Origin of the sequence: Pseudomonas sp. NBRC 111139, assembly GCF_001753955.1 — a bacterium.
Classification (GTDB): domain Bacteria; phylum Pseudomonadota; class Gammaproteobacteria; order Pseudomonadales; family Pseudomonadaceae; genus Aquipseudomonas; species Aquipseudomonas alloputida.
In genome coordinates, this window is record NZ_BCBP01000021.1 from 1 (window position 1) to 53,564 (window position 53,564).

General features: G+C 63.2%; 59 protein-coding genes (1 of these 59 running past the window's edge). 23 read left to right on the plus strand and 36 right to left on the minus strand.

Annotated elements, in window-relative coordinates:
- Window positions 1-51 precede the first annotated feature (51 nt).
- Window positions 52-1,407, plus strand: a complete 1,356-nt coding sequence (gene gorA / locus BJQ17_RS06000; RefSeq protein ID WP_003256243.1) for a glutathione-disulfide reductase — start codon at window positions 52-54, stop codon at window positions 1,405-1,407.
- A gap of 134 nt (window positions 1,408-1,541) precedes the next feature.
- Here the strand turns inward: gorA and BJQ17_RS06005 are convergent, their stop codons facing one another.
- The 6 genes from BJQ17_RS06005 to ribBA all read right to left on the minus strand — a co-directional run bounded on the left by BJQ17_RS06005 (window position 1,542) and on the right by ribBA (window position 8,414).
- Window positions 1,542-2,849, minus strand: coding sequence for a substrate-binding domain-containing protein (locus tag BJQ17_RS06005; protein WP_070095754.1), 1,308 nt, complete (start codon window positions 2,847-2,849; stop codon window positions 1,542-1,544).
- Window positions 2,850-3,004: 155 nt separating this feature from the next.
- Entirely contained in the window at window positions 3,005-4,153 is a 1,149-nt protein-coding gene (locus BJQ17_RS06010; protein WP_003256238.1) for an ABC transporter ATP-binding protein, read from the minus strand.
- Between the two features lie 17 nt (window positions 4,154-4,170).
- A complete protein-coding gene (locus BJQ17_RS06015) occupies window positions 4,171-4,977 on the minus strand; it encodes an ABC transporter permease (protein WP_003256236.1) in 807 nt (268 codons plus the stop codon).
- 6 nt (window positions 4,978-4,983) lie between these two features.
- Window positions 4,984-5,901, minus strand: a complete 918-nt coding sequence (locus BJQ17_RS06020) for an ABC transporter permease (RefSeq protein WP_014590488.1) — start codon at window positions 5,899-5,901, stop codon at window positions 4,984-4,986.
- Window positions 5,898-6,923 carry an ABC transporter substrate-binding protein gene (locus BJQ17_RS06025; protein WP_004576593.1) on the minus strand — a complete coding sequence of 342 codons (1,026 nt, stop codon included), beginning with the start codon at window positions 6,921-6,923 and terminating at the stop codon, window positions 5,898-5,900. Before BJQ17_RS06025 ends, BJQ17_RS06020 begins: the two co-directional genes overlap by 4 nt.
- A gap of 369 nt (window positions 6,924-7,292) precedes the next feature.
- The gene (gene ribBA / locus BJQ17_RS06030) at window positions 7,293-8,414 is read right to left on the minus strand and encodes a bifunctional 3,4-dihydroxy-2-butanone-4-phosphate synthase/GTP cyclohydrolase II (RefSeq protein ID WP_019751007.1); all 1,122 of its coding nucleotides are present in this window, start codon (window positions 8,412-8,414) and stop codon (window positions 7,293-7,295) included.
- Between the two features lie 78 nt (window positions 8,415-8,492).
- Here ribBA and BJQ17_RS06035 point away from each other — a divergent pair, with 78 nt between their 5' ends.
- A complete protein-coding gene (locus BJQ17_RS06035) occupies window positions 8,493-8,786 on the plus strand; it encodes a DUF1330 domain-containing protein (protein ID WP_003256229.1) in 294 nt (97 codons plus the stop codon).
- Between the two features lie 204 nt (window positions 8,787-8,990).
- On the opposite strand, the gene BJQ17_RS06040 is transcribed toward BJQ17_RS06035, so the two are convergent.
- Window positions 8,991-10,010, minus strand: coding sequence for an alpha/beta hydrolase (locus BJQ17_RS06040; protein ID WP_014756183.1), 1,020 nt, complete (start codon window positions 10,008-10,010; stop codon window positions 8,991-8,993).
- Window positions 10,011-10,156: 146 nt separating this feature from the next.
- Here BJQ17_RS06040 and BJQ17_RS06045 point away from each other — a divergent pair, with 146 nt between their 5' ends.
- The 6 genes from BJQ17_RS06045 (at window position 10,157) to BJQ17_RS06070 (ending at window position 14,229) form a co-directional block, all read left to right on the plus strand.
- The gene (locus BJQ17_RS06045; protein WP_004576596.1) at window positions 10,157-11,041 is read left to right on the plus strand and encodes a LysR family transcriptional regulator; all 885 of its coding nucleotides are present in this window, start codon (window positions 10,157-10,159) and stop codon (window positions 11,039-11,041) included.
- A gap of 26 nt (window positions 11,042-11,067) precedes the next feature.
- On the plus strand, window positions 11,068-11,469 hold the full coding sequence (locus BJQ17_RS06050; RefSeq protein WP_003256224.1) for a hypothetical protein: 402 nt from the start codon (window positions 11,068-11,070) through the stop codon (window positions 11,467-11,469).
- A gap of 134 nt (window positions 11,470-11,603) precedes the next feature.
- Entirely contained in the window at window positions 11,604-11,825 is a 222-nt protein-coding gene (locus BJQ17_RS06055) for an MbtH family protein (RefSeq protein WP_003256222.1), read from the plus strand.
- Window positions 11,822-12,541: a thioesterase II family protein gene (locus BJQ17_RS06060; RefSeq protein ID WP_064614834.1), complete on the plus strand. Its 720-nt coding sequence runs from the start codon at window positions 11,822-11,824 to the stop codon at window positions 12,539-12,541. The genes BJQ17_RS06055 and BJQ17_RS06060 overlap by 4 nt, the downstream gene beginning before the upstream one ends.
- A 57-nt stretch (window positions 12,542-12,598) precedes the next feature.
- Entirely contained in the window at window positions 12,599-13,150 is a 552-nt protein-coding gene (locus BJQ17_RS06065; RefSeq protein WP_070095755.1) for an isochorismatase family protein, read from the plus strand.
- A 26-nt stretch (window positions 13,151-13,176) separates the two neighbouring features.
- Entirely contained in the window at window positions 13,177-14,229 is a 1,053-nt protein-coding gene (locus BJQ17_RS06070) for a DUF1615 domain-containing protein (protein WP_070095756.1), read from the plus strand.
- Window positions 14,230-14,445: 216 nt separating this feature from the next.
- Here BJQ17_RS06070 and BJQ17_RS06075 read toward each other — a convergent pair whose 3' ends face one another.
- The 9 genes from BJQ17_RS06075 to BJQ17_RS06115 form a co-directional block, all read right to left on the minus strand.
- On the minus strand, window positions 14,446-15,309 hold the full coding sequence (locus BJQ17_RS06075; RefSeq protein WP_070095757.1) for a metal ABC transporter solute-binding protein, Zn/Mn family: 864 nt from the start codon (window positions 15,307-15,309) through the stop codon (window positions 14,446-14,448).
- Window positions 15,306-16,205, minus strand: coding sequence for a metal ABC transporter permease (locus BJQ17_RS06080; protein WP_070095758.1), 900 nt, complete (start codon window positions 16,203-16,205; stop codon window positions 15,306-15,308). Before BJQ17_RS06080 ends, BJQ17_RS06075 begins: the two co-directional genes overlap by 4 nt.
- Window positions 16,205-16,951: a metal ABC transporter ATP-binding protein gene (locus BJQ17_RS06085; protein WP_019751012.1), complete on the minus strand. Its 747-nt coding sequence runs from the start codon at window positions 16,949-16,951 to the stop codon at window positions 16,205-16,207. Before BJQ17_RS06085 ends, BJQ17_RS06080 begins: the two co-directional genes overlap by 1 nt.
- Window positions 16,948-17,850, minus strand: a complete 903-nt coding sequence (locus BJQ17_RS06090) for a metal ABC transporter substrate-binding protein (protein ID WP_003256213.1) — start codon at window positions 17,848-17,850, stop codon at window positions 16,948-16,950. Before BJQ17_RS06090 ends, BJQ17_RS06085 begins: the two co-directional genes overlap by 4 nt.
- 16 nt (window positions 17,851-17,866) lie before the next feature.
- Window positions 17,867-18,436 (minus strand): DUF6162 family protein, encoded by a 570-nt coding sequence (locus BJQ17_RS06095; RefSeq protein ID WP_003256212.1) that lies wholly within the window; start codon window positions 18,434-18,436, stop codon window positions 17,867-17,869.
- The gene (locus BJQ17_RS06100) at window positions 18,433-18,753 is read right to left on the minus strand and encodes a hypothetical protein (protein ID WP_003256211.1); all 321 of its coding nucleotides are present in this window, start codon (window positions 18,751-18,753) and stop codon (window positions 18,433-18,435) included. Before BJQ17_RS06100 ends, BJQ17_RS06095 begins: the two co-directional genes overlap by 4 nt.
- Window positions 18,750-19,289 (minus strand): thiamine pyrophosphate-binding protein, encoded by a 540-nt coding sequence (locus BJQ17_RS06105; RefSeq protein ID WP_070095759.1) that lies wholly within the window; start codon window positions 19,287-19,289, stop codon window positions 18,750-18,752. Before BJQ17_RS06105 ends, BJQ17_RS06100 begins: the two co-directional genes overlap by 4 nt.
- Entirely contained in the window at window positions 19,286-20,479 is a 1,194-nt protein-coding gene (locus tag BJQ17_RS06110; protein WP_070095760.1) for a PepSY domain-containing protein, read from the minus strand. Before BJQ17_RS06110 ends, BJQ17_RS06105 begins: the two co-directional genes overlap by 4 nt.
- 177 nt (window positions 20,480-20,656) lie before the next feature.
- On the minus strand, window positions 20,657-21,991 hold the full coding sequence (locus BJQ17_RS06115; protein ID WP_070095761.1) for a lysine N(6)-hydroxylase/L-ornithine N(5)-oxygenase family protein: 1,335 nt from the start codon (window positions 21,989-21,991) through the stop codon (window positions 20,657-20,659).
- Window positions 21,992-22,165: 174 nt separating this feature from the next.
- Between BJQ17_RS06115 and BJQ17_RS06120 the strand changes: the two genes are divergently transcribed.
- Window positions 22,166-22,612 carry a hypothetical protein gene (locus BJQ17_RS06120; RefSeq protein WP_070095762.1) on the plus strand — a complete coding sequence of 149 codons (447 nt, stop codon included), beginning with the start codon at window positions 22,166-22,168 and terminating at the stop codon, window positions 22,610-22,612.
- A 268-nt stretch (window positions 22,613-22,880) separates the two neighbouring features.
- Here the strand turns inward: BJQ17_RS06120 and pbpG are convergent, their stop codons facing one another.
- Both pbpG and BJQ17_RS06130 read right to left on the minus strand, forming a co-directional pair.
- Window positions 22,881-23,807: a D-alanyl-D-alanine endopeptidase gene (pbpG, locus tag BJQ17_RS06125; RefSeq protein WP_012051929.1), complete on the minus strand. Its 927-nt coding sequence runs from the start codon at window positions 23,805-23,807 to the stop codon at window positions 22,881-22,883.
- Window positions 23,808-24,122: 315 nt separating this feature from the next.
- Window positions 24,123-24,797 carry a polysaccharide lyase family 7 protein gene (locus BJQ17_RS06130; RefSeq protein WP_003256199.1) on the minus strand — a complete coding sequence of 225 codons (675 nt, stop codon included), beginning with the start codon at window positions 24,795-24,797 and terminating at the stop codon, window positions 24,123-24,125.
- 234 nt (window positions 24,798-25,031) lie between these two features.
- Here BJQ17_RS06130 and BJQ17_RS06135 point away from each other — a divergent pair, with 234 nt between their 5' ends.
- Window positions 25,032-25,355: a DUF1654 domain-containing protein gene (locus tag BJQ17_RS06135; protein ID WP_070095763.1), complete on the plus strand. Its 324-nt coding sequence runs from the start codon at window positions 25,032-25,034 to the stop codon at window positions 25,353-25,355.
- Between the two features lie 38 nt (window positions 25,356-25,393).
- Here BJQ17_RS06135 and BJQ17_RS06140 read toward each other — a convergent pair whose 3' ends face one another.
- Window positions 25,394-26,218: a S24 family peptidase gene (locus BJQ17_RS06140; protein ID WP_014861141.1), complete on the minus strand. Its 825-nt coding sequence runs from the start codon at window positions 26,216-26,218 to the stop codon at window positions 25,394-25,396.
- A 164-nt stretch (window positions 26,219-26,382) separates the two neighbouring features.
- On the opposite strand from BJQ17_RS06140, the gene BJQ17_RS06145 reads away from it, so the two are divergent.
- Complete coding sequence (locus BJQ17_RS06145; protein ID WP_003256195.1) at window positions 26,383-26,697, plus strand: hypothetical protein; 315 nt, start codon at window positions 26,383-26,385, stop codon at window positions 26,695-26,697.
- 90 nt (window positions 26,698-26,787) lie between these two features.
- On the opposite strand, the gene BJQ17_RS06150 is transcribed toward BJQ17_RS06145, so the two are convergent.
- The gene (locus BJQ17_RS06150) at window positions 26,788-26,970 is read right to left on the minus strand and encodes a hypothetical protein (RefSeq protein WP_003256194.1); all 183 of its coding nucleotides are present in this window, start codon (window positions 26,968-26,970) and stop codon (window positions 26,788-26,790) included.
- 94 nt (window positions 26,971-27,064) lie between these two features.
- A complete protein-coding gene (locus BJQ17_RS06155) occupies window positions 27,065-27,418 on the minus strand; it encodes a hypothetical protein (RefSeq protein ID WP_003256193.1) in 354 nt (117 codons plus the stop codon).
- A 161-nt stretch (window positions 27,419-27,579) separates the two neighbouring features.
- Between BJQ17_RS06155 and BJQ17_RS06160 the strand changes: the two genes are divergently transcribed.
- Window positions 27,580-28,401, plus strand: coding sequence for a shikimate 5-dehydrogenase (locus BJQ17_RS06160; RefSeq protein WP_070095764.1), 822 nt, complete (start codon window positions 27,580-27,582; stop codon window positions 28,399-28,401).
- Window positions 28,402-28,457: 56 nt separating this feature from the next.
- Here the strand turns inward: BJQ17_RS06160 and BJQ17_RS06165 are convergent, their stop codons facing one another.
- The 3 genes from BJQ17_RS06165 to BJQ17_RS06175 all read right to left on the minus strand — a co-directional run bounded on the left by BJQ17_RS06165 (window position 28,458) and on the right by BJQ17_RS06175 (window position 29,909).
- Window positions 28,458-28,700 (minus strand): hypothetical protein, encoded by a 243-nt coding sequence (locus BJQ17_RS06165; RefSeq protein WP_003256190.1) that lies wholly within the window; start codon window positions 28,698-28,700, stop codon window positions 28,458-28,460.
- 97 nt (window positions 28,701-28,797) lie between these two features.
- On the minus strand, window positions 28,798-29,325 hold the full coding sequence (gene gloA, locus BJQ17_RS06170) for a lactoylglutathione lyase (RefSeq protein ID WP_003256188.1): 528 nt from the start codon (window positions 29,323-29,325) through the stop codon (window positions 28,798-28,800).
- Between the two features lie 224 nt (window positions 29,326-29,549).
- Entirely contained in the window at window positions 29,550-29,909 is a 360-nt protein-coding gene (locus BJQ17_RS06175) for a histone-like nucleoid-structuring protein, MvaT/MvaU family (RefSeq protein ID WP_070095765.1), read from the minus strand.
- 361 nt (window positions 29,910-30,270) lie between these two features.
- Between BJQ17_RS06175 and BJQ17_RS06180 the strand changes: the two genes are divergently transcribed.
- Window positions 30,271-31,560 carry an OprD family porin gene (locus tag BJQ17_RS06180; protein WP_070095766.1) on the plus strand — a complete coding sequence of 430 codons (1,290 nt, stop codon included), beginning with the start codon at window positions 30,271-30,273 and terminating at the stop codon, window positions 31,558-31,560.
- Window positions 31,561-31,627: 67 nt separating this feature from the next.
- Complete coding sequence (gene cobF, locus BJQ17_RS06185; protein WP_064614821.1) at window positions 31,628-32,377, plus strand: precorrin-6A synthase (deacetylating); 750 nt, start codon at window positions 31,628-31,630, stop codon at window positions 32,375-32,377.
- A gap of 69 nt (window positions 32,378-32,446) precedes the next feature.
- Here cobF and BJQ17_RS06190 read toward each other — a convergent pair whose 3' ends face one another.
- Window positions 32,447-32,797 carry a response regulator gene (locus BJQ17_RS06190; RefSeq protein WP_054889289.1) on the minus strand — a complete coding sequence of 117 codons (351 nt, stop codon included), beginning with the start codon at window positions 32,795-32,797 and terminating at the stop codon, window positions 32,447-32,449.
- A 248-nt stretch (window positions 32,798-33,045) separates the two neighbouring features.
- Here BJQ17_RS06190 and BJQ17_RS06195 point away from each other — a divergent pair, with 248 nt between their 5' ends.
- Genes BJQ17_RS06195 through BJQ17_RS06215 form a run of 5 tightly spaced genes read left to right on the plus strand, consistent with a single transcriptional unit; the run spans window position 33,046 to window position 39,545 of the window.
- Entirely contained in the window at window positions 33,046-36,513 is a 3,468-nt protein-coding gene (locus tag BJQ17_RS06195; RefSeq protein WP_070095767.1) for a response regulator, read from the plus strand.
- Entirely contained in the window at window positions 36,510-37,331 is an 822-nt protein-coding gene (locus BJQ17_RS06200; RefSeq protein WP_003256179.1) for a protein-glutamate O-methyltransferase CheR, read from the plus strand. Before BJQ17_RS06195 ends, BJQ17_RS06200 begins: the two co-directional genes overlap by 4 nt.
- On the plus strand, window positions 37,328-37,903 hold the full coding sequence (locus BJQ17_RS06205; RefSeq protein ID WP_019751057.1) for a chemotaxis protein CheB: 576 nt from the start codon (window positions 37,328-37,330) through the stop codon (window positions 37,901-37,903). Before BJQ17_RS06200 ends, BJQ17_RS06205 begins: the two co-directional genes overlap by 4 nt.
- Complete coding sequence (locus BJQ17_RS06210) at window positions 37,897-39,123, plus strand: hybrid sensor histidine kinase/response regulator (protein WP_003256177.1); 1,227 nt, start codon at window positions 37,897-37,899, stop codon at window positions 39,121-39,123. The genes BJQ17_RS06205 and BJQ17_RS06210 overlap by 7 nt, the downstream gene beginning before the upstream one ends.
- Window positions 39,124-39,167: 44 nt before the next feature.
- Complete coding sequence (locus tag BJQ17_RS06215) at window positions 39,168-39,545, plus strand: response regulator (RefSeq protein ID WP_003256176.1); 378 nt, start codon at window positions 39,168-39,170, stop codon at window positions 39,543-39,545.
- A 48-nt stretch (window positions 39,546-39,593) separates the two neighbouring features.
- Here the strand turns inward: BJQ17_RS06215 and BJQ17_RS06220 are convergent, their stop codons facing one another.
- From BJQ17_RS06220 to BJQ17_RS06230, 3 genes are read right to left on the minus strand one after another with little or no spacing between them, the layout of a single operon-like run.
- Window positions 39,594-40,175 carry a TetR/AcrR family transcriptional regulator gene (locus BJQ17_RS06220; protein ID WP_014859099.1) on the minus strand — a complete coding sequence of 194 codons (582 nt, stop codon included), beginning with the start codon at window positions 40,173-40,175 and terminating at the stop codon, window positions 39,594-39,596.
- Between the two features lie 12 nt (window positions 40,176-40,187).
- Window positions 40,188-41,036, minus strand: a complete 849-nt coding sequence (locus BJQ17_RS06225) for a 3-hydroxybutyryl-CoA dehydrogenase (protein WP_070095768.1) — start codon at window positions 41,034-41,036, stop codon at window positions 40,188-40,190.
- A 13-nt stretch (window positions 41,037-41,049) separates the two neighbouring features.
- A complete protein-coding gene (locus tag BJQ17_RS06230; RefSeq protein ID WP_070095769.1) occupies window positions 41,050-42,234 on the minus strand; it encodes an acetyl-CoA C-acyltransferase family protein in 1,185 nt (394 codons plus the stop codon).
- 168 nt (window positions 42,235-42,402) lie between these two features.
- On the opposite strand from BJQ17_RS06230, the gene BJQ17_RS06235 reads away from it, so the two are divergent.
- The gene (locus BJQ17_RS06235; RefSeq protein WP_003256171.1) at window positions 42,403-43,491 is read left to right on the plus strand and encodes an AraC family transcriptional regulator; all 1,089 of its coding nucleotides are present in this window, start codon (window positions 42,403-42,405) and stop codon (window positions 43,489-43,491) included.
- Window positions 43,492-43,570: 79 nt separating this feature from the next.
- On the opposite strand, the gene BJQ17_RS06240 is transcribed toward BJQ17_RS06235, so the two are convergent.
- Complete coding sequence (locus BJQ17_RS06240) at window positions 43,571-44,008, minus strand: carboxymuconolactone decarboxylase family protein (RefSeq protein WP_070095770.1); 438 nt, start codon at window positions 44,006-44,008, stop codon at window positions 43,571-43,573.
- A 201-nt stretch (window positions 44,009-44,209) separates the two neighbouring features.
- On the opposite strand from BJQ17_RS06240, the gene BJQ17_RS06245 reads away from it, so the two are divergent.
- Window positions 44,210-45,406: a CynX/NimT family MFS transporter gene (locus BJQ17_RS06245; RefSeq protein WP_070095771.1), complete on the plus strand. Its 1,197-nt coding sequence runs from the start codon at window positions 44,210-44,212 to the stop codon at window positions 45,404-45,406.
- On the opposite strand, the gene BJQ17_RS06250 is transcribed toward BJQ17_RS06245, so the two are convergent.
- The 6 genes from BJQ17_RS06250 to glcD all read right to left on the minus strand — a co-directional run bounded on the left by BJQ17_RS06250 (window position 45,399) and on the right by glcD (window position 51,589).
- Window positions 45,399-46,832 carry a PLP-dependent aminotransferase family protein gene (locus BJQ17_RS06250; RefSeq protein WP_003256167.1) on the minus strand — a complete coding sequence of 478 codons (1,434 nt, stop codon included), beginning with the start codon at window positions 46,830-46,832 and terminating at the stop codon, window positions 45,399-45,401. The genes BJQ17_RS06245 and BJQ17_RS06250 overlap by 8 nt on opposite strands.
- Window positions 46,833-46,923: 91 nt before the next feature.
- On the minus strand, window positions 46,924-47,262 hold the full coding sequence (locus BJQ17_RS06255) for a hypothetical protein (RefSeq protein ID WP_004576022.1): 339 nt from the start codon (window positions 47,260-47,262) through the stop codon (window positions 46,924-46,926).
- 139 nt (window positions 47,263-47,401) lie between these two features.
- On the minus strand, window positions 47,402-47,800 hold the full coding sequence (locus BJQ17_RS06260) for a heme-binding protein (protein ID WP_070095772.1): 399 nt from the start codon (window positions 47,798-47,800) through the stop codon (window positions 47,402-47,404).
- Complete coding sequence (gene glcF, locus BJQ17_RS06265; RefSeq protein WP_060546017.1) at window positions 47,793-49,028, minus strand: glycolate oxidase subunit GlcF; 1,236 nt, start codon at window positions 49,026-49,028, stop codon at window positions 47,793-47,795. The genes BJQ17_RS06260 and glcF overlap by 8 nt, the downstream gene beginning before the upstream one ends.
- A 9-nt stretch (window positions 49,029-49,037) precedes the next feature.
- Window positions 49,038-50,090, minus strand: coding sequence for a glycolate oxidase subunit GlcE (glcE, locus tag BJQ17_RS06270; protein ID WP_070095773.1), 1,053 nt, complete (start codon window positions 50,088-50,090; stop codon window positions 49,038-49,040).
- The gene (gene glcD, locus BJQ17_RS06275) at window positions 50,090-51,589 is read right to left on the minus strand and encodes a glycolate oxidase subunit GlcD (protein WP_070095774.1); all 1,500 of its coding nucleotides are present in this window, start codon (window positions 51,587-51,589) and stop codon (window positions 50,090-50,092) included. Before glcD ends, glcE begins: the two co-directional genes overlap by 1 nt.
- 194 nt (window positions 51,590-51,783) lie before the next feature.
- Between glcD and glcC the strand changes: the two genes are divergently transcribed.
- The gene (gene glcC, locus BJQ17_RS06280) at window positions 51,784-52,548 is read left to right on the plus strand and encodes a transcriptional regulator GlcC (protein ID WP_003256156.1); all 765 of its coding nucleotides are present in this window, start codon (window positions 51,784-51,786) and stop codon (window positions 52,546-52,548) included.
- 60 nt (window positions 52,549-52,608) lie between these two features.
- Here the strand turns inward: glcC and BJQ17_RS06285 are convergent, their stop codons facing one another.
- Window positions 52,609-52,926 (minus strand): DUF2388 domain-containing protein, encoded by a 318-nt coding sequence (locus tag BJQ17_RS06285; protein ID WP_004576019.1) that lies wholly within the window; start codon window positions 52,924-52,926, stop codon window positions 52,609-52,611.
- A gap of 281 nt (window positions 52,927-53,207) precedes the next feature.
- Here BJQ17_RS06285 and BJQ17_RS06290 point away from each other — a divergent pair, with 281 nt between their 5' ends.
- Window positions 53,208-53,564 carry the 5' portion of a glutathione S-transferase family protein gene (locus BJQ17_RS06290; protein ID WP_060546021.1) on the plus strand. 270 nt of this gene lie beyond the right edge of the window, so the window shows 357 of its 627 coding nt (coding positions 1-357); it begins with the start codon at window positions 53,208-53,210; its stop codon lies off the right edge, out of view.

A 53,564-nucleotide genomic window follows, 5' to 3' on the forward strand; every position in this document is an offset into this window, starting at 1 on the left:
TTGCGGCGGCCAACGGCGGTATGCTGGACGCCTGCCTGGGAGAGTGAATACATGGCCTTCGATTTTGATCTGTTCGTGATTGGCGCCGGGTCCGGTGGTGTGCGCGCAGCGCGTTTTGCTGCCGGTTTTGGTGCAAAAGTGGCAGTGGCGGAAAGCCGCTACCTGGGGGGGACCTGCGTCAACGTCGGTTGTGTGCCGAAAAAACTGCTGGTATACGGCGCGCACGTTGCCGACGAGCTGGAGCAAGCCGCGGGTTTCGGCTGGACGTTGGAAGAGGGGCATTTCGACTGGGGCACCCTGATTGCCAACAAGAATCGGGAAATCGAGCGCCTTAACGGCATCTACCGTAACCTGCTGGTCAACAGCGGGGTGACCCTGTTGCAGGGCCACGCGCGTCTGACGGGTGCCAACGAAGTGGAAGTGGACGGTCAGCGCTACACCGCCGAGCATATCCTCATCGCTACCGGAGGCTGGCCGCAGGTACCGGACATCCCCGGCAAGGAACTGGCCATCACCTCCAACGAAGCCTTCTACCTCAAGGACTTGCCGCGCCGCGTGCTGGTGGTGGGTGGGGGTTATATCGCCGTCGAATTCGCCGGCATCTTCCAAGGCCTGGGGGCCGACACCACACTGCTGTACCGTGGCGACCTGTTCCTGCGCGGCTTCGATGGCTCGGTGCGCACCCACCTGAAGGAAGAGCTGGAAAAACGCGGCCTCGACCTGCAGTTCAACGCCGACATCCAGCGCATCGACAAGCTTGAAGATGGCCGCCTGAAAGCCACGCTCAAGGACGGCCGCGAGCTGGTCGCCGATTGTGTGTTCTATGCCACTGGCCGGCGCCCGATGCTGGACAATCTGGGCCTGGAGAACACCGGCGTCGAGCTGGATGCGCGCGGCTACATCCGGGTTGATGAGCAGTACCAGACCACCGCGCCCTCGATTCTCGCCATTGGTGATGTGATCGGCCGTGTGCAGTTGACCCCAGTGGCCTTGGCTGAAGGCATGGCCGTGGCGCGGCGCTTGTTCAAACCCGAGCAATACCGCCCGGTGGATTACCAGAACATCCCCACTGCGGTGTTCAGCCAGCCACCCATCGGTACCGTAGGCTTGACCGAAGAGCAGGCGCTGGAGGCCGGGCACAAGGTGCAGGTATTCGAAAGCCGCTTCCGGGCCATGAAGCTGACCCTGACCGACATTCAGGAAAAGACCCTGATGAAGTTGGTGGTCGATGCCGAGACCGACAAGGTGCTGGGCTGCCACATGGTCGGTCCTGACGCTGGCGAGATCATTCAGGGCCTGGGCATTGCACTTAAAGCCGGTGCGACCAAGCAGCAGTTCGACGAAACCATCGGCGTGCACCCGACGGCGGCCGAAGAGTTCGTGACCATGCGCACCGTCACCCGCTGATGACGCGGAGCCTGCTCTACAGCCTGTAGACGCAGCCTTGTGCTGCGACGAGGTCCTTGCTGACACCGGAATGTTTCTGTCATTCGGGCCTCGTTGCAGCACAAGGCTGCTTCAGGGGTGTGTACAAGGCCGGATCAATACACCCACACCTCGACCCGCCGGTTGCGTAGCCGGCCTTGCTCCTGTTCATTGCCGGCCACTGGCAATTCATCGCCCATCCCGGTCACCTGCAGCACCTCCACGCCACCGCGCGCCAGTTCGCGGCGCACTGCTTGCGCACGCAGGCGGGAGAGCAGGGCTGCGCGCCCGGGTGTTTCCTTGGGGTCGCCGAACCCCACCAGTACTGCCTTGCCCTGCAGCTTCCCGGCCTGGCGCAGGTACTCTGCCACCCGCTGCACATCGCGCAAGGCCTTGTTGTCCAGCCTGGCGCTTCCTTCCTGGAAGCGGAAGTTCACACTCAGCCGCTGCGCCTGCAGGGCCAGGATGCGATAGCGCGGTGGCATGTCGCTTTGGGGGGCAACAGACAGGGCCTTGATCTGCTGCGAAACGAAACCCTGCTGGGCGATGATCGCCTGGCCGGCCGGGCTCTGAGCGAAATCGACCAGGGCCTTGGCCTGGGGCTTGGGGTTGGCCGGCAGGTAAAAGTACAGGCGCCGTGAGAGCGGGTAGTCCTCGCTGGCCACACGTGCACGCTCTGGCAGCATGGCCGGCGCGTCGCCTTCGGCCACCGCCAGCACCTTGGCCCCGTGTACGGCGGCCAGGCTGCTGAAACCGATGGCCTGGCGGTCGGTACCCACGCGTTGCGCCAGTTTGTCGCTGGACTCGAAGCGCCTGGCCTTGGCCGAAAGTTCGCCGTGCTGAGGTTCCAGCACCAGCGCCTTGAAGGTCTCGAAAGTGCCGGAACGGTCGTCACGGGCATACAGATGAATGGCCCCGCCAGGTATGCCCAGTTGTTCCCAGCGCTGGATCTGCCCGGAGAAAATCTGCGCCAGTTGCCGGGTGTCCAGTTGGGGTATTGGGTTGTCGGGGTGGACGATGACCGCGACGCCGTCGAGGCCGATCACTTGCTCAGCGCCGGCTGCGCGCAGGTCGCCCAGCGCCTGCAACTGGCGCACTTCACTGTCGTTGATCGGTCGCGAGGCGGCGGCCAGGTCAGCCTCGCCACGGCCCAGCGCGACAAAGCCTGTGCTTGAACCGTGGGCGGCAATGTCGATGCGCAAGGGCTGACCATGCACGTCGCGGGCGGTAATCACCCGCTCGTTGGCGACCTTGCCTGGCCGTTGTTCGATGGCGGTGGCCTGCTGCGCGCGCAATTGCCCCTGCACCAGCGCCGGTATCAAGGCCGCGCCGATGGTGTTGGAGCCTTGGACACGCAGATGCAGGGGCTCAGACAAGGTCGCTAGTGGAAGCAAGGTGAGCAGCAAGACAAGCAGGCGGAGCATGCCGGGTGGCCTATGGCACAGTGTTGGCCGGCAGATTACGACAGTGGCGTGATGATAATGTGACGGGGGCGTACACCTTCCAGCGTGCAGCGCCTGCCCGATCGTGCGCCGCGCGGGCGGCGCTCGATCTGGCAGGCGCTGCAACGCTGAAGAGGTTAATGTGCCCCGGCCGACTTGCTCAGGTCGCTCTCGGCCCATTCGGTATAAATGCAAGCGTCGGCCACTGCCCAACGCACCTTCACGCTGTCGCCCGGCTGCATCGGCATGCCCGCGGCCGACAGGGCCTTCACCGTCAGCTCGGTACCCCCTGCAGTCACCACATGACAGGTCTGGCTTTCACCCAGGAACAGCACTTCGCCCACCTTGGCACTGACCTCGTTCCAGCCTGCCGGCAATGGCTCGCGCGCCGCTTGTTCGGCGGTCAGGGCCAGGGCTTTTTCCGGACGCACCATGATCAGCGCATCCTGCTCGGCGGCCAGGCCTGGGGTGAGGCGGATGGCCACTGGTTGGCCCTCGAAGCTGCCTGCGCCATTGCTGCTGGCCTTGATCCGCAGGAAGTTGGAGTTGCCCAGGAACGACGCAACAAAGGCATTCGGCGGATTCTGGTACAAGTCGTACCCGGTGCCCAGGCCGACGATCTTGCCGTGGCTGAAGATGGCGATGCGCTGCGACAGGCGCATGGCTTCTTCCTGGTCGTGGGTGACGTAGACGATGGTGATGCCCAGGCGGCGGTGCAGCTGGCGCAGTTCGTCCTGCAGGTCTTCACGCAGCTTCTTGTCCAGCGCGCCAAGCGGCTCGTCCATCAGCAGGATGCGTGGCTCGTACACGAGCGCCCGGGCAATCGCCACGCGCTGCTGTTGGCCGCCAGACATCTGTGACGGCTTGCGGTGGGCGAACTTCTCCAGTTGAACCAGCTTGAGCATGGCCTCGACGCGCTTGCTGGTTTCGGCAGCATTGAGCTTGCGGATGGCCAGCGGGAAGGCGATGTTGTCGCGCACGTTCAGGTGCGGGAACAGCGAATAGCGCTGGAACACCATGCCGATGTCACGCTTGTGCGGCGGCACGTTGACCAGCGACTGGCCGTCGACCAGGATCTCGCCGCTGCTGGGTGTTTCGAAGCCGGCCAGCATCGACAGGGTGGTGGACTTGCCCGAGCCGCTGGAACCGAGGAAGGTCAGGAACTCGCCGTCCTGGATCTCCAGGTCGAGGTTGTCCACGGCGGTGAAGTCGCCGTAGTGCTTGTTCAGGCCGCGCAGGCTGACCAGGGTTTTGCCGTGCGCGTTGTCTTTGATCACTGCACTCATTGTTGTTTTCTCCGCGCTCAGGCGTTTTCGGTGCGCCGGCGCAAGGCGGCGGCAATGAACATGACCAGCAACGACAGGCCGATCAGCAAGGTCGAAGCCACGGCGATGACCGGGCTAAGGTCCTGGCGCAAGGTGGTCCACATCTTCACTGGCAGGGTCTGCAGGTCGGGGCTGGCCATCATCACGCTCAGCACCACTTCATCCCAGGACACCAGGAAAGCGAACAGGCCACCGGCGATCATGCCGGGGCGGATGGCCGGGAACGTGACCTTGAAAATGGCCTGCAGGCGTGATGCACCGCAGATCACCGCAGCATCTTCGATCGACTGGTCGAACAGCTTCAGCGAGTTGATGATCGAGATGATCGTGAACGGCAGGGCGACGATCACGTGGCTGACCACGAAGGCGAACAGCGTGCCGGTGTAACCTAGCTTGAGGAACAGTGCGTATACCGCCACGGCAATGATCACCAGCGGCACGATCATCGGCATGGTAAACAGCCCGTACAGCAGCTCGCGGCCCGGGAAGCGGCCACGCACCAGGGCGAATGCGCTGGGCAGGCCCAGCAGCACGGCGGCGATGGTGGTCAGCACGGCCACCTTCAGGCTGGCCAGTGCGGCGTCCATCCACTCCGGGTTGGAGAAAAACTGGCCGTACCACTTGAAGGTCCAGCCCGGTGGCGGGAACACCAGCCACTGTGACGAGCCGAATGACAGCAACACAATGAAGACCACCGGCAGCAGCAGGAAAGCCGCGATGACCCCGGTGGTCAGGTACAGGCCCGTACGCAGCGGGCGGCCCATGGCATTGGGAGACAGGAGCATGGCGGTTTACCTCGCGTTGCCAACCGGGGATTCCGGCTGCAGCTTCAGGTACAGGTAGAAGAGCACCAGGGTGATCGCCACCAGCAGTGCGGCAGCGGCGCTGGCCAGGCCCCAGTTGAGGAACGACTGCACCTGCTGGATGATGAATTCAGGCAGCATCATGTTCTGCGCGCCCCCCAGCAGCGCCGGGGTGACGTAGTAACCGAGCGACATCACGAACACCATCAGCGCCCCGGAGAACAGCCCCGAGCGGCACAGCGGCAGGAACACCTTCCAGAAGTTGGTCCACGGGCTGGCACCACAGATCGAACCTGCCTGCAGCACCATCGGGTCGATGGCGTGCATGGTCGCCTGCAGTGGCAGCACGATGAACGGGATCATGATGTAGCTCATGCCGATTACCACGCCGGTGAGGTTGTGCACCATTTCCAGCGGGGCATCGATGATGCCCATGGCCATCAACGCCTTGTTGATCACGCCCGAGCTCTGCAGCAGCACCAGCCACGAGTAGGTGCGCGCCAGCAGACTGGTCCACATCGACAGCAGCACGATGTTCAGCAGCCAGCGGCCCCAGCCCTTGGGCACCAGGGTGATTGCCCAGGCCAGCGGGAAGCCCAGCAGCACGCTGATCAGGGTAACCACGCCGGCCACCGAGAAGGTGTTGAACAGCACCCGTGCATAGGCCGAGTTGGCGAACAGCTGCTCGTAGTTACCCAGCCCTGGCGTTGGCTCCAGCACCCCGCGCAGCAGCAGGCCGACCAGCGGGGCGAAGAAGAACACGCCAAGGAACAGCAGGGCGGGCAGCAGGTTGCGGCTGCCTTTCCAGCGCTGGCTCAGGCTTGCGCGGCGCGGGGCGGTGCCCGGGGCGCCAGCACCCGTGGGGGTGCCTTGCGCATTGTGCAGGGCGTTGATGGCGACTTTCATTTGACCAACCACTCATTCCAGCGGGCCGCGATGGCTTGACCGTTCTTGGCCCAGTAGGCGAAGTCGAGGGTGACCTGGTCCTGGGCGTAGGCAGTTGGCAGGTTTGGCGCGAGGTCTTTGTCCAGTTTGGCCACGCTGTCGACGTTGACCGGCGCGTAGGCGGTTTTGTTGGCGAATTCGGCCTGGCCCTCGGCGCTGCTGGCGTTGGCCAGGAATTTCATGGCCGCTTCCTTGTTCTTGGCGCCTTTGGGGATGACCAGGAAGTCGGCCATGACCAGGTTCTGCTTCCAGCTCACACCCACCGGTGCACCGTCTTGCTGCAGGGCGTAGACACGGCCATTCCAGAACTGGCCGAGCGAGGCTTCACCTGAGGCCAGCAACTGCTGTGACTGGGCGCCACCGCCCCACCAGACGATGTCTTTCTTGATGGTGTCGAGCTTCTTGAAGGCGCGGTCCAGGTCCAGCGGGTACAGCTTGTCAGGGGCTACGCCGTCGGCCAGCAGGGCCAGTTCCAGCACGCCGGGGCTGGGCCATTTGTACAGGGCTCGCTTGCCGGGGTAGGCCTTGGTGTCGAACAGCGCGGTCCAGTCCACCGGCTTGTTGGCCCCGAGCTTGCCTTCGTTGTAGCCGAGCACGAAGGAGAAGAAGAATGAGCCGACGCCATGGTCGGAGACGAAGCGTGGGTCGATCTTGTCGCGCTTGATCTGGTTGAAGTCGAGGGGTTCGAGCAGGCCTTCGCTGGCGGCACGCAGGGCAAAGTCGGCTTCGACGTCGACCACGTCCCACTGCACGTTACCGCTCTCGACCATGGCCTTGAGCTTGCCGTAGTCGGTGGGACCGTCCTGCACGACCTTGATGTTCGTGGCTTTGGTGAACGGTACTGCCCACGCTTCTTTCTGGGCGTCCTGGGTCGTACCGCCCCAGCTGACGAAGTTGAGGCTGTCGGCGGCCTGGGCGGCCTGACATGCCAGGGTCAGCAGGCTGGCGGACAGCACTGCGGTTACACGTTTGCTTAACAGCATGGTTACGCCCTCGTTGCTTTTGTTATTCGAGGCGGGGCTTTTGGTGCGCCCGCCAATAATGTTCGGGGAGCAGCTAAAACAAAGTGTTCTGATGGCCGTTTTTAATTGTAGGTGCCGGCCTGAAGACTCAAGGTCTACGGGATATCATATTATGGTATTCCAAGATTTTGGCAAGAGGTATGGGGCGACCGGCCATCACTCTGCCTTCAGGCACGGGCCCGTTGCTGATCGGGGAAATTGATTTGAACAGGGTCTAAAAGCTTGCGCGGTCTCTGTGGGAGCGGGCGGGCCCGCGAACACGGGCGAAGCCCGTGCCATGCCCCGCGGTGTCTGCTTCGTGGGCTTGCCCGTTTCCACAGGGACCGTATATCAACCTGCAATCCCGGGCTCGAACGGGATGCTCTGCACCACTTCCAGCTCATACCCCGCCAGCCCCGCGTATTTCAGCGGCGGCCCCAGGTGACGCAGCTTGCCCACGCCAAGGTCCTGCAGAATCTGCGCCCCGGTGCCCACTTCGGAATACACCTTGGACTGGCCACGTTGATAGGGCCGCACAGGGTGGGTCAGTTGTGGCACACGCTCAAGCAAGGCCTGGGAGGATTCGTGGTTGGCCAGGATCACCACCACGCCAGTACCTTCCTCAGCCACCTTCTGCAGCGCCGCCCACAGCGTCCAGTTGGCGGGGCCGGCGTACTCGGCACCCACAAGGTCGCGCAGCGGGTCAATCACATGCACCCGCACCAGGGTCGGCTGTTCGCGGCGAATGTCGCCCATGACCATGGCCATGTGCACGCCACCTTCGATGCGGTCTTCATACGTGACCAGGCGGAAGGTGCCATGCACGGTCGGTAGCTCGCGCTCGCCGATGCGCTTGATGGTCTGCTCGGTGCTCAGGCGATAGTGGATCAGGTCGGCGATGGTGCCAATCTTGATGCCATGCCGGGCGGCGAACACTTCCAGGTCGGGGCGACGGGCCATGGTGCCGTCGTCGTTCAGCACTTCAACGATGACCGAGGCCGGACTGAAGCCGGCCAGGCGTGCCAGGTCGCAGCCGGCTTCGGTGTGGCCGGCACGGGTCAGCACGCCGCCTTCGCGTGCCCGCAGGGGGAAAATGTGGCCAGGTTGTACCAGGTCTTCGGGGCGGGCGTTGGGGGCCATGGCCGCTGCCACGGTGCGTGCCCGGTCTGCGGCGGAAATGCCGGTGGTGACCCCGGTGGCCGCCTCGATCGACACGGTGAACGCGGTGCTGAACACGCTACCGTTGGCCGGAACCATCTGCTCCAGGCCCAGGCGCTGGCAGTGATCGTCGGTCAAGGTCAGGCAGATCAGACCGCGCGCCTCGCGGGCCATGAAGTTGATGGCCTGGGCGTCGCAGCGCTCGGCGGCGATCAACAGGTCGCCTTCGTTTTCCCGGTCCTCGTCATCCACCAGCAGGACCATCTTGCCTTGCCGGTAGTCCTCGAGAAGTTCCTCGATGGTGTTGAAAGCCATGGTGCACGCTCACTGTGGTGGGGTGAATTTTATGGTATACCATCATACACAAATATCGCCGTAACAGGAGAGCTGCACATGAAGGCCTACTGGATCGCCCATGTGGACGTGACCGACCCCGAGCAGTACCAGCAATACACCCAGCGCGCCCCGGCTGCCTTCAAGGCATTCGGCGGGCGCTTCCTGGCCCGTGGCGGGCGCAGCGAGGCGATGGAAGGGAGGGCTACGCCTCAGCGTAGTGTGGTGATCGAGTTCGATTCGTACGCGCAGGCCGTCGCCTGTTACCGCTCCGCGCTGTACCAAGAGGCATGCAGTCATCGCCAAGGGGTGGCGAAGGCTGAGGTGATCATTGTGGAAGGGTTTGAGCCCTGAGCAGGATTTGCCGGCCCTTTCGCGGGTAACCCGCTCCTACACAGGCCACCACAGAATTTGACGTTTGTGGTGGCCTGTGTAGGAGCGGGTTTACCCGCGAAAGGGCCGGACCTGCCGCACCGATGGCAGATTCATTGAAGCCTGCGGGCCGTTTCCGCAAATAGAAGCAAAAGACCCGCCCAGGCGGGTCTATTGCTCATTGCCTCACTGCAGATGCACTTTAAGTTCGTTGCCCGCCTGCCGCAGCGCCGCCTTTACTGCCGGCACTTGGCTCAACGGGTTGAGCAGCCCATAGTCATGAATCATTCCGTTGTAGCGCACCGAGGTTACTGTCACGCCCGCCGCATTCAACTTGCGGGCATACGCCTCACCTTCATCCCGAAGCACATCGAACTCAGCCGTTTGCACCAGGGCCGGTGGCAAGCCCTTCAGCTGTTCGGCGGACGCCCGCAGCGGCGAGGCGTAGATCTGCGCCCGCGCCTTTGCATCAACGGTGTAGTTGTTCCAGAACCACTTCATCATCCCGGTGGTCAGGAAGTGTCCTTCGGCAAACTGCTTGTACGATGCTGTCTCGAAGCTGGCATCGGTCACCGGCCACAGCAGCAGCTGGAAGCGCAGGGCAGGGGTGCCGGCCTCTTTGGCCTTGAGTGCAACCACCGCCGCCATGTTACCGCCAACGCTGTTGCCGGCTACAGCCAGGCGCTTGCCATCCACGCCGATCTCCTTGCCATGCTCGGCCACCCAGCGAGTCGCGGCGTACGCCTGGTTGATCGCCGTCGGGTAGTGCGCTTCCGGTGACGGGGTGTAGTCCACATAGACCGCCACTGCACCCGAGCCGACCACCAGGTCGCGGATCAGTCGTTGGTGGGTCGGGAAGTCGCCCAGCACCCAGCCGCCGCCGTGGAAGAACATGAACACCGGCAGATCACCTTTGACATTAGTCGGGCGTACCACTTGCAGCTTGATCGACTGGCCATTGGCCTGAATCGTGCGTTCCTTCACTTCGATCCCCGAGAGGTCGACCTTTACCGAGGCCTGGGCGCCGGTCAGTACCGCGCGGGCGTCGTTTGGTGTGAGCTGTTCCAGCGGCTTGCCACCCCCTTTCTCCAGGGCTTCGAGGAAGGCCTGGGTGTGTTGTTCGACACCAGGGCTGCCTGCGGCGAAGGCACTGGAAACGGACAGGGCCAGGAGGGAGGCGGTGAGGGCTTTGTGGACAATGTTCATGAGCGAATCCTTTTCTGTGCAAGTGTTGGTAGTGGGCGTCTTGCCTGGCCTGAGGGGCCATCGCTGCGACTTGTGCGTAGATTAGGCAGATGCACTCGTGGGAAAAAGCCGCTATAAAGTGTTTGACTGTCAGCAAGAGCGAGACAATGAACCCTTACGAAGACATGCGGATCTTTGCCCAGGTGATGGAGGCCGGTAGTTTCACCGCTGCCGCCGACCGTCTGGGCATGTCCAAGCAATCGGTCAGCCGGCGTCTGATGCAGCTTGAAGAGCGCCTGGGCGTGCGCCTGCTCAACCGCTCCACCCGGCGCCTCGATGCCACGCCACTGGGGCAGCACTACTACCAGTCGGCCCTGCGCCTGCTGGGTGAAGTGCAGCAGGTCGAACACGACATCAGCGGCCAGGCCCAGGTCCTGCGCGGCACCTTGCGCCTCAGCGCGCCGCTGTCGTTTGCCATGGCGCACCTGGGTTGCCTGCTGACCGAGTTTCTGCAGTTGCACCCCCAGGTTGATGTAGAAGTAGACCTGAGCGACCGCGCCGTGGACCTGATTGGTGAAGGCTATGACCTGGCGCTGCGGATTGGTGCATTGGAGGACTCCAGCCTGATTGCCCGGCGTATCGCCAGTGTCGAGCGGGTCTACTGTGCGAGCCCGGCGTATTTGCAAGCACGAGGAGCGCCGGGAAAACCGGATGAGCTCGCCGCGCATGATTGTCTGCCCTATGGGCATTCGCGGCAGGTGCAGTGGCAATTCCACAAAGGTGGCAAAACCCAGGCAATTCAGGTGACCGGGCGCATGCGGGCGAACAATGGCGAGTTGCTGCGGGGGGCTGCGATTGCCGGGATGGGGGTCACTTACCTGCCGACCTTTATCGTTGGGCAGGCGTTGGCGGAGGGGCAACTGGTGACGGTTCTGGATGAGTGGCGCCCGCCCGCGCTGCAGCTCTCGGCGGTGTATCCGCAGCACCGGCAGGTGGCGCGGCCGGTGCAGGGTTTTGTCAGCTTCCTGCGTACGCGGCTGGCGCAGCTCTGACGGTCGGTACAGGCTATGCTTGCCCTATGAGTACGCCCGTTCCTTTACGCCAACCTTGCCCCCCTGGCGCCTGCGTCTGCGGCCGCGAGCAATTGGCCGACCATCCGCAGGCCGCCCAGCGCATCCTCTTGCTGACCCGGCAGGAAGAAAAACGCCTGCTCGAACGGCTGGAAAACCTGAGGGACCTGGAAGACCTTCAACGTCTGCAGCAGCGCCTGTACGAAAACCTCGGCATCCGCGTGCACATCGCCCCCGGTTACAACGAGGTACGGACCATGCGCGGCATCGTCATCGAGCTGGACGAGCAACCCGGGCTGTGTCGCAAGACCCGGCAGTCTATCCCGGCGGCAATCCGGCGCGGGCTGGAGCGTAATCCGCAGGTTGCGTTCCGGTTGCTCGATACGCATGACCTGTTGCGCGATACCTGAGCGTTGATACCAGCACCGGTCGCTCCCACACAGGGGCGCGTCAGTTCCGTTAATTTTTACAACGCTTGCTACGTCTACTTGAAAGCCACCCTGCGCCAGGCGCGCAGCGGCATCATCATTTAAGGAGACAGGCAATGACTTCCGTTTTCGACCGCGACGATATCCAGTTCCAGGTAGTGGTCAACCACGAAGAGCAATACTCGATCTGGCCCGACTACAAAGCCATCCCCAACGGCTGGCGTGCCGTGGGCAAAAGCGGCCTGAAGAAGGACTGCCTAGCCTACATCGATGAAGTCTGGACCGACATGCGCCCGTTGAGCCTGCGCCAGAAAATGGCTGAAGCTGCCGCCCAGTGACCGTGCTGAACCTGCTGTGCCTGCCGTACTCCGGGGCCAGCGCCATGGTCTACAGCCGCTGGCGGCGCAAGCTGCCGGCATGGTTGCAGGTACGCCCGGTAGAGTTGCCTGGGCGGGGGGCGCGCATGGCCGAGTCGCTGCACACCGACATGCAAGTGCTGGCTCGGCAACTGGCCAGCGAGCAGCGACTGGCGGCAAGCGCTCCTTATGCGCTGCTCGGCCACAGCCTGGGCGCTCTGCTGGCCTTCGAGCTGGCCCATGAGCTGCAGGCATTGGGCTGCCCGGCGCCGCTGGCCTTGTTCGCCTGCGGCACCGCGGCACCTACCCGGCGTGAGGACTACGACGGCAACAACTGGCGCGAGCCCAAGAGCGACGCCGAGCTGATCAGCGAGTTGCGCGCGCTGCAAGGTACGCCTGAGGAAGTGCTGGCCAACGCTGAGCTGATGAGCCTGACCTTGCCGACCTTGCGCGCCGATTTTCTGTTGTGCGGCACTTACACATACCGGCAGCGAGCGGCGTTGCAGTGCCCACTGCATGTGCTGGGTGGCGTGGATGACCGGGCCAGCGATGAGCAACTGCAGGCATGGCGCTGTGAAACCCACGGCGCGTTCTCGCTGCAGATGTTCCCGGGTGGTCATTTTTTCATCCATGAGCAGGAAGACCGTGTGCTCGCTGCGCTGACCGCGTCGCTGCAGCCGCTTCGGCTGTCCGCCTGATTGACGTCACCGCTTGCCTGGGGGAGGCTAGGGTTTTTCCCAGGCAAGAGGCAGACAATGCTGATCGATCCACTCAAGGCCACGCTACTGGTCGTCGACATCCAGGAAAAACTGATCGGTGCCATGAGCGACCCCGAAGGCACTCGGGCGCGGGCCCGCTGGTTGCTGGCGGCGACTGCCGAGCTGGCGCTGCCGACGGTGATTTCCGAGCAGTACCCCAAAGGCCTGGGCCATACCCTGGCCGAACTGCTGGCCGCAGCGCCGGCAGCCGAAGTGGTGGAAAAAAGTCACTTTTCCTGTGTGGCTGCCGAGTGCCTGCCGGCCAGTTTGATGGCGCGCGAGCAGGTGATCGTCTGCGGCATGGAAACCCATGTCTGTGTGCTGCAGACCGTGCTCGGCCTGCTGGCGCTGGGCAAGCAAGTGTTTGTGGTCGAGGATGCCTGCGACAGCCGCACCTCGGCCAGCAAGGCCGCAGGCCTGGCGCGCATGCGTGCCGCCGGCGCGCAGGTAGTGACCCGCGAGATGGTGCTGTTCGAATTGATGGGCAGTGCCGGGCACCCGCAGTTCCGCCACATCAGCAAAACCTATCTGGTCGGTGAACAGCCCTGAACGGCCGGTTACTGGCCATTTCGGTGATGGCCCTGGCGCTGTTGCAAGGCTGCGCCGGGCGCCGCGAAGAAGCGCCCGAAGCGGACCCGGCCAAAATCCGTGCGCAGCTGTTGCGGCTGTTACCCGCCCAGGTCAAGGACCGCGAGGGTTGGGCCAACGATATCCAGGCAGCCTTCGAAGCCCAGCGCATAGCGCCCAGTAAAAGTAACCTGTGTGCAGTGCTGGCGGTGACCGAACAGGAGTCGACCTTCACTGCGGACCCGCAGGTGCCCAACCTTGGGCGTATCGCCCGCCAGGAGATCGACCGCCGCGCTGCGCGCCTGCATATTCCCAAACTGCTGGTTGACGGTGCGCTGAAGACGCCGTCGGGCAACGGCCAGAGCTACCAGCAGCGGTTGCAGACGGTGCGCAGCGAAAAACAGTTGAGTGAACTGTACGACGAAGTCGCTGCACGCCTGCCGCTGGGCAAGACCTTGCTGGACGGGCTGAATCCGGTGCACACCGGCGGGCCGATGCAGGTCAGCATCGATTTTGCCGAAAAGCATGCAAGGGATTACCCCTACAGCCATGAAGGCACGATTCGCCAGGAAGTGTTCAGCCGGCGCGGCGGCATGTACTTTGGTATTGCCCACCTGTTGGGCTACCCGGCCAACTACGAGCGCCAGCTTTACCGTTTCGCCGATTTCAACGCGGGCTGGTACGCCAGCCGCAATGCGGCATTCCAGGCGGCGTTGAGCAAGGTCACGGGGGTGAAGTTGGCACTGGACGGCGACCTGGTGGCGCCAGGGGCGATCATGCCGGGGACGACTGAACTAGCCGCGCGCAAGCTGGGGGTGAAGCTTGGGCTGCGTAACCCGCAGATCCGAAGCCAGCTGGAGGAGGCCGACAGCCTGGCGTTCGAGGACAGCAAGCTGTACAGCGGGGTGTTCGCCCTGGCGGATGCCAAAGCCGGCAAACCGGTGCCCCGCGCAGTGCTACCGGGCATCGAGCTGAAGAGCCCGAAGATTACCCGCAAGCTGACCACGGCCTGGTTTGCTGGGCGGGTGGATGAGCGTTATCAGCGGTGCATGAAGCGTTAGCCTGGCAGCAACCGTTCAACGGGTTTACCCGCGAATACGGTGGCGGCGGCAATGGTGATTGGCGGGTGGAGATTGGCCAGCAGGCCCGGCCCTTTCGCGGGTGAACCCGATCCTACGACGGCCTGCGCCCAACCACTGACGCGTGTCCAATGTAGGAGCGGGCTTGCCCGCGAACACGGGCGAAGCCCGTGCCATCCACCGCGTGGGCCTGTCCGATCAGCGCTCGCCCAATGCCCCAACCACCTGGTCAACGCTGGCTTTGAGCCCCGCAATTGCATCTTCAGGGTCACTCTCCACCACCACCAGCTTGGCCCCGGCCGCCTTGATTACCTCGGCCACTGCCGCGTCCGGCTGACGATGGTCCAGCACCAGCGCCACGTCCTGCGCCTTCAGGTTCTCCCCCAGCGCCTTGAGGGCGGCCGCATCCCATTCGGCCGGCAGTGGCTGCTCGACCGCATCCAGGTTCAACCCGTTGACCAGATACCCCAGCCTCTCCGACAGGCTCACCACCGTCAGGTTGTCGACTTTGGCCAGCCGCGTCTGGCTGCTGGCCGAAAGCTCCAGCAATTGGCGCTTGAGCCCTGCCAGGTTGCCCTGGATCTTTGCCTTGTCGTTAGGCGCCAGGCGCTCCAGGTCATTGGCCACCACGTCGGCCATGCGCCCGAGGTTGGTCGGGTTGAGCCAGGGGTAAGCGCCATAGGCATCGTCACCGCTCACCGCAATGCCCGGCAGGGCGCCATCCACCGGTCGTGCGGCATCGATCTCGACAATGCGGATATTGCTGCGCCGGGCCATCGGGTACAGCGGGTCGTCGCGCCAGATCGAACGCACGGCGATCACCGCATCTGCCTGCTGGGCGGCCTTGTGCAGGCCTGCGCCACCTCGCCCGCTGAAATACGACGGTTGGCGGCTGGCAGGCAGGTTGGCCGGTGCTGCCTGCTGGAGCTGCACCGCAGTGCCGTCGAGCAGGGCGCTGGCCAGGCTATGGGTGACGGGCAGGGTCGTCAGCACTTGCGTGGCGAAAGACAGGGACGGCAGGCCGGCCAGTGCCAGCGCCAGGGTCAGGTGTTTGAAGTTCATGCCGGGTTTCCTTGCAGGCGAGGAACGAGTGCGCGGGCCAGGGCGGCCAGGGCAAAGCAGATGCCGGCGACCAGGATGATCGCGGCCCCTGACGGCACCGGCAGGTCGAAAACGATCGGTAGCAGGATGCCGAACAGGGTACTGATGGTGGCAATCAGCACCGACAGGAAGAAAAAGCCCTTGAGCGACTGGCTGACCAGGCGAGCGGCGGCGGCCGGGATGACCAGCAGCGCACCGACCAGGATGGCCCCGATCACCTTCACCGCAGCCACGGTCACCAACGTCACCAGCACCACGAACAGATAGTCCAGGGTCTTCACCGCCACCCCGCGCACAGCCGCCAGCTGCGGGTTGAAACTGGCCAGCATGATGCGGTTGTACAGCGGCAGCGCCAAGGCCAGCACCAGCACCGCGACGATGCCCAGCACGAGCAAGTCCTGGGCGCTAACGGTCAGCACCGAGCCGAACAGCACGTTTTCGAGGATGTGCACGTTGATCTTGCCTGCCAGCATCAGCAGCAGGCTGGCGCCCAGCGCCAGCGACACCGACAGGAACACGCCAATCAGTGTGTCCGGCGACAGCCCGGTACGGTTGCGCAGGAAGTTGAGCAGGATGCCGAACAGCAGGCAGTAGCCGAACAGGCTGCCGTAAGGGCCGGTATAGGGCTCACCCAGCAGGATACCGATGGCCACGCCGGTCAGCGCCGCATGGCCGACCGCTTCGGAGAAGAAGGCAAAGCGCTTGACCACCACCAAGGTACCCAGGCCGCCCAACACCGGGCCGATCATCAGGCCGGCCAACAGGGCGTTGACCACGAAGCCGTAGGCCAGCGCCTCGGGCAGATAGCCGGAAGTGGCCCAGTCCTGGACCGTTTGGCGAAAGATTTCAAAACTCATCAGGCAAGGCTCTCGCTACGCGGGTGAACGGAGAACAGGCCGAGCAGGCGCTCCGGGGTCAGGGCCTGGGCAGGCGGCGCATCGAACAGCACTTGGCGGTTCAGGCCTGTTACCCGGTCCGCCAGACGCAACACGGCTTCCAGGTCATGCTCGATCCATAGAACGGTAGTGCCGGCCTGGCGCCAGCCCTGCAATAACTGTTCGAACACCTGGATTCCGGCTTCATCGAGGGCCGACATCGGTTCGTCCAGCACCAGCAACTGCGGCTCGGGGATCAGGCCTTGGGCCAGCAGCACGCGCTGGCGCTCACCGCCGGACAGTGCACCCATGCGCCGCGTGCGTTTGTCGAGCATGCCAACCTGAACCAAGGCTGCATCAATGGCTGGCTTCACGCGCCGCGACAGGCCGAGGAAGGCCGGGCGGCGCTGGCACATGGCGGCCATGAAGTCGTCCACGGTCATAGGCAGGCCGCGGTCGAACTCCAGTGCCTGCGGCACGTAGCCAATCACTTCGCGCTCACCAGGCCAATGCAAGGTCAGCTGGCCCTGGTGTGGCATCTGCCCGAGCAGGGTCTTGATCAACGAGCTCTTGCCGCCGCCGTTGGGGCCGACGATGGCGTGCACGCTGCCTGCTGCCACGCTGAAACTGACCTGTTCGAGGATGCGCGTACGCCCTAAGGTCAGGTCGATGCCAGTGAACTCGATGCGCGGCCCGCAGGCTGTCACCCGCTTGGCGGCAGCGGTCATGCGCGGTTCTCCTGAATGGCGCGGACCACGGTGTCCAGGTTGCGCTTCATTTCCACCTCGTACTTGTCCTTGGTGTAATCGCCGTAGGAGATATGCGTCAACGGATACAGGCGTACGCCGGACTCACGCTGAATGGTTTCGACATAGGCCGACGGGAAGTCCATTTCCGAGAAGATCACCCGCACGTCCAGTGCCTTGAGCTGGTCGATGGTTTTTTTCAGCTGCGCCGGGCTGGGCTCGATGCCATGGGCCGGCTCGACGACGGCGGTCACCTCCAGACCGAAGTCGCGCACCAGGTAGTCATAGGCAGCATGGATGGTGGCGACCCGGAACGTTGCGCCAGGGGCTTCGGTGACCTTGGCCAGGGCCTCGGCACGCAGGGCGCGCAGGCGCTTGGCGTAGGCACGGGCGTTTTGCGTGTACAACTTGGCGTTGTCCGGGTCGAGTTTGCCCAGTTCACGGGCGATGTTGTTCACCTGGGCGATGGTGGTGCTGATCGACAGAAAGGTGTGCGGGTTGACCACCTTGCCGGCACCGCGCGCGGCGATGCCAGTGGCCGCCAACAGCGGCACGTTCTGATTGGCTTCGATAGTGGCAATGTCGGGTTTTTCGCTGGTGGCGATCATGCGGTCTGCGAAATCGTCATGGCCAACACCGTTGAGCACCACCACGTCCAGCGTGCCGATGCGCTTGATGTCCTCGGCCCGCGGCTCGTAGGCGTGCGGGTTGAAGCCCGCCGGAATCAGGGGAACCACCTCGGCCTTGTCGCCGACAATATTGCTCACGTAGCTGTAGTAGGGGTGCAGGGTGATGCCGATTCGCAGCGGCTTGCTGTTATCGGCCAGGGCCATTGCCGGCAGGGCAAGGGACAGGAGCAGGGCGAGGGCGGAGCGAAACATGGGCGGGTCCTTGGGTTCAGTGACGGTGTTCGCGGGTGACCCCGGCGTCGTAGTGGCTGACCACTTGTTGCCAGCCAGCCGCGATCAGGGCGGCCTGGCCGAGGTCGTCCGGGATCACGGCGGCGCTGTCGCGGCGCAGCCAGATATCGGCTTGGCCTGTGCTGTCGGGTGGCAGGATCAGCAGCAGGCTGCCGGCCACTTCCGGGGCCTGGCTGCGGCCCAGGTAGGCGCCGGGTTCCAGCCATGACCATTGGTGGCCGCCACGGCTTTGGCTGCCGGCATCGACCACGAACGGCGGCAGGCCTTCTTCGGCCAGGGCCTTTACGCTGGGCGTGACGGCGTTTTCTTCGCGCAGGAGCTGGATCTCGTCGAAGGCTACCCGCAGGTCGGTGTACAGGCCTTGCTCGGCGGCGGTGAGGTCGCGGCGGGCGTCGATCTGGTGGCTGGCGATGGCCTGTTCGTCCTCGCGCTCACCGCGCAGCAGCACCACGCTGGCGGCGAGCACCACGATCAGCAAGCTTGCCAGCAGCACGTACAGGGTTTCGTGCCCGGCACCGGCCGGGCGAATGACGTGGGCGCGGCTCATGGCTGGGCGATATCGGCGTAGTCCACTTCCACCACGTGCCCGGGGCCAGCATCGAACAGCACGTAGAATTCGCCGTCCGGGCGTTTGAAGGTCAGCGTCGAGTCGTCGCCAAGCTTGCCGCCGACCAGCACCTGTTCGTCATAACCGATCACGTCCAGGGTCACTCCGGGGGCACCGCTGCCGTCCGAGAAACCGCCGGTGCACTTGACCTGGCCGCTGGCCAGTTCTTCGCATTCGCACATCGGGTTGTGCGCCAGCGCAGGGCCGGCGACTAGTACCAGCAAGGGCAGCGCCAGGGTGCGCATCCGGTGATTCATTTGTTTTCTCCTTGTTTCTCGAGCCATGCCACAGTGGCTGGCGATACCTTGGCCAGGGGGATCGACGCCTGGTGCATGCTGCCGTCCCAGCCTTCCAGGGTGATCCAGATGTGCGCGTCGGGTTTGGTACGCGGCGGAATCGGCAACGAGGTGCCCATGTTGTAAGGTGCACCGAAGAAAATGGTGCCGGCGGCGCGCAGGCTTCTTGGCTTGCCGATGCGCAGGTAGGCTGCCTTGACGTTTTTTATGCAGGCCTTGCACAGCGATGCATTGAACGATTTGAAGTAGCCGGCGGGGCCGTCGGCGTGTGGCGCCTCGTCACGCAGTTCCGCAAGGTCGAGGCTGTAAGGGCCGACCTGGATGTCACTGATCACGTTGGCGCCAAGGCCGGCGTCGCCGCGGAACAGCCTGGCGTCGGCGAAGTACTTGGGCATGAAGCCCAGCGGGATCAGGATCAGCAGGATGTTCAGGTGAAAACGCCACTTCAGCCAAAGCTGCTTCAGCGGGCTGGCGGGCAGGGCCTGGGCCTGGCTCATGAATGGATCTCCACGGTGGTTTCACTGTGAGCTGCACGTGGAGCGCGCTCGCTGCGCTTGAGGGCCGCGGCGGTGGCCTGGGCGGTGCGCTTGGCCCAGATCAGCAGGCCGCTGAGCACCATCAGGGTGAGGATCAGGCCGAAGAAGAACCACACCAGCTTGATCGGCAAACCGCCAAAGTCGCCGGTGTGCAGCGGGCGCATGGACTCGGTGACGAACTCCAGGGCCGAACGGTCGCTGATCAGGAACTGGCTGTCGACATTGCGTGTGTACGGATTGACCGACGCACTCTGAAACATCAACGGGTACCAGCCCGGGCCAGACAGCATGACGTGGCTGTAGGCAGTGGCGGGGAGCGAGATGGAGGTCACTTCCAGCCCCGGGATCGCCAGCCCGGCAAGGCGTGCCGCCTCATCCAGGTCGATGCGCGAGGCGGGGCTGCCATCTGGCGTTTGTGGCACTTCCTCACGGGCGATCACCGGCACGATGGGCTGGCTGGAAAGGGTGATGTGGTTGTCAGACAGGATCGCCTGGATCAGGAACCAGGTGCCGGTGACGGAAATGACCGCAATGAACCAGATTGACCACACCCCGGACAGACGGTGCAGGTCACCCCAGAAAATTCGCGAACCATGGCCGGTACGCACGGGTTTGAAAAAGCCTTTCCAGAATTTCTTGTAAACCACCAGGCCGGTGACCAGCGAGGCCAGCATCGGCAGGCCGAGCAGCGAGACCAGGTACCAGCCCCAGCTGAAACCGTTGGTGAACGGCACCAGCCACCAGCCGTGCAGGGCGCGGGTGAAGGCTTCGAAGTTGAAGTCCGGGGTCTTGCCCTGAATGGTTCCGGTGTAGGGGTTTACATACAGCGTCGGGCGGGTGCCGTCAGGCAGGGTGACATTGGCTTTCACCGCGAAGTGCGAACCATCTGGCTGGCTCAGGCGCTCCACCACCATGTCCGGCTCGGCCTTGTTCAAGGCCTCCAGTACCTGCTGAAAGCTCATGCGCTCGGTGTCCGCGTCTGGCTTGTTGGCGCGCACAGCCGGATCGGCGAGCCAGACGATTTCCTGGCTGACCACGGCGAGCATGCCGGTGAAGCAGACGATCAGGACAAAGAACCAGATCGGCAAGGCGAGCCAGCTGTGGACCAGGAACCACAGCTTGGATTTGGATTTTTTCGGTGATTGGGCCATCAGACGGTCTTCTGCTATGGGTGGTCGAGCGTGTGCCAACCAAAGAGTGCTGTACTGATAAGGACGAATGAGAATCGAAAACCTGCAGGTTAAAATGAAAGCAAATGTTTCAAAGCACAAACACCGGACTGCGCACGAGGTACCAGTCCGGCCTTGATGGCTGGTTGTAGAGAGGGGTCAGGCGCGGGTCAGTGCCACGGCTGCTTGGGGCTTTTCGTGCAACTGCTCCAGGTCCTGGTACAGCGCTCGGCCAATTTCCGCAGCGCGTGCCGGCAGGACCGAAAGCAGGGTGTCACTCAGGCCGTGGCTGTTTTCGCAGAAGCCCTGCAGGTACACCGAGGCTTGCAGGTCCGGGCTGGCCAGTACGCGGTAGTTGCGGTCGACGCTGAAGTCCTCCAGGTAATCGGCCAGCGGCGCGAGCAATTCGCGGTGCGAGCGGCGCTCGTAACCGGTGGCGAGGATAACGGCATCGTAGCGGTGGGTTTGCTGCTGGCCGGTGGCGAGGTCGCGCAGGGTCAGTTCCAGGCCTTCGCGGGTGGCCACCACCGCTTCCACCTGGCGCCGGCACAGCACGTTGTGGCGGTGCTGATGGGCAACCTTCTGCCGGTAGAGGATGCCGTAGATGCGCTCGATCAGGTTGAGGTCGACCACCGAGTAGTTGGTGTTGTGGTATTCGCCCAGCAGTTTGCTGCGCTGTTCGGCCGGTTCGTTGTAGACCAGGTCGGTATAGTCGGGGGAGAAGATCTCGTTGACGAAAGGGCTGTCGTCGGCGGGCTTGAGGGCCGAGCCGCGCAGAATCATGTCGACCTTGACTGACGGGTAGCTGTCGTTGAGGTCGATGAACGCCTCGGCGGCGCTCTGGCCTGAGCCGATCACGGCAATGCGCATGGGTTTGCCAGCCGTGCACGGCAGTTTGGTCAGGCTGCTCAGGTACTGCGAGTGGTGGAAGACTCGCGGGTCGTCCTTGAAGGCGCCGAAGTTTTCCGGGATTTTCGGCGTGCCACCGCTGCCCACCACCACTGAGCGGGTGGCGCGGCTGTATTCGCGGCCTTGTTTGTCACGCGTGATCACGCAGAGGTGTTGGACCCGGCCTGCATGCATGTGCGGTTCGATGCGCAACACTTCCTGCCCATACACCGCATGGGAGGCGAAATGCTCGGCGGCCCAGCGCAGGTAGTCGTTGTACTCCAGGCGGCAGGGGTAAAAGGTGCCGAGGTTGATGAAGTCGGCCAGGCGCTGCTTCTGGTGCAGGTAGTTGACGAAGCTGTAAGGGCTGGTTGGGGTACGCAGCGACACCAGGTCCTTGAGGAACGAGATCTGCAACTCGCTCTGGGTAGCCAAGGTCTCGCCGTGCCAGTGGTAGTCTTGCTGCTTGTCGATGAACAGTGCGTCGAGTGCATGGCCCCGGGATTCGGCGAGTTCTTCCAGGGCGATGGCCAAGGCCAGGTTGGAGGGGCCGAAGCCCACGCCGATCATGTCTTTGATGGTTTCCTGCTGTGAAGACTGGCTCATGGCTGCGATTCCCTGAATGGTCGAATATGGACGCCCGCCGGGGCTCCGGCTCCTGCGCAAGTACATGAGTTGGAACGAGCCAGCCGAGGGGGAATTTAAGCGGGCTAAAGAACAGCGTGAGGCGGCCGATGTGTTGGTTACGGCAAGGACCAATTTTTCAGGCAGGGAATCAACATGAGCGGTATCACGGCAAGCAACCTGATGATCAATGGTGTTTCAGCGCAGACGCTGAGCGCGAACGCAGCAACCGAGCGTGAGCAGGCGAAACAGGCCGGTGAGGCGTTGGGGCCCTTGAGCATCAGCAGTGACAGCATGAAGGTGTCGGCGGGTAGCCCGGCGCAATCCACCGACACAGAAGGCAGTGGCGAGTCGGAGGCTGTGAGCGAGCTGCGTCAATTGATCAAGGATCTGCAGAAGCAATTGGCAGAGGAACAGAAACAGTTGGCTGCATTGCAGAACAGCAAGATGGACGAGGCTGCGAAAGCAGCAGCGGTTGGTGCCAAGCAGGCGAGCATTGCTACCCTCAATGGGCAGATCATGGCGGCCACGGCGCAGTTGCTGGAACTGTTGCAGCAAGAGGGCGGCAGCAGTGCGGGCGGGATGGTTAGCGCTACGGCCTGACTGGACATGCACAGGCCGCTGTAGGAGCGGGTTTACCCGCGAATGGGCCGGCCCTGCTGACCAGTTTCCACCCGCCGTTCACCGTTGCCGCCTCTACCGTATTCGCGGGTAAACCCGCTCCTACACCTGATCAGGGTTGGACACACACATTGGTGATCGGGCGCAGGCCGTCGTAGGCGCGGGTTTACCCGCGAACACGGGCGAAGCCCGTGCTATCCACCGCGTTGTCTGTTTCGCGGACAAGCCCGCACGCGCCAGGAAATGGCGGTCATTCGGCCGCCAACCGCCCCTTGTTCTGCCGGTCGGCCTTGTACTGCATGGCCACTGCCGGTGCCGGTTTGGCGGCACCGGTTTCCAGCCATTGACGCATGCGGCTGGCATCGGCGAAGTGGGTGTACTTACCGAAAGCATCGAGAATGACCATGGCCACCGGGCGGTTATCCATGCGGGTCAGCAATACCAGGCAGTGCCCGGCCTCGTTGGTGAAGCCGGTCTTGGTCAGCTTGATATCCCAGTTGCTTTTGTTCACCAGGTGGTCGGTGTTACGGAAGCCCAGGGTGTAGTTGGGCTTGCGGAAGGCGACGGTCTTTTCGCGGGTGGTCGACAGCTCACTCAGCATGGGGTACTTGCGCGAGGCCATCAGCAGCTTGGCCAGGTCGCGGGCAGTGGATACGTTCTGCGTCGACAGGCCAGTCGGCTCAACATAGCGGGTGTGGGCCATTCCCAGGCTGCGGGCTTTGGCATTCATTGCCTTGATGAACGCCGGATAGCCGCCGGGGTAGGCGTTGGCCAGGCTATTGGCCGCACGGTTTTCCGACGACATCAGGGTAATCAGCAGGGTTTCGCGGCGGTCCAGCTGGCTGCCCAGGCGCACGCGCGAGTACACACCTTTCATCTCCGGGTTGTTGGCAATGGTCATGGTGAGCATTTCATCCATGGGCAACTTGGCATCCAGCACCACCATCGCCGTCATCAGCTTGGTCACCGAAGCGATCGGCACCACGCGGTCGGCATGGCTTGAATACAGCTCCTGGTTGCTGTTCAGGTCGATCAGCAGAGCGCTGCCTGAAGCCAGATGCAGTTTGGAGGGGTCACGTTGAACCTGGGCCGGGGGTTGTGCAGCAGCAGTCGACGGAAGGGTCGCGGTACCTGTGAGCAACAGCAGCAGGCTGAGGATGGACAGGGATGTTTTCACGTTGAGGCTCACTAAAAGTTGGTATGTCGTTGGCTGTGCAAGGGTTTTCCCCCTAAAAACCGATGCATTCTGGAGTATGGCTGAATTGCTGTCGAATGCCTTATGCCTAAAGGGCGCAAGGTGAACGATATTTAATCCTTTGCCCATTCTTCACCCATCACGTCGGGACGGGATGGCGTGTGACCGGCAGGCAGAAACACTGTTCAGCCCAGCTAACAGAAGCCCAGCCCCGTGCTGGTTTTTTGCATGCGTGGGACGGCATCAGGCTTTCAATATTAGGGCAGGGCATCGGGATGCCCTGCTGGCCTTAGGCGTTCAGCGATGGATGAGCGAGAGCTCGCTGATGATGCAGATCGAGCCGTCCTCGGCGGGGGTTGCGTCGGTGTAGTCGACCTGGTTGTAGACCCCGCCGTGGAACTCGAACAGGTGCGAAGCCCAGGTACTGTCGAGCTGCAAATCGCCCGACGAGGCGGATACCCCGTTGCATTCGGCCGTCACGGTTACCACGCCTTCAGACGTGGTGTGAATGCTGATGTGGAACGTCGCACCCAGTGGCACCCCCTTCAGGACTGTGGAATTCACCGGGTCGGTCTGGTTGAAGGTGCGTCGAAACCCCAGTGTGATGTTGCCCTTGTTCCAGAACACCTTTACTGGCGGGCCGTCATCCCCGCGTACGTGCATCTGGGCGATGACCACCTTCTGCGCCGAGTTGACCTTGGTCAGCGTCATGGTCTGGCGATTCCAGTGATCCTGGGCGCTGGCCAGCGTCCAGTCTTGCGTTTCCGTCCATTCGCAGCGTGTCCTGTGGGTGCTTTTGCTCGAAGCACCTTTGGTTGGGGCTGAGAACTGGATCGAGCCATCGCTGAGCACCGTCACGATGCTGGGAAAGCGGGCAATCGCTTCAGCACCGTTCAGCTCCAGAGCAACGGGGTTGGTTGAGGAGACGGCTACCGGCGTGGCGATGGTGAGGTGGCTGATATCTACGGCCATGGGGAACTCCTGGCGAAAAGGTTTGAGTGGCATAGCCGCCGTACAAGCGACGGCCGAACACAAAGTTAGCCTCAGGCTAAAGATCGTTCAATAGCTGATGGCTAAATTAATTTCGCTTCACGGGAAATTACCTACAGGCGAAATTTTTCGCAGTGGGGGGCTTTACGCAGGATTTGACGGTGAGCTAAGCTTTCGCCGAGTACTGTACGAATATACAGCTATCAGGATGAGAATATGGCAAGCCACATAAAGTCGGAACCTCAACAGCGCCAGGAAATGAACGGAATAGAGCGGCTTAGCCTGCGGGTATCGTCAATGATCAACCACCCGCTCGCACAGACGCAGCGCTGGGTAGTGGTGCACCGTCTGGATACCGACGGTGAAGCGGAATGGGAGGAGGTGATGGGCCAACTGCTGGAAACGCCAGAGTTGCAGCTGACGTTCAATGATGACGCCAGCGTGACGGTGCGATGGGCGCGCAGTAGCGTGGAAGAGCGTGATGATTTTATCGTCGAGCGCGACTGCGAGGCTCAGGTCGAGGAAGCTGCACCGTTCTGAGCTTCAGCAAAAGCCCGCCGGTCAGGGCGGGCTTCGGTTTATACAAGGTGGGCATTCCACACCAGCAGGACCCTGGCCTGTATGTAGGTCTCTTCCCGACGAATCATGCGGTCTTTGTGCCGCGAGTTGTCGGAGATCATCTCGAAGTGGTCCTCGTCCGCGATCTGTAGCCGCTTGATGTAGATGTGGTCGCCCCAGGAAAAGAAGTAGATGCCATCGCCGACGAACTCTCGGATGCTGACGTCGACGATCAGCGGGTCGCGGTGCCTGATGGTCGGCTCCATCGACTGGCCCCAGCCGGTCACCATCTTCAGGTGATGGTGCTCGCTGAACGTCACGCCCAGTTCGCGCAGGTGGCTGGGGCTGACGCGAACGTCCTTGAACATCTCGGGGTAGTCGTGGGGGATCTGGCCGCCGCCCATGGCTGCCCGCACGTCATAGTGGGCAATCCACACTTCGTCACCGACCAGGCCGGGGCGCAGCGGCTCGGCTTCCAGCAGCGTGGCATCTGCAGGCTCTTGCGCCGCAGCCAGCAGCCTTTGCCGGGTTTCTTCAGCGATACCTTTGCCGCTTCGGGCAAGCATCTGTTTGACCAGGTCGGCTGCAGAGAGCTTGTTGTCACCTGGCTCGGCAGCCGCTTGTGCGTGTTCGCCTGGCGACAGCGCGTCGAACCAGCCCCGTGGCAAACCTTCGATGCCCTCGATGCGGCGGGCCACGTCATCGCCCAGGTTTTTCACGGTCTTGTCGGAAAGGATCTGGCTAAGGTGTGCAGGCGCCATCCCCCAGCGCTCTGCGCAGGTGCCCTTTCTCTGGCTGCCGATCAGCTTCACCAGGTTGTGCTTGCGAATTTGGTAGATGTCCATGGGGTGAAGCATGCCAGTGTTTAGCTTGCTGCTAAATGTGCGCATGGCTAAATCTATCCTTGTGGTGTTGTTAGCTGTAGGCTAAATTAAGCGCGCAAACAAGGAAAGCTAGCGAGACATTTTTCTCCAGGGCTGATCACATCATCATCTGTAATGAGGTTCACATGGATCCGACCGACCTCGGCCCGGGCACCGTCACTTGGCTGGGCGGTACGGGGACTGTACTGCTGGGTGCGTTTCTGTGGCTGCGTAAATGGTTGTCGAGGGATGCAGTCGACCGCGCGATGGACAACGCTGAAATTGCCGTCATCCGCCACCTGACAGAGCTGCTGGACATCGAACGGGATGCCCGAAGGGAGGCGCAAGCAAAAGCTGAACTGCTCGCCAAGGAACGAAACGAGCTGGTGATGACCGTAGGCCAGCTGCAAGGCAAGGTCATGGTGCTGACCAGCAAGCTGGGCAGTAGCGGCCAAACATGAGGTGGCAGCCCGGGCGATCTGTGAAGAAAAAAAAGCCCGCCAAATTGGCGGGCGACAAGGGCGTAGGGAGCAACGCACAACAAATTCGGTTCAGGCAGCCAAAGTACCTGGTTGCAATTGTTCGGCCAGTGCCTGGGCTGAAGCGAGCGTCGGCATCGGGCCGCTCACGGCTTCGCCGTTGCGAACCAGGTACCAGCACGCCAGCAGGCCCTGCTCACGCAGTGAGGCGGGAACGGCGCTGCCGACAACGGACATGATCTGGATAGTGGCCATGGGGACCTCCTGTGAAACATGGCTCTACCATACGCAGCAGCCGGGATTGTTTGAAATCAACTTCCTCGATAGTGATCATTGCTCCTATCAACCATTACCAGCGCGGTGGCCCGTAGTACACCGGTGGCGGCCCATAATAGGTGCGGTAGCCCGGTGGCGGTGGGGGTGGTGCGTAGTAGGGCTGGTAGTACACCGGCTGTGGTGGCGGTTGTACGTACACCGGCGGCGGCGCGTAATAGACCGGCTGGCGTTCGACATACACTGTGCGGTCATGGCCGCCATAAACCGTCGCCCCAACCACGGCGCCGACCACAGCCGCACCCAGCAGTGGACCCGGCCCGTACCAACCACCGTGCCCATGGCCGCCATAGCCGCCGTGCGCTGCTGCAGGCCCGCTGATGGCCAGGGCGCCGACCAGCAGGACGATTCCGGGAATGAGACGGTTCATAAAGCAACCTCGCAGGAAAACCCCACGTCCGGGGCCCTGTTACTATGACTCCGGTCTCTGTCAGCTGAGCACAGGGGAACGGTAAAGGTTGTGTAAGGGGCGACCAGTGGTTGACTCTGTTACGCTGAATAAACGTTTCAGTTATGACCAAGGAGCCTGCTATGGCGACAACTCCAAGCCGGGACACCGTGCTTTGCATCTCTCTGGCCGGTCGCCCCGGCACCTTCGGCGTGCGCTTTCACAACCACCTGTACCAGCAGTTGGGCCTGGACTTCTACTATAAGGCCATGCGCACCGATGACCTGCCGGCGGCGGTGGCAGGGATCCGCGCCTTGGGTATTCGCGGCTGCGGGGTGTCGATGCCGTACAAGGAAGCCTGCATGGCTTTGGTCGACGAAATTGATCCCTCGGCGGCGGCCATCGACTCGGTCAATACCCTTGTCAATTGCAATGGCCACCTGAAGGCCTACAACACCGATTACCTGGCCGTGCGCCAATTGCTGGTTCAGCATCAGGTCGATCCGGGCACTGCCTTTGCCCTGCGAGGCAGTGGGGGCATGGCCAAGGCCGTGGCCAGCGCCTTGCGCGATGCCGGGTTTGCCGAAGGCATCATCGTTGCACGCAACGAGCAGGCCGGGCGTCAGTTGGCGGATGTCTGTGGTTATCGCTGGGTGCCAGAGCCAGGCGACCTCTGCCCGCCGATGCTGGTGAACGTGACGCCGATCGGTATGGCAGGCGGGCAGGAGGCAGAAGAGCTGGCGTTTCCCGAGCACGCCATCGCGGCGGCGGAGCGGGTGTTCGATGTGGTGGCAATGCCGGCGCAGACGCCGTTGATTCTCCGGGCTCAGGCGTTGGGCAAGCCGGTGATCACTGGGGTGGAGGTCATTGCGCTGCAGGCGCTGGAACAGTTCGTGTTATACACCGGGGTAAGGCCGACGCAGGCGCAGGTGGATGCGGCGGTGGCATACGCGCGGGCTAGCTAGTTAATGCCACCCCCTTCACAGCTTCGGCGGCGAAGGGGGTACAGGCGAAACCCGGATCAGAACACCTCGTGCCCGTTATCCAGCTGTTTGTCGACCAGTGCCCGACCATGGGCCAGCGACACACGCTGCGCATTCTCAAGGTCGGAGAAGAACTGCATGGGCATCGACATGCGCTTGCTGGTGTGCCCGTCAGGTGCCGTGATCAGGCAGCCGGCGGCATAGGGCAGGGGGGAGTCGGGATGGGGCATCACGCTGGCAGTGATGGTGTGCTCGCGGTATTCACAGTGAAGAGATTGCATCGTCCTTACCTCGCTGTGGCATGTGAAGCAGTTACCTTCATATACCACAGCAAGAGGCCGGGAGTTCCCGGCCCGACGAGCGCGCCGCGACGAACGCTTAGCCTTCGAGCTCGGTTGGCTGGATCACTTCGACCCAATAACCGTCCGGGTCCTTGACGAAGGCCAGGTGGTTCATGCGGCCGTCCTGCAGGCGTTTCTGGAACGGTACTTCCAGTTCCTCGAAGCGCGCGCAAGCGGCGCGTACGTCGGGTACCGAAATGCAGATGTGGCCAAAGCCGCGCGGGTCGGTGTTGCCATTGTGGTAGGCAAACTCGGCATCGTTTTCGGTGCCATGGTTGTGGGTCAGCTCCAGCACGCCGGGGATCGCCTTCATCCACTGGTGGCGGGCGGTGTCATCAGCGGGGATCTGGGCAGGGTCGACCAGGGCCAGGAAGTACAGGCTGAAAGCGGCTTCAGGGAAGTCACGCTTGTCCACCAGGCGGAAGCCCAGCACGCGGGTGTAGAAGTCCAGGGACTTCTCGATGTCCTTGACCCGCAGCATGGTGTGGTTGAAGACGAACTGGGCGGTGGCGGCGTCAGGTTGCGCGGTGACGCCAGGCAGGGTTTGCAGATCGTGCAGGCTCATGGGAACTCCTGAGACGGGGCCGGGCGCAGGGCGCCGGCAAAACAGACAGGCTGGCCATGATACGGCAGTGCGCCGATTGCGCAAATGAAAGCGCCCTGCAAAGGCAGGGCGCTGAAATTAGAGGCCCGCATGTGCGGGCGCGTGATGGGGTCGCTAATCCTTTAGCTGTTTCGATACTGAGCCAGTCCTTGTGAAAAAAGCGTGAAGCCTTTGTGGGCATTTCATCAGCGTACCCAGCTGTCTACCGTGGCGGCCCCATATTGTTCTTTCCAGGCCTTGAGGCCGCGGTGGTTGCCGCCTTTGGTCTCGATGCGTTCGCCGGTGTGCGGGTTCTGATAGACCTTGACCACCCGTGGGCGGCGTTGTTGCTTGGGGGGGGGGCTGGAAGCGCGGGCCACAGCCTTCGGGTCGAGGATGGCGATGATATCGCGCAGGCTCTTGTCATAGCTTTTCATCAGGCCGACTAGTTTCTGCTCGAATTCGATTTCGCGTTTGAGGCCGGCATCCTTTTTCAACGCTTCCAGTTGCGCCATCTGTTCCTGGAGCGCTTTTTCGGCAGCACGAAACTCTGCAAGTCTGGACACTGTAATCACTCCTGTACGTCGGTCGTGGCAGGGCGTGACGAACATTGAAGAAGAGTAAAAACGCCGGCCACGCAGGTGGGTTCCACTGTTCGCTGATATCGAGTGTAGTCATTCATGTCTACTGGGTAAACTGCTAACTTTTTGCAAGTAAGCCGGGAACTTTCCTAGTTTTGCGTGCGCTATTTTGCGGTTTTTCTGCGGTTGCGCGACAGGGGGGCTAGACCATGGTCCAATGGCCCGCGCCAGAGCCTTTGCGCGATCATTTCAGATGATGGCCGACTCATGTTCGGACCTGCCGCAGTGCCGTGGCCAACCCGTGCCACAGGTTGTTAACTCGTCTTCATTCTGGATGTTTCCTCGCATGTTTTCCCCTTTCCCCCTCGCCCCCGGGCGCCGTGTAACCGGCCTGGTTCTATTGTGTGCCGGTGTCAACGCCCAGGCTGCCGGGTTTCTTGAAGACGGCAGTGCCAAGATCGAAGCACGCAATGTCTATTTCAACCGGGACTTCCGGGACGGTTACAGCAGTTCCAGCCAGGGCGCATCCAAGCGCGAAGAGTGGGCACAAGGCTTCATCCTCAATGTGCAATCGGGTTATACGCAAGGCCCGGTAGGTGTTGGTGTGGATGCGCTGGGCATGTTCGGCTTCAAACTGGACTCCAGCCCGGCCGACAGTAACAGTGGATTGCTGCCCTCGTCTGGCCACGACCCCCGGCACTCGGCCGACCAGTATGCGAAGATGGGCCTGGCGGCCAAGGTCAAGGTCTCCAATACCGTGCTCAAGTACGGCTCAATGATGCCGGATGTGCCGTTGCTCAAGTACAACGATGGCCGTCTGCTGCCGACCCTGTTCCAAGGTGCCATGCTCACCTCTGAAGAACTGCACGACCTGAAGTTCACCCTGGCTCGCCTGGACAACTACACCGCTCGGGATTCCACCGATCGCCAGGACATCCGCGTGCACTGCAAAAACAAGCGTTATGCCTGCGATACCGAAGCCGACCACTTCGACCTGGCCGGTGTCGACTACCGTTTCAACGAGCGTTTCAGCGCCCAGTACCAAGTGGCCAAACTGGAGAATATCTACCGTCAGCACTTCCTCGGCCTGGTGGCCAGTCAGCCGCTGCCGGTGGGCAGCCTGTCGGCTGACATGCGCCTGATCAAGAGTGATGACATCGGCAATGCCCGTGCGGGCGAAATCGACCATCGCGCCTTCAGCGGCATGCTTGGCTACAGCCTCGGTGGCCACAAGCTCAGCGCCGGCTGGCAGCGCATGTATGGCAGCAGCGCCATGCCGTACCTGGATGGTAGCAACCCGTACCTGGTCAACTACGCCCAGGTCAATGATTTCGCCGCTGCACAGGAGCGCTCCTGGCAAGTGCGCTATGACTACGACTTCAAGGCGTTGGGTGTACCCGGCCTGACCTTCTTCACCCGTTATATCAACGGCGACAATATCAAGGTGCCGGGCAGCGGTGCCGAAGGCAAGGAGTGGGAACGCGACACCGAGTTCAAATACCAGGTGCAAAGTGGCTCTTTCAAGGATGTCAGCGTACGCCTGCGTAATTCCACTTACCGCAGCAACTATGAACAGTGGGCGCGTGACATGGATGAGACGCGGGTCATTGTCAGCTACAACTTCTCGATCTTCTAAGCGGCTGCTTTGCCAAATACCGGTAGCCGCCTGACAATGGTGGCGGGTTCCCGCAAAGGGCAGGGCAATGAAAGACCTGTTGTTGATCGGCATCGGCGCGGGTGACCCGCGCCAGGTCACCTATGAAGCAGTCGATGCGCTGCGTAGCGCTAGCGTGTTCTTCGTGCTCGACAAGGGCGACGACAAAGATGAACTGGTACGCCTGCGCAAGGCCATTCTGCAGCGCTACCGCCCCGAAGGTGGCTATCGCCTGGTGCCGGTGGTCGACCCTTTGCGCGATGGGCAGGCGGATGACTACCTGGGCGCGGTGCAGCACTGGCACCGGCAGCGTGCTGCGCTGTATGCGCGCCTGATCGAGGAGGAAATTGGCGACGGGGAAACGGGGGCCTTCCTGCTGTGGGGCGAGCCCACCCTGTACGACAGCACCCTGCGCATTCTCGACCTGGTCCGCGAACAGGGCGTGACGTTGCGCTTGCAGGTCATCCCTGGCATCAGCAGTGTGCAGGCGCTGGCGGCGCGGCACCAGGTGCCGCTCAACCGCATCGGCGAGCCCCTGACCGTGCTGCCGGGGCGACGCCTGGCCGGGCAGGGGGCTATCGACAACGTGGTGGTGATGCTCGACGGGCAGTGCGTCTTTGCCGGGCTCGATGACCCGGCGCTGACCATCTATTGGGGCGCGTACCTGGGGACCGAGGATGAAGTGCTGATCGCCGGGCCGTTGCAGGCGGTGAAGGCACGGATACTGGAAGTGCGCGAGCGGGAGCGGGCGCGCAAAGGGTGGATCATGGATACCTATCTGCTGCGCAGAGAGCTGTGAGGTGGGTTGCCTGTGTCGGCCTCTTCGCGGGCAGGCCCGCTCCGGCAAGCGAAACAGGCAACGCCGTGCTCAAGGGTTACCCAGAATGCCCACCACCGTGTCCCGCAACTGATCGATGCTGAACGGCTTGCCGATCAGGTGCATGCCCTCCGGTACCGTGAGGCTGTCGGCGTAGCCGCTGGCGAACAGCACCGGTAATAGCGGCCGCAGTTCGCGCGCTTTGCCCGCCAGCACCTCACCTCGCATGTCCGGCAGCCCCACATCGGTCATCATCAGTGCCAGCGCCTGGCTTGGGTCTTCAAGTACACGCAGGGCGGCTGCGGCGTCTTCTGCCTCGATGACCTTGTAGCCCAACTCGTCGAGCACTTCGACCGTCAGCATACGTACGATGTCGTCGTCTTCGACTACCAGAAGGTGCATGGTTCAAATCCTGTACAAATGAGTGTCTTTAATCTGTGCACCGCGCGGCATCAGAAGTTCCCGAGGATACCGCTCCATGCAAATAGATGGAACGATTGCCGAATGCAACCTTCAAATACTGGCTAAATGCCCTGCCAGACCCGTGAAAGCTGGTTAGACTCGCTTATCAGGACAGCGCAGTGGCAGATAACAATAACGACTGATCGGCCACTCTTTTCAATGGACTTTTCTAGCTCGGGCGTTTTCTCATGATTCAAGCAGCCTCGATGGACCAGCGAAGCTTTCGCAAGCTGTTGAGCCGTAACATCGGCCTCCCCCTGGGGGTTGGCCTGCTCGGGGCCGTGGCCTTCGTCGCGGTGATCAACTACCTGCTTTCGGCCATGCAGTGGGTCGAGCACACCGACCGGGTGATCGGCAACGCCAACGAAACGGTCAAGCTGTCGATCGACATGGAAACGGGCATGCGCGGCTTCCTGATCACGGGCGACGAGCGCTTCCTTGACCCTTACGAGGTGGCCAAGCCACGCATTCTCGGCAGCCTGCAAAGCCTGCGCAGCATGGTCGAGGACAACCCGCAGCAGGTTGACCGTATTGACCGGCTGATGGCCTTGCAGCGGGCCTGGAACGACTTCGGTAACGAGATGATCAGCCTGCGCCGCAGCCAGGGCGATTACCAGGCCTCGATCGGCAATGGCCGGGGCAAGCGCATCACCGATGAAATCCGCAAGGAGTTCGATGACCTGATCATTACCGAACAACAACTGCGCATGGCCCGTAACGAAAAAGTCAGTGCCGTCACTGTGACGGCGATTTCGGCTTTCGTGCTGTTCATTGTCGGTCTCAGTGCATTGCTGGCCTACCTGGGCCGTCGTGACCTGCTGGCACTTTCGGCCAACTACGCTGAAAACCTGCAAGCCCAGCAACGCTCGGCGCAGCGCCTCGAGCACCAGGCCTGGCTACGCAACGGCCAGACCCAGCTGGCGCAGCAGGTGCTCGGGCAACTGACCTTGCCCATGCTTGGCGAGAACATCCTGCGCTTCTTTGCCTCTTATCTGGGCAGCGTGGTGGGCGCCGTGTACGTGCGCGATGAGCATGGCCGGCTGGTGCGCGTGGCCTGTTATGGCCTGAGTACCGAAGCGCAGGCCCGCGAGCAGGTTGAGTCGGACCACCATGGCCTGTTGGCCCAGGCGGTCCGCGAAGGCCGCTTGCTGCGCCTGGACGATCTGCCCGAAGACTACTACCGCCTCAGTTCCGGCCTGGGCAGTGGCTTGCCGCGCAGTGCATTGCTGATGCCGGCGACCGAAGACGGGCAGATCAACGGGGTGATCGAGCTGGGTTTCCTGCGCCCTTTGCAAGAACGGGATGAAGAGCTGCTGGAGCGGGTCGGCGGCAACCTGGGCATGTCGATCGAGAGCGCCCGTTATCGTCAGCGCCTGCAGGAAGTGCTGGCCGAAACCCAGCAACTCAATGAAGAGCTGCAGGTGCAGCAGGAAGAACTCAAGACTGCCAACGAAGAGCTCGAAGAGCAGTCACGGGTGCTCAAGGAGTCTCAAGCCCATCTGGAAACCCAACAGGCCGAACTCGAGCAGACCAACGAGCAGTTGTCGGAACGCACCGATGCGCTGGACCGCAAGAACGATGAGCTGAGCCAGGCGCAGCTGGAGCTGCAGGCCCGTGCCGACGACCTGCAGCGATCGAGCAAGTACAAGTCCGAATTCCTCGCCAACATGTCCCATGAGCTGCGCACGCCGCTCAACAGCTCGCTGATCCTGGCCAAGTTGTTGGCTGAGAACGGTGAAGGCAACCTCAGTGAGGAGCAGGTCAAGTTCGCCGAATCCATCTACTCGGCCGGTAACGATCTGCTCAACCTGATCAACGACATTCTCGATATCGCCAAGGTCGAGGCCGGCAAGCTCGAAGTACGGCCCGAGACCACCCAGGTCGAGCGCCTGGTCGAAGGCTTGCGCGGCATGTTCCAGCCGCTTGCCGGCCACAAGGGGCTGGCCTTCGAGGTCAAGGTCGAGCCGCAGGTACCGGTCACGCTGTTCACCGACCGTCAGCGCCTGGAGCAGATCCTCAAGAACCTGCTGTCCAACGCCATCAAGTTCACCGAGCGTGGCCAGGTCAGCATGAACGTCAGCTTCCAGGCAGGCAGCGGTATCGTGTTCGCAGTCCGGGACACCGGCATCGGCATTGCGGCCGATCAGCAGCAGGCGATCTTCGGCGCCTTCCACCAGGTCGATGGCACCAGCAATCGCCGTTATGGTGGCACTGGCCTGGGGCTGTCGATCTCCCGTGACCTGGCGCATTTGCTCGGTGGCCAGATCAATGTCGACAGCAGCCCTGGGCAAGGCAGCGTGTTCAGCCTGATTCTGCCGGAGCGCTATGCCGCCGAGGCCGAAGACGTCGAGCCGCAAAGCCTGCGCCCGGCCGTCGATGCGTTGCCGCCCGCACCGCAAGCGCCGTTGGCCGCCGCTGTCATGCGCCCGGCGCCGGCCTTTGCCGACGACCGCGAGCGGGCCCCTTTCGATACCCGTTGCATTCTGGTGATCGAAGACGAGCCCAACTTTGCCCGCATCCTCTTCGATCTGGCCCATGAACTGGGCTATAGCTGCCTGGTGGCCCATGGCGCCGACGAAGGCTTCGAGCTGGCGGCCCAGTACATTCCGGATGCGATCCTGCTGGACATGCGCCTGCCCGACCACTCGGGCCTCACCGTCCTGCAGCGCCTCAAGGAGCAGGCCAGCACCCGCCATATCCCGGTGCACATCATTTCGGTGGAAGACCGTGTCGAGGCGGCCATGCACATGGGGGCGGTGGGGTATGCGGTCAAGCCCACCAGCCGCGAGGAGCTCAAGGAGGTGTTCGCTCGCCTGGAAGCCAAGCTTACGCAAAAGCTCAAGCACATCCTGCTGGTGGAAGACGACGACCTGCAGCGCGAGAGCATCGCCCGGCTGATCGGCGACGACGATGTCGAGATCACGGCCGTGGCCATGGCCCAGGATGCCCTGGCGCTGTTGCGCCAGAACATCTACGACTGCATGATCATCGACCTCAAGCTGCCAGACATGCTCGGCAACGAGCTGCTCAAGCGCATGACCGCCGAGGATATCCGCGCCTTCCCGCCGGTGATCGTGTATACCGGCCGCAACCTCACCCGCGAGGAAGAAGCCGATCTGCTCAAGTACTCACGCTCGATCATCATCAAGGGCGCACGTTCGCCGGAGCGCCTGCTCGACGAAGTGACGCTGTTCCTGCACAAGGTCGAATCGCAGCTGTCCAACGAGCGTCAGCGCATGCTCAAGACCGCGCGCAGCCGCGACAAGGTGTTCGAGGGCCGCAAGGTGCTGCTGGTGGATGACGATGTGCGTAATATCTTCGCCCTGACCAGTGCCCTGGAGCACAAGGGCGCCATTGTCGAAATCGGCCGCAACGGGCGCGAAGCCATCGAGCGCCTGGAGCAGCACGACGACATCGACCTGGTGCTGATGGACGTGATGATGCCGGAGATGGACGGCTTCGAGGCCACCCGTCTGATCCGTCAGCAACCGCGCTGGCGCAAACTGCCGATCATCGCCGTGACCGCCAAGGCCATGAAGGATGACCAGCAGCGTTGCCTGCAAGCCGGTGCCAATGATTACCTGGCCAAGCCGATCGACCTGGACCGCCTGTTCTCGTTGATCCGTGTCTGGCTGCCGCAACTGGAGCGAATTTGACTAGCGAACGCAACACCGACATCGAGATCCGACTGCTGATCGAGGCGATCTACCTCAAGTACAGCTACGATTTCCGCAATTATTCCGGCGCTTCGATCAAGCGTCGGATCCTCCACGCGCTGCGTCAGTTCGATTGCCTGACGGTGTCTGCGCTGCAGGAGCGTGTGCTGCACGACCCGGGCATGTTCATGCAACTGCTGCAGTACCTGACGATCCCGGTCAGCGAGATGTTCCGTGACCCTGACCACTTCCTTGCCGTGCGCAACGAAGTGGTGCCGCTGCTGCGTACCTGGCCCTCGATCAAGGTCTGGATCGCGGGCTGCAGCACGGGGGAAGAGGTGTATTCCATGGCCATCCTGTTGCGTGAGGAAGGGCTGCTTGAGCGCACCATCATCTACGCCACCGACATCAACCCGCATTCGCTGGACAAGGCCAAGCAGGGCATCTACTCGATGCAGAGCATGCGCGAATACGAGGAAAACTACCGCCTTGCCGGTGGCCGCCGAGACTTCGCCGAGTACTACACCGCCGCCTATGGCAACGCCATCATGGACAGCAGCCTGCGCGACAATGTCACCTTCGCCGACCACAGCCTGGCCACCGACAGCGTGTTCTCCGAGACCCAGTTGGTGTCGTGCCGCAATGTGCTGATCTACTTCAACAAGGACCTGCAGGATCGGGCGCTGGGCCTGTTCCATGAGTCGCTCTGCCACCGTGGTTTCCTGGTGCTGGGTAGCAAGGAATCGGTGGATTTTTCGGCCTACAGCGATCGTTTCGAGCCGCTGGTCAAGCCCCAACGGATCTTCCGTAAATCATGAGCGGTGTACGTGCAGTGGTGATCGGCGCCTCGGCCGGTGGCGTGGCGGCATTGTTCCAGGTGCTCGGCACGTTGCCATCGGCGTTCGCCATACCGGTGCTCTGCGTGCTGCACCTGCCGGACGACCGCCACAGCCAACTGGCTGGCGTGCTGCAGCGGCGGCTGCATCGGCCGGTGTGCGAGGCACGTGACAAGGAGAGGATCAGCGGCGGGCAGATCTATGTGGCAGGGCCGGGTTACCACTTGTCGGTGGAGCGCGACCTGACGCTGTCGCTGAGCCAGGAAGAACCGGTGCATTTCTCGCGCCCAGCGATCGACTTCCTGTTCATCTCGGCGGCCGATGCCTATGGCGACAGCCTGCTGGGTGTGCTGCTTACCGGCGCCAACGAAGACGGCGCCAGGGGCCTTGCCTACATCAAGAACAATGGGGGGCGCACGATTGTCCAGGACCCTCGTGACGCACAGGTTGCCCTGATGCCGGAGGCCGCCCTGGCCCTGCACCAGCCCGACCATATTCTTACTCTGAGCGGTATCGGGCAGTTGCTCGCGACCCTGGAATACAGCGCATGCTAAGCCACACCATCGCCAAACTGCTGATTGTCGACGACTTGCCGGAAAACCTGCTGGCGCTCGATGCCCTGATCCAGGGCGAGGACCGCGAGGTGCACCAGGCACAGTCTGCCGAGGCTGCCTTGTCGTTGCTGCTCGAGCACGAGTTCGCACTGGCCATTCTCGATGTGCAGATGCCGGGCATGAACGGTTTTGAACTGGCCGAGCTGATGCGCGGTACCGACAAGACCAAGCACATCCCGATCGTCTTCGTCAGCGCGGCGGGTCGCGAGATGAATTATGCCTTCAAGGGCTACGAGAGCGGGGCCGTGGACTTTCTGCACAAGCCGCTCGACACCCTGGCGGTGAAAAGCAAGGTCTCGGTGTTCGTCGACCTGTTCCGCCAGCGCAAGGTGCTTGGCCGGCAGCTGGAAGCCCTGGAGCAGAGCCGCCAGGAACAGGAGCTGTTGCTCAGCCAGCTGCAGGTGGCACGGTGTGAGCTGGAGCACGCCGTGCGCATGCGGGACGACTTCATGTCGATCGTCTCCCACGAGGTGCGCACGCCGCTCAATGGCCTGATCCTGGAAACCCAGTTGCGCAAGATGCACCTGGCACGGGGCAACCTGGACGCCTTCAGTGTCGACAAGCTGCAGGCCATGGTCGAGCGCGACGAACGGCAGATCAACAGCCTGATCCGGTTGGTCGAGGACATGCTCGATGTTTCGCGCATCCGTACCGGTAAACTGTCGCTGCGGCCCAAACTGTTTGACCTGGGCCAACTGGTGCGTGGGCTGGTGGAAAACTTCACGGCGCAGGCCATGGCCCTGGAAACACACATCGAATTGCAGCGTTGCGAAGCGCTGAAGGGGGAGTGGGACGAATTCCGGATTGAACAAGTAGTGGCCAACCTGTTGTCCAATGCAATGCGTTACGGCGAGCGCAATCCGGTGCAGGTACGGGTGTTCGAGCAGGGCGGCATGGCCTGGGTGCAGGTGCAGGACCACGGCATCGGTATCAGCGCCGTCAACCAGCAGCGGATCTTCCAGCAGTTCGAGCGGGTCTCTGCCCAGCAGGCCAGCGGAGGGTTGGGCCTGGGGTTGTACATCTCCGAGCAGATCGTCCAGGCACACGGTGGCCGGATACAGGTTGAAAGCGAGGAGGGCAAGGGTGCCACATTCACCCTGCAATTGCCGATGGCAATATTCAAAGAACAAAACGACCAGGCGCGGGCAACCTCTGTGTAAGCCTGGGGTCTGATGGCCAACTGTAAGTATTTCAAGGCGTTAACATGAGTGAAGATGCACAAGATGTGGTTCTGGTCGTCGAGGATGAACCGGCGATTCGCATGATTTTGCGCGATTACCTGGCGGGTGAGGGGTACCACGTCCTGGTGGCTGAGGATGGCGAGCAGGCGTTTGCCATCCTGGCCAGCAAACCGCACCTGGACCTGATGGTGACAGACTTCCGTTTGCCGGGGGGGATCTCGGGGGTGGATATTGCCGAGCCCGCGGTGAAATTGCGGCCCGACCTGAAGGTGATTTTCATCAGCGGCTACCCGGCGGAGATTCTCGAATCTGGCAGCCCGATCACCCGCAAGGCACCTATCCTGGCCAAGCCGTTTGACCTGGATACCTTGCACGAGCAGATCCAGTCGCTGTTGCGCTGAGGCATCCGGCCTTTTCGCGGGGCAAACCCGCGAGGAGGCCGTTGCAGGCTATCGCAGCGTCCGCTCAATCCCGCCGACCAGCAAGTTTTCCATCAGCTCCAACCCTTGCGCTTCAGGCAGTGCTTTGAGCAACCCCGGCAGCTGGTTGAGAAACGTCGCCAGTACATGCGCTGTAGCGTCCAACGCTTGCCCCGGTAGTTTCGCTTGCGGTGCGATCAAGCGCAGCAAACCCGCCTCATAGCGCTTGCGCAACGATGCCAGGTGCGCCTGTTGCGCCTCACTCAAACAACACAAATCCCGCTCGGCCAGCCGAAACTGCAGCGGCCGTTCGGCATGCAACTGCCAGTGCGCAGCAATCAGGCAGCTCAATGCCGATGTCCCCCGGGCCATGGCCCGGCGGGCCTGGTCCAGGGTGGCCTGCAGCTCTTCGTACAACTCTTCGATCAAGTCGTACAGCAGGTCCTGCTTGCTGGGAAAGTGATGGTACAGCGAGCCGGCGGTCAGCCCCACATGGGCCGCCAGCTCGCGCATGCTGACCTGGCCAAAGCCCTTTTCGGCAAACAATGCCATGGCCCGGTCACGTCGCTCCTCAAAGTTGGCACAGCGCATTGCGGCATTGACCGGGGGCATGGCGCTTGGTCCTCAGTAGGTGAAGAAACCGCGACCGCTCTTGCGCCCCAGCCAGCCGGCCGCGACCATTTCCTTGAGCAGCGGAGCAGGGCGGTACTTGCTGTCGTTGAAGCCTTCATGGAAGGCCTCCATGATCGCCAGCAGGGTGTCCAGGCCGATCAGGTCGGCCAACGCCAGCGGGCCGATCGGCTGGTTGCAGCCCAAGCGCATGCCGATGTCGATGTCCTCGGCACTGGCCAGGCCTTCCTGGCGCACGAAGATCGCCTCGTTGATCATTGGCACCAGGATGCGGTTGACCACGAAGCCCGGACGGTTGCCGGCGGTGATCGGGGTCTTGCCGACTTTTTCGGTCACCACCAGCGCCTGGGCGTAGGTGTTGTCGCTGGTCTGCAGGCCACGAATGATTTCGACCAGCGCCATCATCGGTACTGGGTTGAAGAAGTGCACACCAATGAAGCGCTCGGGGTGCTCGATGCTGGCGGCCAGTTGAGTCACCGACAGCGACGAGGTGTTGGTGGCGATCAGGCAGTCGGCGGCAACGTTGGTTGCCACCTGCTGCAGGATGCGCTGCTTGAGCTGCAGGTTCTCGGTCGCCGCTTCGATCACCAGGTGTGCAGCGCTGAGCTGGGTGTAGTCGGTGCTGGTGCGAATGCGTGCTTTGGCGGCTGCGGCCTTGTCGGCGTCGAGGGTGCCTTTGCTGACCTGGCGCTCGAGGTTCTTGCTCAAGGTGGCCACGCCGCGCTCGAGCGCTGCGTCGGAAACATCCACCAGCAGCACCTGGTAGCCGGCAATGGCGCACACCTGGGCAATGCCGTTGCCCATGGTGCCCGCGCCGATCACGGCGATCTGTTCAATGCTCATGTGTCAGTCTCCCTCAGACGCGCCCGAACACGACGGCGATGCCTTGGCCACCGCCGATACACATCGTGGCCAGGGCGTAGCGGCCCTGGATGCGCTGCAGCTCATGGATGGCCTTGGTGGCGATGATCGCACCGGTGGCACCCACCGGGTGGCCCAGGGAAATGCCCGAACCGTTGGGGTTGACCTTTTCCGGGTCGAAGCCCAGCTCTTGGGCCACGGCGCAGGCCTGGGCAGCGAAGGCCTCGTTGGACTCGATCACATCCAGGTCTTGTAGGTTCAGGCCGGTTTTTTCCAGCACTTTGCGGGTGGCCGGAATCGGCCCCAGGCCCATCAGCTCGGGCTCCACCCCGGCGTGGGCATAGCCCACCAGGCGTGCCAACGGTTTCAGGCCCAGGCGGCGCACTGCGTCACCGGTGGCCAACACCAGGCCGGCGGCGCCATCGTTGATACCGCTGGCGTTGCCGGCGGTGACGGTGCCGTCTTTCTTGAATACCGGCTTCATACCGGCCAGTTGTTCGGCGGTCACATCAGCACGCACATGCTCGTCGACACTGAACTGCACGCTGCCCTTGCGGGTTTTCAGTTCCAGCGCAACGATCTGGCTGGCGAAGCGGCCCTCGGCAATGGCACGCGCGGCGCGGCGCTGGCTGGTCAAGGCCAGTTCGTCCTGCATTTCGCGGGTAATGCCGTGCTTGGCCGAAACGTTCTCGGCGGTGATGCCCATGTGGAAGTGCTGGAACGGGTCCTGCAGCACGCCGACGGTATAGTCGATGCCTTGCAGGTCACCCATGCGTGCACCCCAGCGCGCCTGTGGCAGCAGGTAAGGGCCACGGCTCATGGATTCGGCGCCGGCTGCGACGGCCACATCGGTGTCGCCCAGCAACAGGCCCTGGGCCGCAGAGACAATAGCCTGCAGGCCAGACCCGCACAGGCGGTTGACGTTGAATGCCGGCGTTTCCTTGGGGATGCCAGCGTTCATTGCCGCTACCCGTGCCAGGTAGGCGTCACGCGGTTCGGTGGGGATCACCGTGCCCATCACCAGGTGGCCGACTTGCTCGGCGGCCAGGCCCGAACGCTCGATGGCGGCGCGGGTCACGGCGCTGGCCAGGTCGGCCAGTGGCAGGTCCTTGAGGGAACCGCCGAAGCCACCAATGGCTGAACGGACGGCACTGACGACGTAGATTTCTGCGCTGCTCATGAGGGCTCCGATTGCGAAGGCGTGGCGGGACCGGGCCAGGCTCTGCGAGAATGGTGGGCGGCCCCGGAGTGGGATCGAGTCTAGGCAAAGGCTCTGTTGCCGCCTATGCCGGATCTGTTCAAACAACCTGGCACTTTTTGCCACTCAGCATAGACAGCGAAAACCGCCATGCGCGAAAGCGATTCAGTCGCCGTGTACTTCCTCAACGCCATGCTCCACGCCCTGCGCGACACGCCCGCCGAGCGTGATGCCCAGCTGCGTGCGGTGGGCATTGCCCCGCAGCTGCTGGATCAGCCTCAGGCGCGGGTGCCGGCCAAGGCGTTCGCCCAGCTGTGGCTGGCGTTGATCCAGCGCCTGGACGATGAGTTCTTTGGCCTCGACAGCCACGGCATGCCGCTGGGCAGTTTTGCCCTGATCTGCCGGGGTTTGATCCTCGAGCCGAACCTGGAAAAGGCCTTGCGCCAGTGCATGGGGGGCTTCGGCCTGTTCCTGCGTGACCTGCGTGGCAGCCTGACGGTACGTGGCGGGCGGGCGCTGATCAGCGTGCAGTCGAACATTGCCGACCCATTGACCCGGGTCTATGCCGAGGAAACCTACCTGGTGCTGATGATCGGCATGCTGTGCTGGCTGGCCGGGCGGCGGATTGCCATCGACCGCACGGAGCTCGCGGTTTCGCGCCCGGCCCAGGAGGACGACTTGCTGCTGTGGGGGCCGGACCTGCGCCTGGGCAGCGGACGCACCGAGGTGGAGTTCGACAGCGCTTATCTGCGCCTGCCGGTGGTGCAGGACCGGGCGGCTTTGCAGACCTTCCTGCGCAGTGCGCCACAGGGCCTGGTGATCCGCTTTCGCAATCAGAACGGGCTGGTGGCTGAGGTGTATCGGCACCTGCGGGCATTGCGCTATGGACAGTGGCCGACATTGGCCGCGCTGGCGCAGCAGCAGGGGGTCAGTGCCAGTACCTTTCGCCGGCAGTTGGAGCGGGAGGGGCGTTCGTACCAGCAGATCAAGGATGAAGTGCGCCGGGCCATGGCCTTCGAGCGGCTGCGCGAAGGCGCGTTGAGCATTGCCGAAATTGCCGAGCAGGCGGGGTTTCAGGAACCGAGTGCCTTCCACCGGGCGTTCAAGAAGTGGACCGGGCAGAGCCCAGGAAGCTACCGGGCGCGGCTGGCCGGCCTGCGTTCTACCTGTGGGAGCGGGCTTGCCCGCGAAGAAACCAACGCGGTGGATGGCACCGGCTCTGCCGGTGTTCGCGGGTAAACCCGCTCCTACAGGGCACGCACAGAATTGTGGGAGCGGGCTTGCCCGCGAATAGGCCTGCACAGGCCGCCCGAAAGGATCAGGCCGGCACCATGGCAAAGCCGACGCCGAACCGGTTCCAGGCATTGATGGTGGCAATTGCCAAGGTCAGGTTGGCCACCTCGGCCGGCTCGAAGTGTTCCTGCAGGGCTTCATATTGGCCCTGCGGCGCACCCTGTTCTGGCAAGCGGGTCAGGCTCTCGACCCAGGCCAGCGCAGCACGTTCACGCGGCGTGAAGTAGCTGGTTTCCTGCCACACGCACAAGGTCTGCAGGCGTGCTTCGGACTCACCGGCCTTGCGCGCATCGTTGGCATGCAGGTTGACGCAGTAGGCGCAGCCGTTGATCTGCGAAGCGCGCAGGCGTATCAGCTCCAGCAGCGAGTGTTCAAGGCCGCTGTTAGCCAGCGCCTGCTCCAGGCCGACCATGGCTTTGTAGGCTTGCGGCGCGTGTTTGGCCCATTCGATACGGTTGTGCATGTCAGTCTCCAGGCGTGTGGGGGTGGATATGGCGCTACTGTAGCGCCGCTCATTGGCCACCCCGATAGCCAATTTTGCGCATAAGCGGGAGGCCAATCGTCCATTCAGGTGGCCACTGACCTGCATCCAATCTCTTCATTTCTGCCAAGCCAGCCGAGCCGGGATAATGACCAGTTCCTGCTAAAAGAGAACCGACTCACAATGAGCGCTGTACTGAACCTGTTGCTGGTGATCCTGCTGGCGTTGAACCTGCGGCCGATTCTGACCAGTATCGGCCCGTTACTCGAACCTATGCGCGCCAGCACCGGCCTGGGTTACCAACAGGCCGCCTTGCTGACGGCGCTACCGGTGCTGTGCATGGGCCTGGTGCCCCTGTTGCAACCGTGGCTGCGACGCTGGGTCAGCGAGCACGGCGGCATGCTTGGGGGCCTGACCGCCATTGCCTTGGCCTGCCTGTGGCGCCTGCAACTGGACAGTGCCTGGGCGCTGATCGCCAGTGCGCTGGTCGCCGGCCTGGGCGTGGCGGTGGTGCAGGGCATGATGCCGGGGCTGGTCAACCGCTGGTTCCCTGGCCGTCTGGCCGGGGCGATGGGGCTGTACTCGGCGGCGCTGATGAGCGGCGGCGGCTTGGCGGCAGTACTCGGTCCACACATCAGCGGCCATTTCGGTTACTGGCAGGCGGGCCTGGGCGTTTGGGCGATCCCGGCCGTGCTGGCGGTGCTGGCCTGGGCCGTGCTGCGGCCGAGGCAGGAGGCGCCAAAGCTGTCTGGGGCCGCAGGCGGGCACTGGTTCGGCACCCGCCGGGCGTGGTTGCTGGCCCTGTACTTCGGCCTGATCAACGGCGGCTACACCAGCATGGTGGCCTGGTTGCCGGCTTACCACATCGAGCACGGCGGCAGCGCTCAGGGCGGTGCCGACCTGGTGGGCCTGATGACCGTCTTTCAGGTGCTCGGTGCGCTTGGCCTGCCGCTGCTGCTGCGACGTTGGGCCGACAGGCGCCCGGGTTTGTGGCTGGCGCTGGCGATCCAGCTGGCGGGCTTCCTGGGGCTTTTGCTGGCACCTGCGGCGGCTTCCGGGCTTTGGGTCGCCATGATCGGCTTTGGCTTGGGTGCCTGCTTCAGCCAGTGCCTGACGTTGACCCTGGAACACCTGAAAACGCCTGCCGAGGCCGGCAGCCTGGCGGCGTTCGTACAGGGTATCGGCTTTATCATCACCGGCATCGTGCCGTATATCACGGGTTGGCTGCGGGATGTCAGTGGCGACTTCCAGGCTTCGTGGACGCTGTTGACCGTGACCGTGATGGCAATGCTGCTGGTGACCGCGTGCTTCAATCCGCGCGGCTATGCGGCGGCTATCGCCCGGCCGGCCGCAACCGGCAGGGCCGCACCGGTCAACTGAGGCGTTGCAGGGTATCGCGTACCCGGTCCAGCGCCGGGTCGATATCCAGCAGTTCGATGGCGCCGAAGCCCATCAATAACCCCGGGCGGACCGGCGCCTCGCTGAAGAAGGGTGCCAGTGAATACAGGCCGACCTCTACCTTGCGCGCGAGGTTGGCCAACAGTTCCACATCCACTGCGGGCGTAGCCAAGGCACTGAGGTGGAAGCCTGCGCTGGCGGGGATGGCGCTGAACCACGGTGCCAGATCGCCGCCAAGGCGCGCCAGGATGCGCTCGCGGCGTGCACTGTAGACCTCGTGGCAGCGGCGGATGTGCTTGTTCAGGTGGCCTTCGCCAAGGAAGCGCGCCAGCGCCCACTGCAGCAGGGTCGGGCTGTGCCAATCGCTAAGGTGCTTGGCCACGCAAGCGGCCTGCAGTACGGCAGGTGGTAATACGGCATAGCCCAGGCGCAGCTCGGGCAGCAAAGTCTTGGAGAAGGTCCCGACATAGGCGACCAGCCCATGCCGGTCCAGACGCTGCAGCGCGTCCGAGGCTGGCCCGTGGTAGCGGAACTCACAGTCGTAGTCGTCTTCGATGATCAGTGCACCCAGCTCGGCGGCCCGCGCAAGCAGGGCATGCCGGCGTGGCTCGCTCATCGGCATGCCCAGCGGGAACTGGTGCGAGGGTGTGACGTAGATCAGCCGGGTGCCATCGGCGATCTGTTCCACGCACAGGCCCTCATCGTCCACCGGCACCGATTGCAGGCGTGCCCCCAGGGCCAGGAACAATTGCCGTGCCGGTGGGTAGCCAGGATCTTCCATGGCCACCTGGCAGCCCGGTTCGACCAGCACCCGGGCGATCAGGTCCAGCGCCTGCTGGGCGCCGTTGCACACCAGCAGGTCGGCTGCGCTGCAGTGCACCCCGCGCGAGTAGGCGATGTGGTGGGCAATGGCTTCGCGCAGTTCCGGCAAGCCCTGGGCCGGGAACTGGCGCTCGGGGTGGCGCTGGCTGCGGCGCAGTGCGTAGTTCAGGCAACTGCGCCACTGGTCGAAGGGGAACTGTGCCTTGCTCGAAGCACCACCGACGAAGTCATAGCGCGATGGCGCTTGCACCTGGCGTTGGCTGAGCACGGTGGCGCGCTGCTGCCAGCGCTCGAGGGAGGCGGCGCCGGCCAGGGGTATGGTGGCTGATTCGTTACTGCGCAGCGAATGGCGTGGGGTGACGAACGTGCCACGGCCGACCACGCCGCTGAGCAGGTTATCGTAGGTCAGCCGCGAATAGGCCTCGGCCACTGTCTTGCGCGATACGCCCAGTTGTTCAGCCAGCAGACGGGTGGGCGGCAGTTGGGTACCGGCGGCCAGGTGGCCGCTGTCGATACCGTCGCGCAGTTGCTGGTAAAGCTGGTCGGCCAGGCCTTTGCGGCCCTCCAGGCGAATGTGCAGTTCCATGGGCGGGTCCAGAGCGGAGGATTGCTCAGGATAGCGGATCGGCTGCGACTCAGGTGCTTGTCACAGGCTACGATGATGCCAAGCAAACCGCTCAGAGCCGGGCGGTGCTGACAGTGATATAGCCTTTTTCTGCCAGGGCAATGCGTATCACGGTTTCATCCTCCGGCGCGTTGCGGTTGCGCTTGATGCGCACGCCTTCAACCGCCGAAGCTTTCATATGCTCTGAAATGGCCCGCCCGTTCGCGTCGAAGAACACCTCGCTGGCCAGCAACTCGATGCGTTCGATCAGTTGCCGGGAATGTTCATCGGTGGCGCAGAAGAACATGACCCCCGACAAGTGCGGGTCGTTGTCGGGGTTGGTCATGTCATGGGCCAGCATTTCGCGCAGGCTGCTGCGCAGTTCGGCGATGGGGCGGGCGTACGGGTGCATGCGGAGCCTCCTCTGGATCGCGACCTTGCGTCCTCCAGTGCCGATCATGTTTTCTGTGGGCAGAGGCAGCAAGTAGGGCGCTTCTGAGGGCGGCGTAGGAAACGTCTTAAGATGCTGGGCGGTGGTCGAACCCCAGGGTCTACAAGGCAGCAGCCCCCGCCTTGGCCACCTGGGCATCCTTTTCGGATTTGACGCCGGATACACCAATGGCGCCCACCACCTGGCCTTCCACCCGCAGCGGCACGCCACCTTCAAGGCTGGTCAGCAGGGGGGCGGTCACGAAGGCCGTGCGGCCGCCATTGACCATGTCTTCATAATCCCGCGTCTCTTTGCGCCCCAGTGCGGCGGTGCGGGCCTTTTCCATCGCGATGTAGGCACTGGCCGGTGCGCAGCCGTCCAGGCGTTCCAGGGCCAGTGGGTGGCCGCCGTCGTCGACCACGACGATGGTCACGCTCCATTGGCGGGCCTGGGCTTCCTGGCGGGCGGCGGTCAGTACGCGGGCGATTTCGGTCTGGCCGATAACGAACTTGCTAAGCATGGGCGGGCTCCGGGTTCAAGGCGGCTTCGACGATTTCGATCCAGTGGCGCACGGGTGTGCGTCCAGCCCCATCGAGGTGGGCCTGGCAGCCTATGTTGGCCGTGGCAATAACGTGCGGTTTACCGCTTTCCAGCGCGTTCAGACGATTGTCGCGAAGTTGCAGTGACAGTTCAGGTTGGGTCAGCGAATAGGTGCCTGCCGAGCCGCAGCACAGGTGGCCATCGGGCACCGAGGTCAGGGTAAAGCCAAGCCGTGTCAGCAACGCCTCTACCGCGCCGCCCAGCTTCAGTGCGTGCTGCAGGGTGCATGGGCAGTGGAAGGCCAGGCGCTGTTCGGCGCACAGGGCCAATTGTTCGATCGGCTCATCGCGCAGGATTTCCACCAGATCGCGGGAAAGTGCACTGACCCGTGCGGCCTTGGCAGCGTAATGGGGGTCTTTCTCCAGCAGATGGCCATAGTCGCGGACAAACGCGCCGCAGCCGCTGGCGGTCTGCACGATCGCCTCGGCACCCGCTTCGATGGCGGGCCACCAGGCGTCGATATTGCGCCGTGCCCGCTGCAGGCCTTGCTCCTGAGCATTCAGGTGATAGTCCACCGCGCCACAGCATCCGGCCTGCAGGATGGGTTGCACACTGATGCCCAGGCGGTCGAGCAGCCGCGCAGCCGCGGCATTGGTATTGGGTGACAGGGCTGGCTGCACGCAACCTTCCAGCATCAGTACCCGGCGCGCATGGCGCACTGCCGGACGCTGGCCGGGTGTGGTGACCTGCGCCGGCAACTTGCGTTTGAGTGAGGCCGGTAGCAGCGGGCGCAGCGCCTGGCCGCTGCGGGTCAGGGCCTTGAACAGTGCCGGGCGCGGCACCACCGCACGCAGGCCCAGGCGCAACAGGCGCTGGCCGAGTGGGCGTGGCACCTGCTGCTCGACCACTGCGCGGCCGATGTCCAGCAGGTCGTGGTACTTCACCCCCGATGGGCAGGTGGTTTCGCAGTTGCGGCAGGTCAGGCAGCGGTCCAGGTGCAATTGGGTGCTGGCGGTGACCGGCTCGCCTTCGAGCATCTGCTTGATCAGGTAGATGCGCCCGCGCGGGCCGTCCAGTTCGTCGCCCAGCAACTGGTAAGTGGGGCAGGTGGCGGTGCAGAAGCCGCAATGTACGCAGGTGCGCAGGATGCGCTCGGCTTCGTCGGCGCGGGCCAGGCGGCGCGAGGTTTCGCTAAGGTTGGTTTGCATGGGCTGGCCTCACAGGTCCGGGTACAGGCGACCAGGGTTGAACACCCCCTGGGGATCGAGCTGCTGCTTGAGGGCGCGGTGGTAGCGCATCAGTGCAGCCGACAGTGGCGGGCTGCTGGCTGCACCGGGGGCGTAGCAGGTGGCGTGGCCGCCCACCCTGGCGACCTGGTCGCGAATGGCCTGCGCCGGTGCGCAGGTCTTGAGCCAGCGCTGGGCACCCCCCCAGTCGATCAGTTGCTGGCCGGGCAGGTCCAGCTCGCCGGTGACGGTGGGTACGGACAGGCGCCACAGGGGGGCGGCGTCGGCAAAGAACGCCAGGCGCTGCTCGCGCAGGTCGCTCCAGAAGTGGTTATCGAGCGTTTCGCCCCCCAACCGCTGGCGTGCCGATTGCACCGACCCTTCGCCGCCTTCCAGGCGCAGGTACAACGTTTCGCCGTCATAGCAGGCGGCGCTGATCGGTAGCGGTTGCTGGCCCCATTCGGCCAGCTCGGCCAGCGCTTCATTGCGGCCCATCGGCAGGCGCAGGCTCAGGCACAGGCGCGGCCGTGGCAGCACTTTCAAAGAAACCTCGGTCAGCAGCCCCAGGCATCCGAAGCTGCCCGCCATCAGGCGTGACACATCGTAGCCGGCGACGTTCTTCATCACCTCGCCACCAAAGCGCAGCAGCTTGCCGTGGCCGGTGATCACCCGTGTACCCAGTACGAAGTCGCGCACCGACCCGGCCCACGGCCGTCGCGGGCCAGACAACCCGGCCGCGACCATGCCGCCCAAGGTGGCCTCGGGGCCCAGGTGGGGTGGTTCGCAGGGCAGCATCTGGCCGGCCTCGTGCAGGGCGGCCTCGATCTCGCGCAGGGGGGTACCGGCGCGGGCCGTGAGTACCAGCTCGGTGGGGTCGTAGCTGACAATGCCGCGGTGGTTGCGGGTGTCGAGTACTTCGCCGGCCACCGGGTTGCCGAGCATCGCTTTGCTGTTGCTGCCCTGGATACGCAGCGGCGTACCTTCGTTCAGCGCCTGGTTGACCTGCTCCAACAGCGTCTGGCTCATGTCGCGCTCCATGCTCATCAGAAGCGCTCCAGCTCGGGGAAGGGCAGTTGCCCTTGGTGCACGTGCAGGGCGCCGAATTCGGCGCAGCGGTGCAGGGTGGGAATGTTCTTGCCGGGGTTGAGCAGGCCCTGGGGGTCGAAGGCGGCCTTCACCGCGTGGAACAGGGTAATTTCGTCGCTGTTGAACTGCGCGCACATCTGGTTGATCTTCTCGCGCCCCACGCCGTGTTCACCGGTGATGCTGCCGCCCATCTTCACACACAGTTCCAGAATCTTGCCGCCGATCGCTTCGGCACGCGCCAGCTCGCCGGGCAGGTTGGCATCGAACAGGATCAAAGGGTGCATGTTGCCGTCGCCGGCATGGAACACATTGGCCACCCGCAGGCCATACTCCGCGGACAGGTCGCTGATGCCCTTGAGCACCCGTGGTAACTCGCGGCGCGGGATGGTGCCGTCCATGCAGTAGTAGTCCGGGGAGATGCGCCCCACGGCCGGGAAGGCGTTCTTGCGCCCGGCCCAGAAGCGAACGCGCTCGGCTTCGTCGCAGGCCAGGCGCACCTCGCGGGCCCCGGCTTGGGTCAGCACGGCGGCGACGCGCGCGCAGTCGTCGTGAACATCGGCTTCCACGCCATCCAGTTCGCACAGCAGGATCGCCGCCGCGTCCACCGGGTAGCCGGCATGGATGAAGTCTTCAGCGGCGCGGATCGCCAGGTTGTCCATCATCTCCAGGCCGCCAGGAATGATGCCGGCAGCGATGATGTCGGCGACTGCCCGGCCGGCGTCCTCGACGCTGTCGAAACTGGCCAGTATCACCCGCGCCACCTGGGGCTTGGGCAGCAGCTTGACAGTGACTTCGGTGACGATACCGAGCATGCCTTCGGAGCCGGTGAACAATGCCAGCAGGTCGAAGCCGGGGCTGTCCAAGGCATCGCTGCCGAGGCTCAGGCGTTCGCCCTCGACCGTAAGGATGTCCACCTTGAGCACATTGTGTACGGTCAGGCCGTACTTGAGGCAGTGCACGCCACCGGCGTTTTCGGCGACGTTGCCACCGATCGAGCAGGCAATTTGCGAGGAAGGGTCGGGTGCGTAGTACATACCATGGGGTGCGGCGGCCTGGGAGATGGCCAGGTTGCGTACGCCCGGTTGCACGCGGGCGTAACGCCCCTGCGGGTTGACCTCGAGGATACGGTTGAAGCGCGCCATCACCAGCAGGATGCCCTTGGCCAGCGGCAGGGCACCACCAGACAGGCCGGTACCGGCGCCACGCGCAACCACCGGTACGCCGCGCTGGTGGCAAAGCTTCAACAGCGTCTGCACCTGCTCCAGGCGCTCGGGCAGCGCCACCAGCAGTGGCACGGTGCGGTAGGCCGACAGGCCGTCGCATTCGTACGGTTTGAGGTCTTCATCGCGGTGCAGGATTTCAAGGTCCGGCAGGGCATCGCGCAGCGCCTGCAACAGGGCGGCCAGGTCCACGTTGGGCAGCGCGCCATCGACGCGTTCGTCGTACAGGATATTCATTGGCTCACTCGCAACGGTTTTTGTTGTTGTTGGCGAAGCGGTCACCGATGCAGCGTGCGCGTGCTAGCGTTTGGGGTCGAGTGAGATGTTGACTGGTCCTACCAGTTTCTTTGGGCAGTACTGTTTATTCACGGTTCTGTCTGGCTAGATTGGCGCTATAAGTCAAAGTGGTCCTACCAGCAGGGGTGTGCGCAGTGGGTACTGAAGGCAAGGCCAAGGTCGCCGACCAGGTGGCCGAACGGGTCGAGCGGCTTATCGTCGAGGGCGTGCTCAAGGTGGGCCAGGCGCTGCCATCGGAGCGGCGGCTGGTGGAAAAGCTTGGCTGTTCACGTTCGGCCTTGCGCGAGGGACTGCGCATTCTGCGTGGGCGCGGCATCATCGACACCGAACAGGGGCGGGGTTCGTTCGTCGCCGATCTCACCGGGCAGGCGGGTGCTACGCCTTTGATGCACCTGTTCAGTTCGCAACCGCGCACGCTGTTCGACCTGCTGGAGGTCAGGGCGTTGCTGGAGGCTGAGTCGGCGCGGCTGGCAGCGTTGCGGGCTACCGACGTCGACCGCCTGCTGATCCGCCGGCGCTACGAAGAAATGCTGGCTGCGCACGAGGCTGCGCAGGCGCTCGATGCCCGTGAGCATGCCCGCCGTGACCATGCCTTTCACCGGGCGATCAGTGAGGCGTCGCATAACCCGGTGCTGGTGCATACCCTGCAATCGCTCAGTGACCTGACGTTGAGCACGGTGTTTGCGTCGGTCAACAACTTGTACTGCCGGCCAGCGCAGAAACGCCAGATTGATCGGCAGCATGCGCGGTTGTACCGCGCAGTCATGGAGCAACTGCCCGAGCAGGCGCAGCGGGCGGCGCGTGAGCATATAAACGGCATACGCGACAGTTTGCGGGAGATCGAGCAGGAAGAGCAGCGCCTGGTCAGGGCGACCATGCGTATGGATGGCTGGGGGTGAAGCGGCCCTGTACCGGCCCTCTCGCGTCGAACCGCCGCGAAAGGGCCGGTACAGGTTTACTCAATGGTCAGCCACAGGGTCATCTTGCGACAAGATGGCCCGGGCCAGCTCTTCATCGTTGGCCTGCAACCCAGGATGGTCCTTGCGGACCTGTTCAAGCGCCGACTCCACATAGGCGCCGCGGATGGCACCGCCGCTGGCGACGAACGCTGAAAGTTCGTCACGGGCCGGGATGATCCGTTTGTCATCCTTGAAGGTCGAATACAGCGAAGCGGAAATACCGGCCGAGGTGGCGACGTCGCCCGCATCGACGCGGGCCAGGGCAGCACCGGCAGGCATCAGGAGCAGCAGCGCAGGGGCGAGCAGTAGGTGGCGCATGTCGTGTTCTCCAGTAACGTGAAGCACAGGGAAATAAACCACTCAGTGTCTAAGACGGTTGAGGCGTTCGGGTAGTTCCCTTCTGCTGGCAGGAGCGTGGTGGGGATGAAGGTGAACCTGCCGCTGACGATATGGCTGAACGCACGGTTCGCAAGGTGTCGACGGAGCGCGTCATGGATTGACCGCGTCGGGACGCGCGTGATTTGCTTGGGTGGAGGGGCTTCGCGGGCAAACCCGCAGAGCGCCCTGCCGATCATTCAAAGGAAACTGAAGGTTCGCCCATGTCCGACTACAGGCTGCATTGCTTCGCCGAATCCGGCAACGCCTACAAGGCTGCGCTCATGCTTGAACTCACCGGCCAGGACTGGCAGCCGGTGTTCGTCGACTTCTTCCATGGCCAGACGCGTGAGCAAGCCTGGCGCGATGAGGTGAACGAGCAGGGCGAGGTGCCGGTGATGGAGCATGCTGGCAAGCGCTTCACCCAGTCTGCGCTGATTCTGGAATACCTTGCCGAACAGACCGGCCAGTTCGGGCCCCGTGATGAAGATGAAAAGCGTGAGATCTGGCGCTGGATGCTGTTCGACAACCATAAGTTCACCAGCTATTACGCTGCGCTGCGCTTTCTGTTTTGCCTGAAG

Bases quoted from the DNA above. Each gene is read 5' to 3' on its own strand.
- gorA (WP_003256243.1), top strand. From the start codon at position 52: ATGGCCTTCGATTTTGATCTGTTCGTGATTGGCGCCGGGTCCGGTGGT.
- BJQ17_RS06005 (WP_070095754.1), bottom strand. From the start codon at position 2,849: ATGCTCCGCCTGCTTGTCTTGCTGCTCACCTTGCTTCCACTAGCGACC.
- BJQ17_RS06010 (WP_003256238.1), bottom strand. From the start codon at position 4,153: ATGAGTGCAGTGATCAAAGACAACGCGCACGGCAAAACCCTGGTCAGC.
- BJQ17_RS06015 (WP_003256236.1), bottom strand. From the start codon at position 4,977: ATGCTCCTGTCTCCCAATGCCATGGGCCGCCCGCTGCGTACGGGCCTG.
- BJQ17_RS06020 (WP_014590488.1), bottom strand. From the start codon at position 5,901: ATGAAAGTCGCCATCAACGCCCTGCACAATGCGCAAGGCACCCCCACG.
- BJQ17_RS06025 (WP_004576593.1), bottom strand. From the start codon at position 6,923: ATGCTGTTAAGCAAACGTGTAACCGCAGTGCTGTCCGCCAGCCTGCTG.
- ribBA (WP_019751007.1), bottom strand. From the start codon at position 8,414: ATGGCTTTCAACACCATCGAGGAACTTCTCGAGGACTACCGGCAAGGC.
- BJQ17_RS06035 (WP_003256229.1), top strand. From the start codon at position 8,493: ATGAAGGCCTACTGGATCGCCCATGTGGACGTGACCGACCCCGAGCAG.
- BJQ17_RS06040 (WP_014756183.1), bottom strand. From the start codon at position 10,010: ATGAACATTGTCCACAAAGCCCTCACCGCCTCCCTCCTGGCCCTGTCC.
- BJQ17_RS06045 (WP_004576596.1), top strand. From the start codon at position 10,157: ATGAACCCTTACGAAGACATGCGGATCTTTGCCCAGGTGATGGAGGCC.
- BJQ17_RS06050 (WP_003256224.1), top strand. From the start codon at position 11,068: ATGAGTACGCCCGTTCCTTTACGCCAACCTTGCCCCCCTGGCGCCTGC.
- BJQ17_RS06055 (WP_003256222.1), top strand. From the start codon at position 11,604: ATGACTTCCGTTTTCGACCGCGACGATATCCAGTTCCAGGTAGTGGTC.
- BJQ17_RS06065 (WP_070095755.1), top strand. From the start codon at position 12,599: ATGCTGATCGATCCACTCAAGGCCACGCTACTGGTCGTCGACATCCAG.
- BJQ17_RS06070 (WP_070095756.1), top strand. From the start codon at position 13,177: ATGGCCCTGGCGCTGTTGCAAGGCTGCGCCGGGCGCCGCGAAGAAGCG.
- BJQ17_RS06075 (WP_070095757.1), bottom strand. From the start codon at position 15,309: ATGAACTTCAAACACCTGACCCTGGCGCTGGCACTGGCCGGCCTGCCG.
- BJQ17_RS06080 (WP_070095758.1), bottom strand. From the start codon at position 16,205: ATGAGTTTTGAAATCTTTCGCCAAACGGTCCAGGACTGGGCCACTTCC.
- BJQ17_RS06085 (WP_019751012.1), bottom strand. From the start codon at position 16,951: ATGACCGCTGCCGCCAAGCGGGTGACAGCCTGCGGGCCGCGCATCGAG.
- BJQ17_RS06090 (WP_003256213.1), bottom strand. From the start codon at position 17,850: ATGTTTCGCTCCGCCCTCGCCCTGCTCCTGTCCCTTGCCCTGCCGGCA.
- BJQ17_RS06095 (WP_003256212.1), bottom strand. From the start codon at position 18,436: ATGAGCCGCGCCCACGTCATTCGCCCGGCCGGTGCCGGGCACGAAACC.
- BJQ17_RS06100 (WP_003256211.1), bottom strand. From the start codon at position 18,753: ATGAATCACCGGATGCGCACCCTGGCGCTGCCCTTGCTGGTACTAGTC.
- BJQ17_RS06105 (WP_070095759.1), bottom strand. From the start codon at position 19,289: ATGAGCCAGGCCCAGGCCCTGCCCGCCAGCCCGCTGAAGCAGCTTTGG.
- BJQ17_RS06110 (WP_070095760.1), bottom strand. From the start codon at position 20,479: ATGGCCCAATCACCGAAAAAATCCAAATCCAAGCTGTGGTTCCTGGTC.
- BJQ17_RS06115 (WP_070095761.1), bottom strand. From the start codon at position 21,991: ATGAGCCAGTCTTCACAGCAGGAAACCATCAAAGACATGATCGGCGTG.
- BJQ17_RS06120 (WP_070095762.1), top strand. From the start codon at position 22,166: ATGAGCGGTATCACGGCAAGCAACCTGATGATCAATGGTGTTTCAGCG.
- BJQ17_RS06130 (WP_003256199.1), bottom strand. From the start codon at position 24,797: ATGGCCGTAGATATCAGCCACCTCACCATCGCCACGCCGGTAGCCGTC.
- BJQ17_RS06135 (WP_070095763.1), top strand. From the start codon at position 25,032: ATGGCAAGCCACATAAAGTCGGAACCTCAACAGCGCCAGGAAATGAAC.
- BJQ17_RS06140 (WP_014861141.1), bottom strand. From the start codon at position 26,218: ATGGACATCTACCAAATTCGCAAGCACAACCTGGTGAAGCTGATCGGC.
- BJQ17_RS06145 (WP_003256195.1), top strand. From the start codon at position 26,383: ATGGATCCGACCGACCTCGGCCCGGGCACCGTCACTTGGCTGGGCGGT.
- BJQ17_RS06150 (WP_003256194.1), bottom strand. From the start codon at position 26,970: ATGGCCACTATCCAGATCATGTCCGTTGTCGGCAGCGCCGTTCCCGCC.
- BJQ17_RS06155 (WP_003256193.1), bottom strand. From the start codon at position 27,418: ATGAACCGTCTCATTCCCGGAATCGTCCTGCTGGTCGGCGCCCTGGCC.
- BJQ17_RS06160 (WP_070095764.1), top strand. From the start codon at position 27,580: ATGGCGACAACTCCAAGCCGGGACACCGTGCTTTGCATCTCTCTGGCC.
- BJQ17_RS06165 (WP_003256190.1), bottom strand. From the start codon at position 28,700: ATGCAATCTCTTCACTGTGAATACCGCGAGCACACCATCACTGCCAGC.
- gloA (WP_003256188.1), bottom strand. From the start codon at position 29,325: ATGAGCCTGCACGATCTGCAAACCCTGCCTGGCGTCACCGCGCAACCT.
- BJQ17_RS06180 (WP_070095766.1), top strand. From the start codon at position 30,271: ATGTTTTCCCCTTTCCCCCTCGCCCCCGGGCGCCGTGTAACCGGCCTG.
- cobF (WP_064614821.1), top strand. From the start codon at position 31,628: ATGAAAGACCTGTTGTTGATCGGCATCGGCGCGGGTGACCCGCGCCAG.
- BJQ17_RS06190 (WP_054889289.1), bottom strand. From the start codon at position 32,797: ATGCACCTTCTGGTAGTCGAAGACGACGACATCGTACGTATGCTGACG.
- BJQ17_RS06195 (WP_070095767.1), top strand. From the start codon at position 33,046: ATGATTCAAGCAGCCTCGATGGACCAGCGAAGCTTTCGCAAGCTGTTG.
- BJQ17_RS06205 (WP_019751057.1), top strand. From the start codon at position 37,328: ATGAGCGGTGTACGTGCAGTGGTGATCGGCGCCTCGGCCGGTGGCGTG.
- BJQ17_RS06210 (WP_003256177.1), top strand. From the start codon at position 37,897: ATGCTAAGCCACACCATCGCCAAACTGCTGATTGTCGACGACTTGCCG.
- BJQ17_RS06215 (WP_003256176.1), top strand. From the start codon at position 39,168: ATGAGTGAAGATGCACAAGATGTGGTTCTGGTCGTCGAGGATGAACCG.
- BJQ17_RS06220 (WP_014859099.1), bottom strand. From the start codon at position 40,175: ATGCCCCCGGTCAATGCCGCAATGCGCTGTGCCAACTTTGAGGAGCGA.
- BJQ17_RS06225 (WP_070095768.1), bottom strand. From the start codon at position 41,036: ATGAGCATTGAACAGATCGCCGTGATCGGCGCGGGCACCATGGGCAAC.
- BJQ17_RS06230 (WP_070095769.1), bottom strand. From the start codon at position 42,234: ATGAGCAGCGCAGAAATCTACGTCGTCAGTGCCGTCCGTTCAGCCATT.
- BJQ17_RS06235 (WP_003256171.1), top strand. From the start codon at position 42,403: ATGCGCGAAAGCGATTCAGTCGCCGTGTACTTCCTCAACGCCATGCTC.
- BJQ17_RS06240 (WP_070095770.1), bottom strand. From the start codon at position 44,008: ATGCACAACCGTATCGAATGGGCCAAACACGCGCCGCAAGCCTACAAA.
- BJQ17_RS06245 (WP_070095771.1), top strand. From the start codon at position 44,210: ATGAGCGCTGTACTGAACCTGTTGCTGGTGATCCTGCTGGCGTTGAAC.
- BJQ17_RS06250 (WP_003256167.1), bottom strand. From the start codon at position 46,832: ATGGAACTGCACATTCGCCTGGAGGGCCGCAAAGGCCTGGCCGACCAG.
- BJQ17_RS06255 (WP_004576022.1), bottom strand. From the start codon at position 47,262: ATGCACCCGTACGCCCGCCCCATCGCCGAACTGCGCAGCAGCCTGCGC.
- BJQ17_RS06260 (WP_070095772.1), bottom strand. From the start codon at position 47,800: ATGCTTAGCAAGTTCGTTATCGGCCAGACCGAAATCGCCCGCGTACTG.
- glcF (WP_060546017.1), bottom strand. From the start codon at position 49,028: ATGCAAACCAACCTTAGCGAAACCTCGCGCCGCCTGGCCCGCGCCGAC.
- glcE (WP_070095773.1), bottom strand. From the start codon at position 50,090: ATGAGCATGGAGCGCGACATGAGCCAGACGCTGTTGGAGCAGGTCAAC.
- glcD (WP_070095774.1), bottom strand. From the start codon at position 51,589: ATGAATATCCTGTACGACGAACGCGTCGATGGCGCGCTGCCCAACGTG.
- BJQ17_RS06285 (WP_004576019.1), bottom strand. From the start codon at position 52,926: ATGCGCCACCTACTGCTCGCCCCTGCGCTGCTGCTCCTGATGCCTGCC.